Origin of the sequence: Ruoffia sp. FAM 26254 (assembly GCF_045528545.1) — a bacterium.
Taxonomy (GTDB): Bacteria; Bacillota; Bacilli; order Lactobacillales; family Aerococcaceae; genus Ruoffia; species Ruoffia halotolerans.
In genome coordinates this window covers 1-57671 of sequence record NZ_JBGQQY010000003.1, presented here as the reverse complement: position 1 = coordinate 57671, position 57671 = coordinate 1, and the positions used below count along the sequence as shown (strand labels likewise).

Genomic DNA, 57671 nt, shown 5'->3' with positions numbered 1-57671 from the left:
TTTGAATGCTCCCCCAAAGCTTCCGATTGGCGAACGACGTGCTGATACAATTACTACTTCTGTCATTTTGCTTCCTCCATTTTTATATATGTCTTAGTTTCATTTATTAAGCGTTTACAATTATAATTCTAATGCTTGCATCGATGAATTTCTAACATACTAAATTTATCGTTTCTATAAGCTCGACTTATATCTCATTTGAAGGGCTTATTGATACCCATTTTGTGTGTTGGGGTTTGTCGGGAAATTATAGTTTTCATAAAATTTTTGTATAGAAAATGTGGGATGGAGGTCAGTAGTTTGAGGTCATATAGTGTCACTTTTCGAGGATGTTCAATCACAAAAAAATAGCATCAGCAAGATCACCTCACCAACACTATCTTAAAATTAATTATTGTTCGTCTAACTTAAATTCATTACGCGACAGGTTGATAGAAGAAGTCGAGCATATTTTCAAGCAGGATTTCTTCAACGTCGCTATAAGGTTTTTTCTTAGATCGACATAATAAGACGTTAAATGGTACGAAATCATGGAAATGCTTCACCGCAAATTCAACGCTACTCAAGAAACGATCTACTGGCTTTGGTAGGATGGTTACGATTTCATTATTACGCGTCGCTTCGATTAAATAATCCCATGAAGCAGACGTAAACATCACATCATTGGGCACATTGTTTTCGGTTAATTTACTTTTTACTTGCAAATGCGTTGTAAAAGTATCATTAAATGTCGCTAAACTATAAGGCTTTAATTGCGACCAGTTCAACAAATCATCAGAAGCTAAAGGATGGTTCACATCCATAAAGGCTGTCATTTCATTAATGTCAATCACATGTTGTTCGAAACCTTTCAGGTCTAAGTTCGTCGGTTCAATTAAAAATGCGAAATCAAGATCGTTATTAATCAACATATGTCTGAGATCATTACAGCCACCTTCGGTAACTTCAATGCGGATGTCTGGATGTTCTAACACAAAGTTTGGTAAATACGTTGAAAAGTAAACTCGCAATATTAAAGATGGAATGCCTAGTCGAATGGTTCCTTTTTGTTTAGAAGCCTCTCTTCTCACTAGCTCTTCCATCTCTATACTTTTTTGCGTAATATCTTGAGCATAGCGATATATCTTTTCTCCACTTTCAGTGAGTTCATCTAATCGTCCATTTTTTCTTTTAAATAGTTCGACTTCTTCTTCTTTTTCAAAATTTGTAATGAATTGGCTCAAAGCTGATTGACTAATGTGAATCTTCTTTGCAGCTAATGATAAATTGCAACCACATTCGACAATATTTATGAAATAATTCATTTGATTTATATCCATTCTCATAAAAATTTCAAACTCCTTTTTGCTTACATAAGATAGGTTACTTCTTTTTTAATCGCTTGTAAACGCTTATTTTTAAAAATATCATAAGCTGAGCTAATACGATGTTTAATTATTAGTAATTAGTAATTCTTCTAAAGTGGTTATATTATAGACTTGTAAGCGTTTATATTCAAATTCATTTTTTAAAAAGGAGCATATTTTATGACTACAAAAGCAGATATCGTAAAGGAATTATATCCAGAAGATTTATATGGATATGCAGAGAAATTAACTGATGGCGAAATTGAAGTATTACAAGAAGTTCGTGAAGCTTTAGAAACTCACGTACGTCCTGTCATCGCTGAGTACTGGGAGAATGCCGATTTTCCATTTGAGGCATTTAAAAAAGTTAGTGATGTTGGAATTATAAATAATCCAAAGTTATATGTTGGCCGTGAAGGGAAACGTAAGCCAAGTGAATTATATACGGCTTTCTTATACTTAGAACTAGCTCGTTTCGATGCATCCATCGCAACTTTCTATACTGTTCATGGCGGCTTATGCTACAACACAATTTTAATCGGTGGAGACGACCGTCAAATCGAAGAATTCGCACCTAAGTTAGCTTCATTTGAATGGCAAGGTTGTTTTGGATTAACTGAACCGGATCACGGTTCAGATATTGCAGGTGGCTTAGCAACAACCGCTCGCCGTGAGGGAGACAACTGGATTCTTAATGGAGAAAAACGTTGGATTGGAGGTGCGGATACTGCGGATGTTATCCCAATTTTCGCACGTGACGTTGAAGATAACCGCATCAAATGTTTCATCGTTCGTAAAGGTGCCGAAGGTTATGAGGCTAACCCAATTCCACACAAAGGGTCTTTACGCGCAATCCGTAACGCACACATTAAATTAGAAGACGTTGTTGTGCCTGAAACAGACCGCTTAGCTAACATTAACGGCTTTGGTGATGTTGCGAAAATCTTAGTCTTCACTCGTGCAGATGTGTCTCATATCGCGACGGGTGTGACAGCAGGTGCTTTCATTTCAGCATTAAAATACGTTAAAGAACGCGACCAATTCGGAAGAAAATTAGGTGGCTTCCAATTAGTTCAAGAAAAATTAGCCCGTATGCAAGCAAACGTTGTTGCTAACATTGGCTACTCAGTGCGCTTAGCTGAAATACAAGAAACAGAACGTCCATCAATGTTAAATTCGTCTCTAGCAAAAATGCACAACTCACTGACAATGCGTGAAACTGTTGCAATGGCGCGTGAAGTTTGTGGTGGTAATGGTATTACCCTAGAATCTGAAGTAATGCGTTTCTTCACAGATGCAGAAGCTATCTACACTTACGAAGGAACTCATGAAGTGAATGCTTTAATCGTTGGCCGTGAGTTAACAGGTTTAGGTGCATTTACATAAAATTAAAAAAATGTGGGGTAAATATGAATAATAAAATATTCCGTTTAGAAGATTTAAAGATTGGAGACAAAATAGATTGTGGCTCTTATCAAATAAGTCGAGAGGAAATCATTGATTTTGCACAAAAATATGATCCTCAGTTTTATCACATTAATGAAGATAAAGCGAAGAACTACCCGTTTAAAGGTTTAATTGCAAGTGGTTGGCACACAGCATCTATTGCTATGGGGATTATAGTTCGATCATTAAACATTGAGCACGGTATGATTGGTTCGATGGTCAACCTATCTTGGCCAAATCCAACTCGACCGGATGATATTCTATACGTTAAAACTGAGATTCTGGATATCAAGCCTTCTAAATCAAAACCATATCAAGCAGTCGTAGAAGTAAACTGGATTGTAAAAAATCAAAAAGATGACATTCTTCTAAAAACAAAATCGACAACACTTATGTTCTATGAAAACCCCAGAAACCATTCGAAAAATCCTTAAGCAAAAAGTCCTAGAAGAGATCACTCTTTTCTAGGACTTTTTCTTTAGTTAATAATTTGGTAGGCGTTTGTATAAAGCATATTTAGTCAGACCACGTCTTGGGTAATCATTCATTGAACCTGATAATGTGTAACCTAATTTCTGATAGAAATCTAAGGCTTGATAACTCAAGGTTGATAAGGAAACAGTATGTACTCCAATCGATTCAGCATACTGCTCCATTTCCTTTAATAACCCTGTTCCAATTTGTTGACCACGATACGCTTTTTCTACAGCTAATGCATTCACATGCGCTGTCTCAAATTGTTTTGTAAAGGCGATGCCGCCTGCAAAACCAGATTCATTCACGGCTTCAATCGCATACAGTTTAGATTCTAAATTCTCATGTTCTGGATAATTTTCTAACGTATGCGCATCTATTAAGGTATCTATCTTCACAAGAGAGACCTCAGGAATTTGTGCTTGAGTGTATCTCATCGTCATAATTCATTCACCCTCCATTGAATTTGTACGCGTCGTTCAATTATTTGCCTTCAGCAAATTTTGTAATCAGTTCAATATAAATATCCACAAAGTTAAAATAAGCTTCCTTACTCACGTATTCATCGAGTTGATGGGCAGAACTTGTCTGACCTGGTCCAAAGACAACAAAGTGGAAGTCTTCGCCTTTATCAATCAGTAAATTCGACGCGTCTGTGACACCAGTCGTTGGTCCAACCAGTAGGTCTGTACCTAGTTTATCTTCCCCAATTTCTTTTGATAATGTCGCTAAAAGATTATCACCTGTCGTAATAATTGGTGGTAAATATAGTAACATCTCAAGAGAAAGTTCTGCTCCTGTCCCTTCATACTCTGCCAATACTTGATTGAAAATATCTCGCATTTGTTCGTTATCAAATTCTGTCACCGTTCTCGCATTGAAGTAAGCTTCGGCTTTGTCCGGTACTGAGTTAATTTGTGAGCCACCGTTGAACAATGTATTAGTTAAGACCGCTCTTTTTAGAAGATCTGCTAAATCTTTATTTCCTTCGGTGTCATCTTTAGACCCACCAAAATTTTCAATGACGGGAGTAAAATCAAAGCTTGAGAAATCAGTCTCTTGATTCACACTCTCAAATGTTCCAATGACGTGTTCAACAAAGCCCATTAATGGTTCAATCGCATTCTTACCAACTTTTGGCATGGAACTGTGAGCCGATTTCCCGCGAGAAGTTACTTTAAAGTTCATTGATCCTTTGTTGGCAATGTTTATGACATCACCTGTTGGTTCAGCAATAATCATTGCTTCAACGTCATCCATGTAGCCATTTTCACGTAAATATTTTGACCCGAGTTGCGTACTTTCCTCACCCGCAGTCACTAATAAGCGAAGCGTTCCTTGAGGTAAGGCTTCGGCTTCTTTGATTTCAATCATCGCAATGACAAGTGCTGCTAATCCTGCTTTCATATCCGCAGTCCCGCGTCCATATAGTTTATCGTCTTCTTCAGTTAAGACAAAGGGATCATATTTCCAATCAGCAGCGTCCCCTTCTGACACTACATCCATATGACCTGAAATTCCAATCAGGGGGCTACTGCTTCCGAATTCAGCCACTAAATTGGCGCGTCCTTCATCGACTTCAATCACTTCTGCTTCAATCTGATGTTTATTTAAGACGTCTTTTAAATAAGTTGCAACTTCGATTTCATTTCCATTAACTGATTTAATCGCAACTAAATCTTTTAATAGTGATATCTTATCTTCATTTGAAAAAATACTCATACATTCCACTCCTTAATATTTTCCTTAATTAGCGTACTGTGCGCGAGGTCCCCCAATGAATTTTGGTCGAGTTCTTAAAGCTGTGACATGGGCTGAGCCTAATCCCTTAATGCTTGGGCGCACGGGTACTTGGACATGTTTAACATGCATCCCAATTGCCGTATCTCCAATATCTAAACCAGCTTGTGCAACAATATGTTCAACGACAACTGGATCCGTAAAGTATTTAAAGGCTGCCACCGAGGCTGCACCTCCAGCATTTAAAGCTGGTACAACAAACACTTCGTCTAAGTCAGCTTGCTTTGCAAAGGCGCGTTCAACAACAAGCGCTCTGTTCAAATGCTCGCATCCTTGAACGGCTAAATTAATTTGATGCTGGTCTAAATACTCTTTCAGTGTTGAGACAATGAGTTCGCCGACTTCTTGACTGGAATTTTTCCCAATCATGCCTCCAACAACTTCACTTGTACTACACCCTAAAACAAAAGTATTCCCTGCTTGTAATTGGGCTGCCTCTAGTACATCTTCTACAATTTGAATTAAATCATTCGTTAACTTATCAGTGTTCATTTAATTACCTTCTTTTGCTGGATTAAAACTTGTTTTCTTAAGACCTTTTAACATGGCGATCGTGACTAAACTTCCAAAAACTGTCTGAACAAGATTCCCTGGAATTGACGCCATCGCTGCTGGCCAAGTATATAGTAACATGGTTGCTAAGAAGTAGCCGACAATCATGCTCGCACTTCCAAGTACTAAGCTCATACTTAGTTTAAAGGAACTTGTTAATTTTTGATATAAATATCCAACTAACAATCCTTGAATACCATGGATGATGATTGAGAATAAAGCCCATTGAGGTGCGCCAGTTAATATATCAATAAGTCCACCACTCAATGCCCCAACCCAAAAGCCACCTGCGGGACCAAGTAAGACTGCACTTAAATATATACCCGCCTCACATAATGTAACAAATCCGTTCATTGCTGGAACCGGAATAATCACTAATAGGGAAATAGCAGTCGTTAAAGCAGTTAACAACGCGATTTTAACTAAATTATTTGTTTTAAACATTCCCATTCACCTCACTTTGTATTCTATTATTATAATACAAATTTGACCCTTTTTATACGCTTATTAGAAATTAATTAGAAACAGTCGCTTTCATTGTTCGACTGATTGTATTATTTTGTTTTGATATTTTGGAGTGGTAAAATAAAGAAAACATTAGGAGTGTATATTGTGAAAAACATTATCCCATCATTATGGTTCTCAGATAACAATTGTGAAGAAGCGCTTAATTATTATGTTTCTATTTTTCCTAATTCAGAAGTCACGTCCATCGAATATTATCCGGATGAGTCTTTAAATGAACATTTTAAAGGCATGGCTGGCAAAGTTATTAATGCTGAATTTGTATTGAATGGCCAGAAATTTATTGGTCTAGATGGCGGTCCGTATTTCCGATTTAACGAAGCAATTTCATTTACGATTGCTTGCGAAGATCAGGAGGAGATTGACTACTACTGGTCAAAAATATCTCACGTTCCAGAAAGTGAGCAATGTGGTTGGGTTAAGGATGCGTACGGTCTTTCTTGGCAAATTATCCCGAGTCACTTAAATGAATTGCAACAAACTTACGCTCAAATTTAAACCTAGATGAATACGAAGAAAATTATTATAAGCAACTTGGAAGCAGCAGTTTTGGAAAACTAAATTTTATCACTGGAGGTAACTATGCAACATCATTTAACTATTCAAGAAGCTATTTTTACTTTATCAAATTTTAATAAACAAATTGACCAACTTACTTACCGTTTCCGCTCAAATTTCTTTGGACCGGTGAAAGTGGACGGTAAGCCAATTGCCCATGATGATAAAGCTAAATCGAATGAAGAAGAATTGGTAAAATACAAACAACTGATTACCGACATAAGCGCTTTGCGTCACGCCATTGCACAGGCAAATAATGAACTTATTGTAGAAAATCATAGTGTCACTTATCAGCTCGAATGGGTTCGTCAAACGCGTTTACTATTGACGCAACTTGAGAATTTAATTCAGCGCCAAGAAACACGCGTTGAGACGGGTGTTGGCGTGGTCGAATATAGTGCTTATAATGAGTCATCGATTCGCGAAGACATTGACCGACTTACGAAAGAAGTTAATAAAATTTCTTCTTTAATCGATCAATCGAATGCAAACTCTATGATTTCAATTGATTTACTCACTGAGATTTAACACTTTTGGTAGAGTCTTTGTGTACTTAAAACTAGATTGAACGGTTGCGACTGACGATTAATTTAATATTACGATTAAAGTTTAACGATTAAAAACCACTGCAGCTGATAAATATAAAGACTCGATGGATTGTTTACGCAATCAAAAACTTTTTGCCGGCAGAAGTTTTGCCTTTACACGCTGGTTTATTTCTATTTTTTCAAAAGTAAAGAGGTGAAACGATGAAAAAAGTCATATTTCATGCTCACGAATTAGAGGATTGGTCAAAAGTTATTGCTAGTGCTAGAAATGCCTTAGCTGATTTAGTTAACGTTGATATAGTTATTCTTGGAAACGGACCTGCCGTTCAAATTGTTAGTCACCCTGATATTGCTTCGAAAGCTGAGCCTTTGTTAGAAAAAGGTGTTACTTTCGAGTTATGCGGACATGCTTTGGCTGCACAAGAATTAACACAAGAACAAGCAGAAGCTATTCACTTTACATACGTCCCAAGTGGCGTGGTTGAACTGATTGCCCGCCAAGAAGACGGCTATGCATATATACGCGCATAAATAACAGCCCACCCTATTCAGTATTGATACTGAGTGAGGTGGGCTGGTTTTTTGGGATTGGTTGTTGGATTCGTGTCCCTGAGATTTTTTCAGGGACACGAATTCACCCACTTTACAAATTATAAAACCTAACCTCTCCTAAATATATGAAACGAACTTAATAAAACGTTTAGTACTGGGATTCCGTACTCTAAAATATAACTCATGATACGGTAAAATCGAGTATAAATTTTCATTAGCATTTTTCATTATAAACGGACAATGCATACAAAATATACAATGATAAATTGAATAAGACTAAGTTATATAATACAAGCATAACTAAAGCCACTGTCCATTGATTATCAGCTGAAATTAAGACCGTTAAATAACAAATGTAAGACAATGCACTTGTGAACTCTGCCCAACTAGACACTACGCCTATTACAAATAAATGAACAGCTGACAAATTCTTTGACGCAGGATCTATTTCCTTATCCTTAATCTCTGCTTTATTATTTCTCGCTGAAAAATAGTGATAAAACGATAAATGATTAGCATCACACCTAGAACATTTAGTGTAAGCGGGATTAAAAATGGGTAGTTCGTCTGCGCTGATTCAAATTAATTTCGGATAATTTGAGCAATACCAAAGTAAAATAACAGCCCAAAAATATAAGTCAAGATTGAATGCTTTCTTTTCGCGGTAGATTGTAATACAAACTGTTGTGAAATAGCAATTGGATTTAAACTTTCAACCAAACCAGTACCAATCCTAATACCTAATAATGATAAAAACATATTCCTTCCTCCTTAAAAAACAAAAAAGAATAGGCATCCAATTATGTACACGTTGGCCTACGTACAAAAATGAATGTCTATCCGACGATATTTTTATATTATTTTATTTCATTCTACTTTAGCACATCAATTCCTTGAGTCAAATATATTTTCGTCTTATAAGCCACTGTAGTCATGATTGATGACATCAATGTATTTAAACTGACCTTCATGGTATTGAAAGTCCAAAGCTGAGCAATTAGTGGCGAATCAGAAGCACCTTGGATCACACCTCGTAAGTTGAATAATGTCTGCCCATGTCGCATCATATAGATTGTTTGTCCCATTACAACAGCTCCTTCCATTCTCCTTCAAATATTATATTAAAATAACCTCTTGAAGTATAAAATAATACTCCATGAGGCTCCAAACTTGTTTAATTCGACTCCATCAACTCATCTACATACTCAACCACCTCGGGTTGTTTTGCTTCAATCTCTTTAATTTTTTCGGCAAATTGTGGTAAGTGTTCTTTGTGCGCGTAAAGTAATTCATCCAACACACGTTTGGCTGTATTTCCTGCTGGTACTAAAGGATTGATCGTAAAGGCGTGTAAAGCTGCACCGTAGTTACCCTCAACCGCAGCACGAATGACTGTCTCCTCCATTCCTTTCATCAACTGTAACATTCCTCTAGCTGCTGGCATGAAGCTTCCCCAGTTGTAAGGCATGGCTCCGTGAGAGGTAATTTCCGCTGATACTTCAATAATTGAATTATACGGTAAATCAGCAATTGCACCTTTGTTCTGTGTCGAGACAACCATTTGAGTGCGTTTGTCATTATAGATTGACGCAATCACTTCACAAGCCGCGTCACTATAATACGTTCCCCCACGTTGTGTTAATTCTTCCGGTTTGTAATCTAGTTCAGGATTTTTATACAGTTCGAACAAGCTTCTTTCTGTTTCTTTCACTACTTGCGCACGCGTTTCCCCATTTTTAAATTCTTCAATTGAATGCTCTAACATAATATCTTCAGAATAGTAGTAATGGTGGTAACCGCAAGGTAGTAGTCCCAAGTCTTGAATTTGATCGACATTATAACCTGCGTCGTGAATATTTTTTAGTGCGCTTTCAGGTGCATCCTCATCCTCTTTGTATAACAAATCGATGACTTCTTTTGTGCGCTCATTCCCAGCTTTATCCCAAACCCGGTGCCAATGAAAATGATTAATCCCAGCAAATTGAAAATTTAATTCTGCTTGTTCCACATTTAATTTCTCAGAAACATCCATACAGTGAGTAATCGGAACATTACATAAACCAATCGTGCGTTTCCAACCGAATTCATTAATCGCTGCTTCCGTTACCATCCCAGCTGGATTGGTGAAGTTGATTAACCAAGCATTTGGGCATTGTTGTCGCATATCTTCAATAATTGAACCAATCACAGGAATTGTACGCATCGCCTTAAGCATCCCACCGGCTCCATTTGTTTCTTGTCCTAAAATACCGTGTGACAATGGAATCCGTTCATCTTTCACACGCGCATCCAGTAGCCCTACACGAAATTGTGTCGTCACAAAGTTTGCATCTTTTAAGGCATTGAAACGGTCTAAAGTTAATGTCACTTTCCAGTCTAATCCGGCCGCTTTAATCATTCGCTTAGCCATTTCGCCAACGATATTCAGTTTTTCCTGCCCCGCCTCGATATCCACCAGTACGATTTCTTCGATTGGCAATTCATCTTTTCGTTTAATATAACCTTCAATGAGTTCAGGCGTATAGCTTGATCCGCCACCGATTGTTACAATTTTAATCCCTTTAGCCATAAAAAATATAGCCTCCTCTATTTGTTTGTAAGGTTAGCTTAACCCTGCAAGTAAACCTTTACAACAGCGTGAGGTCAAGTAGTATGCCTCGTCACAAATCAATGGTCTTTTCACATTTTCCTTGTGTAAGGGTGACACAAAATATACTAAATGTTGTGAAAATCACTCAATTCCTATATGATTAAATAAAATGAAGTTAGGAGACTATCATGCTAATTATCGAACAAATGAAGTCTGAACATTTTTCTGATGCCGAACAAACCTTAGTCGACTACATGACCGAAAACCCACAGTTACTGGAAAACATGACCACCACTGCTCTAGCTCAAATAACACACGCGAACCCGACAAGTTTAATTCGTGTAGCGAAAAAGCTCGGCTTTAAAGGTTGGACCGACCTAAAAGATGCCTATTTAAAGGAATGGCACTATTTAAATAGTAATTATAATTCCATTGACGCAAACCTCCCATTTGAAAAGCAAGATAACTTACTTTCTATAGCCAATAAGCTAGCCACCCTTGAGCACAATACGATTCAAGATACGCTTTCTTTATTAGATTATCAAAACTTAATGCGAGCTCAAGAAAAATTATTGAAAGCCAAAGAAATTAAAATTTTCGGAAGTCATACAAATGCAATGATTTCACAAGATTTTGTCACTAAAATGCGCCGAATTAATCGAAACGTGTCGATTGCATCGACGTATCACTACATTGATTACGAAGCTTACCATTCAACGGAAGACACGTGCGCCATCGTCATTTCCTATACGGGAGAGAATGATATTATGCTAAAATGCATTGACATGTTGCGTGAACGCGGCTCATCCATTATTAGTCTGACAAGTATTGGCGACAATACGATTTCTAATTTGAGTGACGTTACTTTACATATTACAACACGGGAAAAGCTCTATTCAAAGATTGCGAATTTTACTTCCAACACATCAATTATTTACTTATTAAATTTACTTTATGCAATGGTATTTACACACGATTATGACGTCAACTTAGAACATATTATTGAGGTCGGGCAAATTTTTGATTCGCGTCGCATTAGTTCTGACATTATGCGAGAAAATAAGACTCAGTAACGGAGCCGAAATTCGGTCGTTACTGAGTTTTTTTAATTTAATATTTTCTGAGCTAATAATAGACAACCTGTTATTCCAGCGTTATCTCCTAAACCAGGTGTTTGAACGTACTCGGCCATCGGTGGTAAAGCTAAGTAGCCGGCCATTAATTCTTCTAATTTTGCTTGAATCATAGGTAGTAGATGGGCTTGCTTCATTACGCCTCCACCTAAGATAATTCGCTCCGGTGATAAGACTAGCGAATAATTCATCAAGGCTTGAGCTAAATAATAAGCCGTGAACTCCCATGCTTTATGGTCTTTAGGTAAATCAATCCCTTTTTTACCAAATCGCTTCTCGATAGCAGATCCACTTGCGAGTCCTTCTAAACAGTCACCGTGATAAGGACACGAGCCCTCTCCCGTATCTTCAGGATGTCTTTGAACTTTGATGTGCCCCATTTCCGGATGAGAATACCCATTGAAAATGCCGCCATTAATGACCGCGCCCCCTCCAACTCCTGTACCAATCGTTAAATACAAACTGTTTGGAATATCTCTGCTAGCTCCTAATTTGTACTCGCCATAAGCTGCCGCATTCACATCGGTCGTCCAGTAAATGGGTTTACCAAACGCTTTTTTCAAATAGCCTACAAAATCAAATTGGTTCCAACCTGGTTTAGGTGTAGACGTAATGTAACCATATGTTTCTGAAGCTGGATTGACGTCAATCGGACCAAAAGACCCAATCCCAAAGCTGTCGACGTCGTATTTTCCAAAAAAATCTACTACGGCTTCCATGGTTTCTTCCGGAACCGTTGTGGGAATCGACAGTCGTTCAATAATATTTAATGCGTTATCTGAAACAGCGCAGACAAATTTAGTGCCACCTGCTTCAATTGCTCCTAGTAATGTCATATTTAATCACTCCTATTTGAATTAATAAACTGGGTTTGATGCGATTAAGGTTAAGTTGCTCCCTTTTATTTGGATGTCAGATGCTGAAGCTGGCGTTACAAAGGAATCTCCTTTGGTTAGTGGGTAGGTTTTTCCATTCACAATGAGTTCCCCACTTCCTTCAATCACCGTTGCTAAATAAACAGCGTTAGTGACAGGAATTTCTAAGTCGCCTGTCGCATCCCATTTAAAGACTTTAAAGTAATCATTCGTTAGAAAATGCGTCATTGCGCCACCCTCTTGTTGGCTCACATCTGCCACTTGTTCAGGGTCTTGATGAGGAATCAGCGACACATCAATAGATTGTTGGATATGTAAATTACGTTGCTTCCCTTGATTGTCAGTACGATCGTAATCATACACGCGGTAAGTGGTGTCTGAACTTTGTTGCGTTTCTAATATCATGACACCCCCACCAATGGCGTGAATCGTTCCATGTGGCACATAATAAAATTCGCCCGGCGTCACTGGCACTCGGCGCAGTAACTCGTCCCAGCGCCCTTCTTCAACCAATTGCTGGAACTCTTCTTTGGACTCCGCATTATGTCCATAAACGATTTGCGCACCAGGCTCAGCATCGATAATATACCAACACTCCGTCTTACCTAATTCACCTTCGTGCTCTTTTCCGTAAATATCATCTGGATGCACTTGAACAGATAAGTCTTCTTTCGCGTCCAGTATCTTTACTAATAATGGAAAGACATCATCATTTAATTCGCCAAAGAACTCACGGTGCTCTTCGTAAAATTGATCAAAGGCCATACCTTTAAATTCATCCGGCGATTCAATGGTCGAAACACCATTTGGATGCGCACTAATTGACCAGGCTTCACCAATACGGTCGCTTGGTAAATCGAAGTTAAATTCGCTTTTTAACTTATTGCCACCCCAAATTTTCTCTTGTAAAACTGGTTTTAAAAAAATTGGCTCCACTAAAACAGCTCCATTCTCATTAATTATATTTGGATTTCGAATACGCTCTCATCTGCTAATATTATCATAATAGTTGTTGAGTTGAAAATATTTACTGGATAAGATGTTTAATTAATTTCCCCTATGCTGGCGGAAGCAGGTCTTGAGATTTAGGTCTGGCTCAAGCCAAATGGCAATTTCATTTGGCTTGAGTTCGGGCAACTAAAGACAAACCACTACTCCATTTGGCTTGAGTTGCATTTTCAAAAAAAGAGAACCATAATTTTCTCAAATTACGGTTCTCTATGTAATCTCTAATTCATCTCTACAATTGTTCGACCAACGTGTGAACCTTCTTTTAAGGCGGTGATTGTTTCAGAAACGTCATCTAGTTTAATTGTTTTCGCGTTTAAATTATCAACAACATTCCATGAATCCGCCAAGTTGTTCCAGATTATTTCGCGTTCTTCTTGAGAAGCGTTGACTGAGTTGATCCCTAGTAAGTTAATGCCTCTGAGAATTAATGGCAAGACGGTTGTTTCTAATTTTACTCCCGCCGCATTTCCGCATAAACTCATGCTTCCCTTTTCTTGAATTTGCGAGATGAGAGTTGCGGCAACATCGCCTCCGACGGTGTCTAAGACGTAGTCGTATTTTTGAGAAGCAAGGGCTTTTTTCTCGCCAATATCATCTGCCCATAAGATTTGATGCGCGCCAATATCTTTAACAACTTTTTCCTGATAGTCTTTACGGATCATTGCTGTAACGTTTTGGTAGCCGGCTTTGACTAGGATGGCTAAGGCAATACTCCCTACGCCACCGGAAGCTCCAGTGACTAAAATTCGTTGATCCAATTTCGGATCCATACCATGCTGTTCAAGTGCTCGAACAGATTGGGCTGCTGTGAAACCAGCTGTCCCATAAGTCATAGCATCTTTTAAAGTTAGATTTTCTGGCACCGGAATGATCCATTCAGAAGGCACTTGAGCATATTGGGCTAGGCCACCCGTGTGATTCACACCTAAATCGTATCCTGTAATCAGTACTTCTTGTCCAACTTCAAAAGATTCATCTGTCGTTTTAACAATTTCTCCACTTAAGTCAATCCCTGGAATCATTGGGTAGCGACGAATCACGCCACCATTTGCTTGAGTAGCTAACATATCTTTATAATTCAGTGATGAATAGTGAACTTTGATTAAAACTGAACCTTCGTCTAAATTTTCTTGCTTTATTGATTCAACTTCATAACTTACGTCGTCGTTTTCTTTTCGTACAACGAGTGCTTTAAATAAATCCAATTTCATTCTCCTTTTATTCGGTGACTATTATTTTTTCTTGAGCAATATCACGAATTTGATAGAATAACTCTCTCACATCTTTATCCTCAACCTGATCAGCAAAGTCTGTTAATAAGTCGTAATTCACATGCACATCAGTCACTTCACCAAACTTATCTTGAATGGCTTCGGCTGCTTTTTTATACGGTTTAGTTTTTTTGGATGTTATATTTTTATAGTATTTTGCTGCATAGCGATTTTTCTTAGCATCTTTTCGAATATCATGAACCGTTTCATAATCTTCGAGATCCACTTCTTCATACGCTTTTTGCAATTTATCATTCTTTTTCTCTAAGCGTTTAGCAACATATTTATCCCAATCAAAATCTTTATCCAACTCTAATTCTTCAAGCGTTTCTTTAGTGGTTGTTAACGCGTCTTTGACTAGTTCAACATTCGTCACGTTAAATATGCGACGCATTTCTTTCCGGCGTTCTTTGCCTAATAAATTAAACGCATCATAAAAATACTCACTTAAATCTGGTTGTTCTAAAGCAACTTCTTCAGTAAATTCAGTCAATACATCGAGTTCGCGAATAGGTCCAAATACTTGCGCTGCTTCGCGAAGCGGCGCATTCATTGAATCATACGTCTCTTCACCGATAATCGGTTTGATAAAGTTCAATAAACCACGCAATTCTCTTATGCTCACTCGCAAATCATGTGCTATATCGCTATCAAAAGGATTATTAGAAAAATCCACGTACCGCGCTTCAATGATACTCAGTCGCTCCAGCAAAATATTTTTTACTTTTTTGTCATTCGATTCACCTCTCACTCTTTTTTTAAAATTGTTTTTCGATATCTTAAGTATAGCACTTACATCCGCAGAGCTAAAACAATATACTGTGCACAGGTGTTGTGTGGATATGTTGATAAAATGAAAAGTTATTTGCAAATTATGAACATGTGCATAAGTATTTTGATTAAAAAAATTCGCTTGTGCCATATAATTATACACAAACGAACTTAAGTAATTAAATTTCTTCAAAAATGACCGCACAACGGCCTTTTTCATCCATATCACTGACTTTTATAATTGTTAAACCTTTTTTATTCGCGTAATCGGCAATTTCTTGGTACAGCTTTGTCATTTGTGTTTTAAACACGCCACCATTCGCATCAAAATCTTCTACAATATATTTCCTTGCCATCCTTTGCCTCCTCAGTTTATTTGTTACTGCTATTTTAACACAAATACTATGGTACAATCTTTTATCACGCTTTTCTGAGAAAGTATTTTAAATCAATTCTTATTTTCTTGGCATAATCTTGTCACAATTAAATATCATCCTTAAGACTGATATCCGAATCAATCCTTAGCGTTATAATGTATATAGTCAAGAAAGGGTGTGTATTAATGAAAGCAAATAAAACTTCAAAAACAACTTTAGGTAAATTTGTCAAAGCCTTATTCAAAAAAGAAACACCACTATATATTAAAGGTATGGTCGGTGTCGCCCTAGCCTATACGATCTTCCCCGTGGATGTCCTGCCAGATATCTTTGGTCCCTTAGGTTTTGTTGACGACGCGGCAGTAATTGGTGTCTTAACTACGGTTGCGATGACTTTATTTGATAATTTCTATGAAAAACAAACTGGAGTGTCGAAAGTCGACCCTCAACACAATATTAAATATGCAGAAGTCGTGAATGACTAAATTCAATTATAATAAAAACGAGTATCGCTTGCTGTTTGCATGACAGTGGCTATACTCGTTTTTTATTATTTAATTTTCCAAACTAAGATGGACTATATATGTTGTAAGGTTCTATTCTTAACCTTTATATAAAAACTTAGTGGCGTAAATACAAGCACTAAAATAATTCGTACGTATTTTTCAATCATTTCGTTAATCATCGAAAGTGCATTTAATGCAGACATTATGGCGATACCAATTGTAAAAAAAACACCGATTAAAATACCTGTTCCAAGCAATCAAGTTAAATGTGGTATATAAACACCAACATTATCTTCACCCGCTACGATGGTGATGAAGAATGTATGGGTTTGAATTTTATTAAATCGTTCAATGACCATTTCAAACTCCAGTGATATGAATTAAAACCGCTCTCGGTAAATCGGCATCGACATACAACGCGGTCCGCCTCGACCACGGACTAATTCACTTCCTTGGATTTTATGTAATTTAATTCCTGCTTCTTCAAGCAAGGCATTTGTAACTGGATTACGGTCGTAAACAATTAACTCGCCTGGTGCAATCGCCAATGTATTGGCCCCGTCATTCCACTGCTCACGCGCCGCAGCTACTGGGTCTTCACCCCCACAACGAATAAGTGTTACTTTCTCAATGTTGAGAGCTGCTTCTAATATCTCTTCTAATGGAGCGGTTTCCTCTTCGATTTTCACTTCGCCGTCTTGACTTGTAATCGTATACACTTTTAATTGGTCTTCTATTTCAGGATGAATCGTGAATTTATCGTAATCAACCATCGTAAAAACTGTATCTAAATGCATGAACTTTCGGTTACTTCCAATGAGAAAAGCCAGCACTTGGCTGTAATCTGTATCTTCAAAGACATTTTTTGCAAGCTTCTCAATAGAACGCGCGTCCGTTCTCTGCGAAATCCCAATCGCTAAGACATCCTCAGATAGCACTAAGATATCTCCACCTTCAATATAAGTCGATTCATCTCGGAAATAATACAAAGGGACGGAGTTATCTTTGACAACTGGATGATATTGGAAGATATACTTTCCATATATTGTTTCTCGTTTGCGCGTCTCAGAATACATATGATTCAAAGAAATTCCTTGCCCGATTGTCGCGAAAGGGTCCCGAGTAAAGTATAAACTCGGCATCGGATTAATTAACAAAGGATAATCTCTATCCAAAGTATCAATCAAAGTTGTACCTTCTTCAACCTTGACTTCATCTTTTCTAAATCCTGTCATTGTCTTGAGTATCAGCTCGTAAGAATCTTCAATCGCTGTCAGCTTTTCTTTAACAGCATGGTAATGAGCACCCGGTTCTAAGCCTGATTCACTCAACCATTCCTCAATAAATTCTTCTCTCACATTCCCATTGTCAATAGCTTCTGCAGCTAATTTCTCTAAGTAAAGTACTTCGACGCCATTCTCTTTTAATACTTGAGCAAATGCATCATGTTCTTTTTGCGCCGCCTCCAAATAAGGTATGTCATCAAATAGTAACGCTTCAAGATTAGCTGGAATTAAATTTTCTAATTCAATACTTGGGCGATGTAATATTACTCGTTTCAACCGACCAATTTCTGAATATACTTGAATTAGCATGCTTGTCTTATCAGTCATCGTCTCTTCCTCTCTCAATGCTATATCGCTATCTTACCAGTTTGATGAAAGAGAGAGAAATGATTCAACTATCACTTAAATTAAAATCAATTCCACGATAAAAACAAGCATACAACTTGTGACTGCCACTTGAATTAAATTAGCGCCTCGCCAAGACATTAAAATGGCACCAACTAATGCTGCCAGTCCAGATAGAGGTGTCTGCGTCACTTGTAAAATAGCTGGGAAAGTCATAACTGATAAAGTAACATATGGAACATAATACAAAAACGACCGAATAAATGAGTGTTTAATTTGCCCTCTAGCTAAAGTCATTGGAATGACTCGCATCATATACAGTACTGCTCCACTGAGGAGTAGATAAAAATACACGCTATTCATCATGGATCACCTCATCTTCAATCGGATATCTAATTGCTGCAACACTTGCGATAATTACTGTCAAAACGATCGTCACGATTCCAGACGAAAAACGTTCCACAAGACCAATAACATCAGCAGTAAAACTCGCTACATAAGAAACAACAACGAAAAAAGCAATCGTCCGATTCACTTTTGCTGAAGGAATAACCGCAGCAATGAACATCCCATACAAAGCCACACTTAACGCACTCACTATACTCAACGGGAGTATATTTCCAGCGATGACACCAATAAAATTCCCAATCGCCCACCATAATAGTGATGTCATCGTTCCATAGTAGTAGTAAGGTTGAACGAATTTATTATCCGCTATTGATAGTCCGAATAACTCATCAGTTATACCTAGGCTAATTAAGAAGCGGTGTCCCATTGGGCTTTCTGGATGAACACGTTGGCTCAATGCCAAACTCATTAAGATGTAACGAGCATTCACAACAAGCGTGACTAATACCACTTCCACAAAAGGTGCATTCGACTCAAACAAGCTATACACAGCATATTGCCCAGCCGACGCATTTAGTAATAAAGCACTTAAGAATCCTTGTAATGGAGTAAGGCCAGCATTTCTCGCCGCAATCCCTAATGTAAAAGCCACCGAAAAATACCCAATGGCTAAAGGAATCGAATCCTTTAAACCATCTTTAAAATAATCAACATTTCGTTTCACACTCTCACCCTACCTATCTCAATCAATTTGATTGTCATATTGGTATTATATTATAGTTGGGTTAAAAAGCTAGCTAGCATTTAAAAGAGTTTGATTGTTTGGTTTGATTAAGGCGGTTAACTACCATATGGATTCTGGTATGGGAGGATAGACTTCGTTAACTAACATTTGTACATTCACAGTATATTAAATTGAGTGGAATAAATAAGTAAGTAAGGCCAATTGCCTCGCACTATGATTGCGAAGAATTCTAGGACTCGTTCAGAAAGATAAGATTAGTGTGAAGTGACCCGCATACAGAAATTAGTTTGTCCCGAATACACCAATCTATTTTTCTAAAATAAAAGAAGCCAGACAATTAGTCTTGGCTCCCAACAGCTCTTATTAATATGCAATAATACCGCTGACTGCTAATACTGCTTTACTTACCAATGATTCTAAATCAGCTTTTTCATCCAACGTATGCGCGCCAGACCCAATAATCCCCATACTACATAAGGTCGGCACTCCAGCTACAACCCCAAGTGATGCATCACTCACGCCTTCACTTTTATTTTTTATTAAATCTCCATAACCACAATCAGATCCAATTCTTATAAAATGATCTGCAAATTGTGCGACTGCCGGTGTAAATTCCATCGCGTCTAGATAAGATTCTATCTCGTAACGTGCAGTTGTGTCTTGAATGTGTGAATTACCGACTGCTTCTTCAAGGTCTCTGATTATTTCATCTTTGGTTGTTTGATTAGAAAAACGCGCAGCGATATTGGCTTTAGCGTGAGCGGGAATTGTATTGGTACTCACGCCGCCTTCAATCAGCCCGCAGTTAATCAGTTTGCCGCGCTGGATATCAGTTTTAGATTCCAACTCAATTATTTTATAGGCTAATTCAACGATAGCACTTCGTCCGGTAGCAGCACCGCCCCCTGAGTGGGCACCGATCCCCTCCACTTCTATCGTGACCATCGCTCCACCTTTTCGACTTACTCCGATATGTTCGCGCTCTGTAGCGGGTTCAAAATTCAACATCATGCTTGCACCAGTCAACTCTTCTAACATGACCTCACGCGTATTTGAATTGCGGTGCAATGTTTCCTCGTCTCCTATAAACAACATCTTGATTGGATGTTTCTTATAACCTAGATGAATTAATGCTTTCAATGTATAAAGGGCAATTACTAATCCACCTTTCATATCCGCAATGCCAGCACCTTTAGCAAAGCGGTCGTCCACCATTCGAAAACCATGCTCACTTAAAACCCCTGGTTGAAATACCGTATCCATGTGTCCACTTAATACAATTGGTGCGTCGTTTTCAACATCTTCAGGTGTATAAATACTGACAATCGTACTACCAGCATACTCCATCTCAACCGTGCGAGACACTAGCCCAAGTTGATCAAATTCTTGCTTAAAAATTTCTATAATGGCGTCAACACCTTCAGGTTGATCCGGCCCACTTTCAATATTAACGAGTTGTTTAAGCAGCGACACCATCTCTTCATGCTGCGCTGTCAAATAGTCTGTAATTTGTTTGTATAGTGTTTTCATTGAACTGCTCCTATTCTACATAAACATCTTTAAGCTGAATCACACCAATCGTATCCATCTCCATATTATGTACGTTACCTCCAACGACAAATGCATTTGTATAAAAATACAAAGGAACAATAGGCATGGCATCAACAAAAAGCGCTTCTGCTTCTAATAATAAGTCTTCTCGTTTTTCTAAATCGGTTTCTACTCTTGCTTTTTCGACTAGTTGTTGATAATTCTCATCTTCCCAGCCGGTATGATTACGTCCATTGTTTGTCGAATAATATTGCTCTAAAAATGATGCGATATCAGAATATTCATAACCTTCTCCGCGTCGACCTAATTGGTAATTCAATTCACTCATATTAGATAAATGAACTTGAAATTCTGTCGTCTCTATCTCAACGTTGATACCTAACTCTTCTTTCCATCCAGCTTGAACAAATTGTGCGACCGCTGAATGTTCTTCGCTGACATTGGTTGACATCGAAAGTTGTAATTCACTTGGTTCACTTAAACCTAACTCTTCTAATCCTTTTTCTAGATGATTACGCGCTTGATCATAGTCAGCATCCTCAATATATGCTACATCTTGAGTCGCGTTTGTTGCGGTCGGCCCAACAATTCGCAATGCTGCTGTTTGATTTGCTTTTGTCACATTAGCAATTAGCCCTTGTCGGTCCACGGCCAAGGCGAGCGCTTTTCGAATATTAACATTCGATAAATGAGGGTCATTTGTATTCATTGCATAATTATAAAAAGCTGCCATATCTGACATGTTTAAATCACCTGATTCTTTATGTATATCAATCATCTCAGGTGAAATCGTATGGAAAGGCATCCCTAAGTAATCTAAGTCACCGTTTAAATACATCGTATTAGCCGTCGCCATAGATTCCACGACTTGAACATATACCTTATCAAGTCGAACCGTATCACTGTCCCAGTAATTTGGATTCTTCTCAATCGTGTAATCACTTTGATGATTCCATTCACTTAGCATGAAAGGTCCATTATTGATAAATAATTCGCCAGCATTTTGAGCCCACTCTGGATGCTGGGATACAATCTGTTCTGGAATCGGGTATAGCTCAGGTAATCTACCCGTAAGCTCTAAAAACTGTGGCATTGGTTCAGTTAATGTCACTTCCAGCGTTAGGTTATCCACTGCCACGACTTGAACCTCTTCAACTGCCCCTTCACCTTGATGATAAGCTTCTGCTCCTTCGATGATATAAAGTTCACCTGCACCAGGTGAGGCAACCTCGGGATTCAAAACCCTTTTCCATCCATATTCAAAGTCACTAGCAGTTAAAGGTGTCCCATCACTCCAGTTGGATTCTCTCAGATGAAACGTATAAGTTAATTGGTCTTGACTGACATCCCAACTCTGAGCAACACCTTGTTCTACATCCCCTTCGATTGTCGGACGTGTCAGCCCATCAAAGATATTCGCAATTAATGCGACTGAATTTTTATCCGTTGCTAATCCCGGATCAACTACGGGTTCATTCGCTGTTGCTAAGTTCAATATCTGTTCCGATTCTGTTGCAGTCGTCTCCGTCGAAGTAGCAACCGAGAAAACAAGACCAATGAGCACTAATAGACTCACTCCATAAGCAATTTTACGTTTCATCTTTCCACCCTCTATTATTATTATTCAATTCCAAAGAAAAACCCGCCTAGAAAAAAATCTAAGCGGGTTCTCTAAAATAGATAATAATAGACTATTATTCTATAAACTCGCATAGATTTTTAAATCTATGCGAGCATGACGAATCAAGCTTCACACAGATGAAGTTGTACTCCACCAGAAGCTTACTGTAAATGGATTCAATTGTAATTGTGTTAAAGAATTCATTTGGATTCGTCCTTTCGTTGGTTATTGTTGATTATAATATACCACATTTATTTTAATTAACAAGATATATACTCATTTGATTTTAATATAATAACGCCGATACAATCAATACAGCAATCAGTGCAAGTAAATGTCCACCGTTTATAATAATAAATTGGTGTTTAAATCCGCGTCTAATTGATAAACCTGTTAAGTTATTGAACGTAATTGTTACACCAGATTGTGGTACTGCCGTTAATGTCGCTGATGCTATAACAGCAACTCGGTGAATAAGTTCAGGACTGATTCCCATTTCTAAGTAATTAGGCGCAAAACTTTCCATTACAATACCTAACGCACCAGAAGATGATCCCGTTATACCTGCGAGTAATGATGATGCGACAGCTAAGCCGATAATAGGATTACCGGGTATAGCCATAATCATATCTTGGATAATAGCAAATCCTGAGGCACTCGTTAATACGGAACCGAAAGCCACCGAACTCGATGTAGAGAAGGCTGGCATAACTGATCCGGCCGCACCATTACTAAGCACAGTGTTTTGAGATTCAATGTACTTATTATATAACACTGCACTTAAGATAATAGCTACTGTTAATGCAATTAAGATAATATGTGGTACTTTACTAAAGATTAATATAATCGCAATTAAACTAATAATTGGCGTTAAACTCAACATAACACTTGGTAAATTACCTTCATTCACTTCAGCTTCTTCAGGCAAATCAGCTTGCTTACTATCGCCTAAGTAACTGTAAAATGTTTCGTTTTTTCGAATGCTTTTATTTAGCTCAAATTTCATATAACCAAGTCCAAACAAAATCATCACGATAGTTGCTACGATACTCAAGAGAGGAGCAGATGTTAATGTTGTTCCTAAAGCAGTCGTAGGGACGGCGTTTTGAACAGATGGTGCTCCAGGTAACATTGACATAGTAAATGTCGCCATACCGAAGAATAATGGAATCGGGAATAGTTCCCAGTTAATATCCATTCGTTTGAATATCGGTCTAGCTAATGGTACAAGCGCGAACATCACCACATACAAACTAATTCCACCATAGGTTAATATAGCAGCAATCAATGATAGCGCTACCATTACTGCGTATTTATTTTTAAGCCCAACTTTGCTTAAAATAAAATTAGCAATGGAGATCGTTGCATTACTCTTCTCCATATACTGGGCTAATATCGCCCCCAACAAGAAGATAGCAAAGTTATTAATTAAGAAGCCAGCTAACCCAGCCATATAAGATTGTTCTGGTCCTATTAGACTAGCAAAAATATCCATCCGATTCGTTAAAATAACGATTAATGTGGCAAGTGGAGCCGCAATAACAATATGTAAACCTCTAACAGCCATCACAATAATAGCTATAATTGCAACTACAATACCTAAAATTCCTAGGGTTTCCATCAGAAACCTCCTTATTTAGTTTTCAAAACAAGCAGGGATTGAAGAGTCATATCTATATCAACCCCTATTTGTTCTAATTAAAATTAAACGCATCATGTTACCTTCGTATTCTATGAATTACTTAAACTTTCTGTCCTTCAACTGCTTCTAGAATCATCTTAGTAATTTTAGGTTTGTCGATTTTACCAACTGAATTTCTCGGAAATTCATTGAATTCTAAGTAAAACTTTGGAACCTTATGTACTGCTAATCGAGTCTTGCAATACTCTGCTAGGATCATTGCTGCATCTACACTCGGTTCATTGAGTATGACAGCTGCAGCTACAGATTCTCCCCATTTTTTATTAGGATATCCTACAACTATGACATCATGAATCAGTTGATGTCGAATCACGACCTCTTCTACTTCAGATGGGTAGACATTTTCCCCACCAGTAATTATCATTTCTTTCTTACGACCAACAATAGAATAGTTACCTTCTCCATCCACTTTCGCAAAGTCACCGGTTCTAACATAATTATTAAAAAATGCCTCTTTGGTAGCTTCTTCATTATTCCAATAACCACTGAACGTATGATTCCCTGCAATAAGTAACTCACCAATTTCACCCGGAGCTACCTCTTCATTTGATTCATCAACGAGTAAAATATCACTAAACATAATGGGTTTTCCAACAGATCCTCTTCTTGTAGAAGCTTCTGCTGGTGCTATCCAAAAATTATTTGGTCCAGCTTCTGTTAAACCATATGAATCAATCAAAGGTAAATCGGCATTATTAAAAGCATCATAGACATCACTTGACATCGGTGCGCCTCCAGATACAAATAAATCAACTGATGTCATCTCAGAGATATCTATTTCTTGTGTATTCATTAAATCATAGTACATTGTTGGAACCATGAAAATTTTCGTTGGTTGATATTCTTTCACTAACTCAAAAGTGAGTGTTGCTTCAAATGTCGGCTGAATAATAAGCTCACCTCCAGCCATTAACAGCGGTGTAACCAAGCTAAATAATCCGGCTGTATGGAACATAGGCGAGATTGTTATCGTTCGATCATCTTTCGTTATTCCCCAACTTGGTAAAGAATTCAATGCATTGCTAATCATAGCTCGGTGACTAATCATAGCCCCTTTTGGCTGCCCTGTTGAACCACTTGTATAGATAATAACTGCTGGATCTTCTTGTTGAACTGGATAATTTCTGAATTCTGTTGTCTTATCATTATTTACGATAATGTCATATTTAACACTATCCACGTCAATCAATCTAAAGTGTTCCGTTTGATAATAAAATGGATATCTAAAGTCTGACTCATATGCAACGATTACTGGTTGATTATTATTCAGTATAGACATTAATTCATTTTCTTTTAATCGCCAATTTATAGGCGTAAATATCGCACCTATTTTAGTACAAGCAAAGAGAAAATCTAGATGACTTATACTGTTTTGAGCAATGAGAACTACCCGATCACCGTATCCTACATCTTGTTGCCTTAAATACGTAGCTAAGTTAACCGCTCTTTGATTTAACTGTTCATAACTCCATTTTCTATTAAGTTTCGGATCCACAACAGCATTGCGGTTTGGTGTTAAATTTGCTCTTCCAGCTAACCAATCAATTTTCATTGCAACGAATCCTCCTTATTTTATTTTTTATACATTTTATTTAAACTTGCTGAAATCTGCACGTTTTCCAGCAATCGTTGCTTTTAAGCCTACTAAAGCTTCTTCAGATTTAAATATGTCAGATAAGCGTGATAATTCATAATCGATACCATCATCAATAGATAAATTCGTTTGCTTATCAATAATAAGTTTAATCTCTTTAACTGAGTTTGGTCCTTTAAAACCAACAGTTTTTGCCGTCTTTTGTGCAAACTCTTCAGATACACCATCAGCAGCTTCACCTGCTAATGTTTTTTCAATATTTTCATCCGAAAAGGCTGTTAGTATTTCTTGGTAATCTGTAGGTATTTCACGATCAGCGTACTTATCAAATTGTCCTGCTTCAACTAAATCGCTAATCGCTTGGTTGATTTCAGCTGGCTTCACTAAACTAGATACAATTCCTAATTCATGAGCTTGCTGAGCTGAAATGCCGCGTCCTGTTAATACATAGTATTTTGTTAATTCTTTACCTAAGTGTTTGTTGAAACGTAACATTCCACCGTAACCTGGGTAAATTCCTAAGCCACTTTCTGGGAAGCCGAATGATCCTTTATCAGTTGCAATAATCGCTTGAGTAGATAAAGCTAATTCAGATCCACCACCAAGTGATAGGCCATCTAATACTGCGATCGTTAATTTATCTGACGTTTCGAAGCGTCTGAATAAATCATGTCCTCTTGCAGTGAAGCTTACAATGTCATCTACTTTGTCGTTTTGTGCGCCATCTAAGAAGAATTTCAAGTCAGCTCCTGCAACGAATGCTTTACCTGCTCCTTTGAAGACAATCGCTTTAACAGAATCATCTGCTTCAGCTTTGTTAAATGTTTCTTCCAGTTGTGCAACCACTGTTGGATTTAAAGCGTTCATCGCTTCTGGACGGTTAATTGTAATTGTCGCAATGCCATCTCTTACTGCTAAATCAATGTAGTTAAAGTCAAATGGTTCACCTGATTCAGCTTGTTTACTTAAGATTGATGCAACTGGGAAACCAGGTCTAGAATCACTGATTTCTTTCACCATTTCATATGTTTCTTTCACACCATATTGGTTAGCTAATTTGAAAGGTCCAATCTTCCATCTTAAACCTACCATCGCTCCACGGTCAGTATCTTCAATTGAAGCAACGCCTTCATCAACGAGAGCAGTTGCAGCACCGATGGATACACCTAAAAGACGTCTAGAAATTGTTTCGAATTTCGACTCATCGACGTCACCATCTTCGACATCCCAAAGTTCTTTAGAGTTTACTTGATCTTCTAAAGTTTTTGGTGGTGCATAGAATTCACTAATTTCAGCAGCTAAAGTATTTGCTGAGTGATACGCAATTGGGATACCTGACGCATTCATTAATGTGAATGGTCCCATGCCAATCTTAAACGTTTGCTCTGCAGCTTTATCAATCGTTGCTTTATTTGCAACACCTTCTTCATAGATGCGTACACTTTCTGTTAACCATGGTACGAAGAATCTGTTAACAGCGAAACCTGGTGAGTCTTTAACTGTAATGGCTGTTTTATTATGTAAATCAGCGAAACGATTGGCAATCGCAACAGTTTCTTCACTTGTTCCTTCATGTGAGATAATCTCTAATAAGCGGTTCTTAGCTGGATGGAAGAAGTAGTGCATTCCGATAAAGCGATCTGGACGGTTAGTCACTTTTGCTAAGTCACGAATATAGAAACTTGATGTATTCGAACTTAGAATTGCTTCTTCTTTTAAGATGCCATCTAATTTTTGAAGTACTTCTGTCTTCACACCCATATCTTCAAAGACTGCTTCAACAACGAAGTCGATATCTTTTAAATCATTATAGTCAGTTGTTAATGTAATTAAATCTAATGTTTCTTTCACGTAGGCTTCAGTGAAGACGCCGCGATCAACACCTTCATTTAACATGTCTTTAATTTTTTGTAGTCCATTTTCAACTTGCTCTTGTGTCACATCTACTAATGTCACTGGAATACCTTCTTGAGCAATCTTTTGGGCAACTCCTGATCCCATTGTTCCTGCTCCGATAATCGCAGCTGTAAATTGTTCACTCATTCTTTCACTCCTCAAATTTAAATCAAATGATCTTTTCTAAAATTATTTATTGTAGTTTCCGTTCTCTAATAATAGTGCGATACCTTGTCCTCCACCGATACAAGCTGATGCAATCGCATAGCGAGCGTCTGGCCGGTTCTTGAATTCATATAATAATGACGTAATAATACGTGCACCTGACATTCCTAATGGGTGTCCTAAAGCAACTGCACCACCGTGTGGGTTAAAGTTGTTTTTGTAGAAATCAGAATCTTCTTCAATACCTAATTCAATTAAACATCCGATTGTTTGAGCAGCAAATGCTTCGTTAATTTCTAAGATATCAATGTCTTCTTTTAAGTCTAAGCCTTGACGTTCAAGTAATTGGTTAATAGCGTAAACTGGACCAAGTCCCATATATTCAGGTTCGCAACCAGCAATTTGATAGTCTACAACTTTTGCCATAACTTCTAAGCCTTTTTCTTCAGCTACAGATTTAGTTGTAAAGATTTCGAAAGCCGCTCCATCGTTTAATCCTGAAGCATTACCAGCTGTTACAACGCCATCTTTTTCAAAAGCTGGTCTTAGCTTAGCTAAGCTTTCCATACTTGTACCTGGACGAGGGTGACCATCTGTTTCTACAGTTGTAACTTTCCCACGACGACCTGGTACATCAACTGGAACGATTTCCTGAGCGAAGCGCCCATCTTCTAAAGCTTTAGCTGCTTTACGTTGAGACTCAACGGCGAATTCATCTGAACGTTCACGTGTAATTGAATACTTACGCGCTACGTTCTCAGCAGTGTTACCCATATGCCCAACTCCAGAATCTTTACCAGATGCAGAACGGTGTCCTTCTAAGTTAGCATCAATAAGAGTTTGATCTCCCATTTTAAATCCATCGTACCGAACTGATTCTGGTAAGTAGAATGGAGCTCGAGATAAAGATTCTGCTCCTCCAGCGGCAATCATCGTTTTGTTCGATAATAATAATTCTTGTACTGCAGAAACGGCAGATTGAATACCTGATCCACAAATTCGATTAATTGTCATCCCTGTCATGGCTTTAGATAAGCCGGCGTTGATTCCGATAATATTCCCCAAGTTATTCGTTGTTTGTGACCCTGTAACGTGTCCAACAATAACCTCTTGAATATCCTCTTTAGCTACATTAGCACGCTTAATTGCTTCTTCTAATGCGATAACTCCTAAGTCTTCAACTGGAACTGTTTTTAAGTCTCCTAAATACGCTCCTACAGGTGTACGCGCTGCTCCAACGATTACAATTTCTTCTTGTTTTTGCTTTAACATGTTTTTCTCCCTTTCCTAGTACAATGATTCGATTATTTTTTAAGAAAAGCCTTGTATAACGAACATATACAAGGCTTTAAATGTCAGTCTTAATGGCTTAAATAAATGCCCCGATACCTGTGTAGTAACGTCCAATGATTAATGAATTCACTTCATGTGTTCCTTCATATGTATACATACCTTCAATATCAGCGAAGAATCTTGGAATATCATATTTAAGTAATAAGCCATTTCCTCCAGCAACTTCTCTAGCTAATGCTGCTGTTTCTCTTGCTCTTAATCCATTATGTAACTTAGCCATTGATGACGCTTCTTCTTTATAGATACCTTCTTCTTGTTGCTCAGCTAAACGGTAAGCAAAGGCTAATGTCGCTTGTGCGTTCATTGCCATACGAGCTAATTTCTCTTGAATTAATTGGAAACTAGCAATTGGTTTTCCAAATTGTTCACGTTCACGTGTATATTTTAATGCAGCTTCAAATGCTCCTGCTGTTGCTCCAGCTAGTAACCATGCTACGTCTGAGCGTGTATTACGAAGGATTTTAGCAACGTCTTTCCATGAGTTAACCTTTTGAGCACGTTGAGACTCAGGTACTTTTACATCTTTCATAATAATCTCCGCATTTGGCATCGAACGGAAAAATGCTTTCTCTGGTGTAACAAAGGTCTCTACTCCTTCTGTTTCTCGTGGAATATAGAACATTTTAACTTGACCATCTTCAGTATCACGTGCAAATATTGCTAACATATCAGCAATTGATGCGCCTCCAACCCACTTTTTGTGACCGTTTAGTGTCCACGTATCACCGTCACGTGTTGCAGTTGTTGCCATTCCTCCAGCTACGTCTGATCCGTGATCTGGCTCTGTCATACATAATGCTCCCCAGTTATCAAAAGAGCGGACACCTGGCATTAATTCTGCTACCTGTTCTTCACTACCACCTAAACGAACACATTCATGGTATAATCCACCATTTTGTGTATAGAACGTTCCTAAAACTGGGTCAGTTTTTGCAATGGTATACGAACGGAATCCACGGAATAATTGAGAAATATAACCATCTTCGCGGCCTTCTAATAGACGAGGATCGTCCATTAAATTTAAGTCTAAAATTTTCTGTACTTCTTCTAATGGGAACGTCGCATCATGCCAATGCTTTGCTAATACAGGGTGTAAGTCATTTTTTAATACTTCTTCTAATTCAGCTAAAACTTCTTTTTCACCCTCTGTTAATTTTGATGAATAGTTATATAAATCTGAATAGAAAAACTTTTCTTCTTGAAAATCTTTATCTGCTCTTGACTCTTTAACCATTTATAAGTCCTCCTAATGTTTTGTGCTTTGTATCTTGAATATGTATTATGCCTTCAAACTATTTTCTTTAATAATGTCTTTTAAACCGCCCCAATTTTCTTGGAAAATATCTGGGTTCATTTCTTTTAAGTCTTCTGAAATTAAAGGTTCAAATTCCATGTAATCTAAAATGTCTTTCTGAACATCTACACCTGGTGCGTATTCAATTAATCTGATTCTTCCATCATGCAAATCAAAAACTGCTCGCTCTGTTACATATAGAAGTTTTTGTCCATTTTCAGTAGCGTACTTACCTGAGAAACTGACTTGCTCAACCTTATTAACAAATTTCGGTCCTTTACCTTGATCAGTAATAACTAATTTTCCGTCTTCAATGTGAGCTTTTCCACCAATTGTAAAGGATCCAACGAAAACTAAGTGATGCGTATTTTGCGAAATGTTAATGAAACCACCTGGGCCAGGTACTTTAGGTCCAAATTTTGTTACGTTATTATTTCCTTCTGCATCAATCTCACCAATACCTAAAACTGATAAATCCAGACCGTTACCATCATAGAAATCAAACTGGTTTGCCATTGGTATTGATGCTTCAGCGTTGCGTGCACCTCCGAAGTCTAAGCCACTATTTGGCTTACCACCCCATAATCCCATCTCTAACGTTACTGTATATTGATCAGCTACACCTTCTTCATTTGCAACAGATGCAACCATATCTGGTGTTCCAATACCAAGGTTAATTAATGAATCTGGAGATAATTCCATTGCAGCACGACGTCCGATAATCTTACGTGTCGTTAACGGTAATGGTTTCTCAGTTCCTAATGGTACTTTTACATCGTTTGAGAACTCTGGATTAAAATACGTACCCATTGTTTGGTAGTGATATTCTGGTTCAGATTCAACGATATAATCAATTAAACCACCTGGAACAAGAATTTCTTTAGCATGAAGTTGACCATTTTCAACGACTTTTTTAACTTGAGCAATAACTATACCGCCCTTGTTTTTAGTCGCCATAGCTAACTCAAGTTGCTCTAATTTACATGTCTCGTCTTGTACGTTTAAGTTCCCGTTCTCATCAGCGTATGTACCACGGATGAATGCAACGTCAATATCGAAATCTGGATATTTTAGCCACTCTTCTCCATCGAATTCAACTAATCGAACTAGCTCTTCAGTCGTCTTTGGTGTTGATTTAGCACCTTCTAAACGCGGATCCACGAATGTCTTTAATCCAACTTTTGTTAAGAAGGGTTTCCCACCAGCGATTGATCTATATAATTGAGTGAATACTCCTTGAGGGAATAAGTATGCTTCAAGTTTATTGTCTACAATTGCTTTTACTGTGTTTGGAGATGATCCAACATGTCCTGCAATGATACGTTTTAATAAACCATCTGCTAATAGGTGGTCTGCACCTCTTCCAGGTGTATTATTACCAATTCCACATGACCACATGAATGTAATGTCTTTTGGATGTTGTTCCTTTTCGTAACGTTCTTTCACTCCGACTAATAATTGTTCTGGTAATCCTCCTAGCCCAAAAGTCGCAGTAGCCAGTAAGTCGCCGTCATTCACTAATTCTGCGGCCTCTAAATAAGAAATCACTTTATTTTTTTTCACCATTTAGATTCTCCTTTTAATGTTTTTATTCTTTTAAACACTCAATCTGAATTCACTTCAATTTAAATTAGTCGTAATCGTAGAATCCTTTACCTGATTTCTTACCGTTACGTCCTGCTCGCATCATATTCTTCATTAATAAAGGCGGAGCCCAACGGTTATCCGCAAACTCTTTTTGGAAGTACTCCATTACAAAGTATCCGATATCTACACCAGCATAATCTTGTAATTCAAAAGCACCCATTGGATGGTTTAATCCGTAAAGCATTGCTTTATCGATATCTTCTTTCGATGCAATACCTTCTTCTAGGACTTTAATGGCTTCGATAAATTGTGGTATCATAATACGGTTAACGATGAATCCTGGCACATCTTTTTTCACTTCTACAACTTCTTTTTTCGCGCTTTCCGCTACTTGACGCAATGTATCAATTGTTTCGTCAGAAGTCTCTAACCCACGGATGACTTCAACTAACTTCATGATTTGTGCTGGGTTAAAGAAGTGCATTCCTGCTACACGTGATGGATTTTTTACAACAGATGCAATCTCAGTGATAGACATTGATGATGTATTTGTTGCTAAGACAACATCTTCACGTACAATTTCATCTAACTCTTTAAATACTTGTTGTTTAATATCCATATCTTCAATGACTACTTCGATCACTAAATCAACATCTTTCATATCTTGTAGAGAAGTTGTCGCTGTAATTCGATCTAGAACCTCTTGTTTACCTTCTTCTGTTAACTTCCCACGTTTAATACTGTTATCCATGAATTTGTTAATTCTATCTAAACCACTTTGTACGTATTCTTCTTTAATATCTCTTAAAATAACTTTATATCCATTCGTAGCCATTACATTCGCAATACCTGCTCCCATTGCTCCTGCTCCAACCACTCCAATTGTTTTAATATTTGCCATTTTACTTCCGCCTTTCATATCGGTTATCTTATTTATACTCATATAATACCTTTAACTGAAAGCGGTATCATTGTAGGTTATGCGGAAAAAAATTTTGATTTTTGAACACTTTGTAGGAAAACGTTTTCAAAAAGGTCAAAGAGATACAAAAAAGCTTCGCTATTAAAGCAAAGCTTATTCTATAATCATCTTATTTAAAAATATCATTTCCATGAAGTTCATATAATTTATATGCTAAGACAAGATTAAATCGTTCATCGAAATTATCAAGTTCAAGATCTAAAATTCCTTGAATCTTTTCTAGGCGGTAATTTAACGAACTCCTATGAATGTATAATTCACTAGCTGTCGCACTCACATTACCATTATTCGCTAAAAAGACTTTCAATGTGTCGAACAAATCAACTTGTTGATTATCTGATAATTCATATAACTTTTTTAGATAATTATTAACAAACAACTCAGACGCTGGATTCTCCTTGACCCAATTAAGTATTGTGTAAGATCCCATTTGGTCAAAAAAAGCATATGGTTGTTCAAATTCAGATTTTAGTAAAATATTCGTCACTTGTTGGGCTTTTTGATAATTTTCATAATATTGACTTGGTATTTCAGCAACCCCACCGATTCCAATGACAAAGTCTATCGCATATCCATTTTCTTCTATAGAACGCTTCAAGTAATTGTATTGATTCTCCCAGTAGTTTTTCGAAATTACTTTAGTTACGGGCGTAAAAATCACTAATTGATCCTCGATAACTGCTGTAATGACCTTACTATTATAATTTGTAATCAATACACGCATAAGATCAATATGTTTATTGGTTTTTGCCTTTTCTTCAATGATATTCTGAGCTGAATACTCTGGTAAGCTTATTCTTAAGATTGAAATTCTATGAGGCATATACAAATCCCAGTTAAATAAATTGGCATATTCTAAAATGTCCTGTACATCCTCAATAGATTTGTACAACAAACGCTCTACAAATGATCCTTTTATTTGTTCTTGAGCATTGATTGCAATTTTTTGTTTTGTAAATTGTAATGAATATACGTTTTTAATCATATTAATAGTCAAGGCTAGGAGTTCCATGTCAAAATTATCTGGCAAAGCAATTCCAATATAAGCATGTATTTCTTTACCATCAGATATTGGCATACCATCAAAAATATAATCTTCATTAATAACAAAATCAAACGTCACTTGTTTTAATGTGCGATTCTTTCTAGCGTACATTCCAGCTTCTTTAACTTCTTGCTTTGAAAATACATCATCATCGTGTAAGTAAAAATCTATCACATTGAAAAAGCGATCATATAAGATGATACTACTATTAAGTAGTTCCCCTAACTTCTCATTCATTTCTGTAAAGCCATCTGATTTTATTGTAAATTTCATCATTTCTTGTTGAACCTTAAGCATATTCTCTAATGCTTTCTTCTGTTCTTTCTCTTTATTAATCAGTTGCATATTTTCATAGTTAACTGAAAAGTAATTTCCAAATATTTCTAATTGATCTAAATCATAGCCAGTATAGATGTGCTCTGAGTCTTTCTCAGCATATAAAACGCCAATTAATTCCATATCTACGGTTAAAGGAACCGTTATTGAATGGTGACCCACTCGCTCTACGTTTGGAAAGTATGTATTCAATAAATTATCTTCGGTTAATTCGATAATACTATCTTTCTTTACATATCCATAAGTTGCTGGTTGCATAATTAAACTGTTCTTTTCTTCATTAAAGAGATAAATAGCTGCAGAATTTGACTGTGATTCCCTTCCACTAAATCCTGTAACAATCGATACAAGTTCATCCACTGTTGTATCATGATCCTTTTGATTAGCTATTAGGTGCATATCAAACATTGATTTTCTTTTATGTTTGTTTCGATTAATCAAATCTAATACAATCGCTACATACTCACCTAATTCATCAAAATGACTTCGCATCTCATCATATAGTATCGTATCTTCTTGGTATCCTACAATAACGAGACCGTGAGCTATATCTTCATCTGAGATTGGCATTGTAAACCACGTTGAAAAATTGTTGTCGTCAAAATAATTTCTTAATACCGAGTCGTGTGCTAATAAATCATTTTCTTTTGTCATACTTCCTTCTAATAATAATGGATTAATATCTTTAGCTGGAAATGGAAATAATACATCGAGCTTAGAAGATTCTTCTCCACTCGAGTTCATTACTAATTGATCTCCTTCGATTATTCCAATTGCGACAACATCGCAATTGAAAACATTCAAGAATGAATCCGTTATATACTTTAATACTTCTTCTCGTGTATCAATTTTCAACATCTTTCGACTTAACTTGCTCAAGTGAACTGTTAATGAGTCTATAAATTTGCTTTTATCTTGCTCAATCACTTCATGTTCTCCCATTCATACTTCCTCCTAGAAACCGCTATCATTTCATTCAACTTTATTGTAGCATATTCAATAATGGTTTAGGTTATTTCTTTTCCACCCTCAACTTCACGTCATTTTTCGCATAAAAAAATACCTTCCTAATCTATAAGAGGTATCTTTCTGCACGTGACAGGGATATTTAGCTTACTTATTAAATATCTTTGGCCCTTTACGCATGTTTTTTATATTATTTTTTGGCTCGGCCATTTTTTTAGATCTTCCGCCACCAACCTGTTTCTTTTTAATAATCTCTAACATTTTCTCTTTTGAATTCATTCTTCCACCGCCTTCATCTTTTCTTCTACACACTCTGTTTATATTAAGGGTTTATAGTTTGTTGTTTCATTCGCAGAACTCATCTCGTGACGCCACTGACCTCTGTCTATTTTCACAATGAATCATTTTACCTGATAAATTGTCAAGTAACAACTTTTTATTTAAACGGAATACAGTCTCATCAATTTTTCAATATCTAATTTACCTGGGTCGCTCATATCAACGAAATAAGGTAGCTGCCATTCCTGTGTTTTTGTCGCTTGATTGCTAGTCGGTATATCCCAACTAGGGTAAACTCTTAATGCCATTTTCCCTTTTGTAGAGCTTGAAATGAGGATGCTTTGTCTGAAAAGCTCTTCTTTTGGTAAAATGAATTGGCCAAATTCATTATCACTTTTAAATACCGTAACAACTAATAAATCAGGTGCCGCTGAGTATTTATAAGGTTGGTTTTTATTATTATCATCTTTTTCCCAAATGGCAACAAATTGTCCTACTTTTGTTGGTGTAATATTTGCGACTCTAAAACGGACTGATGTTGATGATACTTTAAAGATACCTGCTCCGTACTTAGCATTTTGTTTCTCTTCTTGGATTGATGAAATCGCAATGCCATTTGGTTTATAAATCTTTTCATTTATATATGATAATGCTGTGTAAAAATCCTTCATTGACACACTTCCTTTACCTCGTTCAGCAGTGATGGTCTATTCTGCTTAAACTATTTTGATGTGAATTAATATTACAGACAATAACTTCTATCCGCGATTAAGACATGATTACTAACTTCTTACACGGTAAGTTATCTATGATTTCTCCCACCTATAATAAACAAACGATAATAAGTGTCCATTCATTTTAAATTCATCACCTGCTGTTTCAATATATTGAAATTCATTTTTCTCTAATGTTTTTCGTGATGCTATGTTATTTGTAGTAGTCTTCGCTGATATCTGTCGAATACCTAACTGATTTGTGGTATCTAATAATATCTTCAACGCCTTGTTAGCAATTCCTTTTTCAGTATATGCTTTCCCCACTCTATAGCCGACATGACCACGCCTCTTTGGTTGTTCGATATCCACTAAATTCATTCTTCCAAGAACTACACCTTCTTGATTCATAATTAAATAAAAATAAGATAAACCTTGATCTTGTTCGTCGATTAAAGCTTTGTTTCTTTGTATAAATGTTTCTAAGTTATAATAATCATCCCCACGGCTCGGAACCATTTCTTCAAAATAACCTTTGTTTTCAAGTTCAAATTTAAATAGTTTTCAAAATGTTTCTCTTGTAATTTCACTAACATAATATTTGACATAATTATCTCCAGTTCAATGATTCTAATGTGGTGTACTCATTCAAGATTGCTTCTATCCAATATTTATAGAACTTTTATTGATTGGTCTAGCAAATAAAGCTACTCTCCCTTTGCCTAACACAGTTGTATTAATTCTAACACATAACGAGTATTAGTCCTTTATTTCGTTAAACATTTTTTATAAATCGAAAAATAAATTAATGGAATCAGGCAAAAATTTTGTATATATATATGGAGGTGTAACTATTTATGAAAACATTACAAACACAATGGCTTATGGTTATGAATGAATTTAATCAGTTAGATGCTTCAGAAAAATATAAATTACACATCGGTTTATTAGGCAATATTGGTGAAGGACAGTTTAAAAACGATTGGATTCCTAAATATTTGCACAAAGATGCATATGTATTCAAAGACTTTTGGTTTAATGTATTTGATCAATACCATCAAATTGATTTTGTTATCTTTAATCACAAAACAATTGAACTTATTGATATCAAGAATTTTGAAGGGTCGCTGCATTTTGAAAACGATAAATTTTCCGTCAATAATAATGAAGTACTTCGCAACCCCTTATCCAAAGCGCAGGAACATGTCCGCTTTATTAAAGAGTGGTTATATCGGGATAATTTGCCTGAAGTTCAGATAAATGGAAATTTAATATTTATAAATCAACATGCTAGTTTAAGTGGTGTACCAAATACTGAGATCAAATGCATGATGCCAAATGAAATACGGAATTACCTTCGTAATATCCAAATTCAGCCTAGCTCACATAAATCAAAACAAATTATTAATGCTTTTTTGAAAAATGATTTAGAGTCTCCCTACTTGCCACCAATATTGGATAAAAAGTTGGTGCATCACGGTTGGAAATGTCCTGTTTGCCAATCACGCGAATTCGATAATGGAAATAGACATTTCCTTTGCTCTTGTGGTAGCTCTTTTTCAAAAGAGAAGTTTTCAGTTGAAGAAATTTGTAAATATGGTGTTTTGTATCACCATAAGGATATTTATTTGTCTGAGTTAACTGAGTATTTTGATGGACTATTTAATAAGTCGTTTTTGACTAGCTGTCTTCGCCGAAACTTTACAAAATACGGTAGAGGTTACCAAAACCCACGTAAACTCATTGAGTATTACCAACCTAATAAGATATATCGTTACAAAGATAAAATAGTTAAGTAGTTTTGTGTTCTTGAGAGTTTCTCAAGCGCACGTTTGAGCTGATTTGTGTCCTTGAGAGTTTCTCAAGGACATGTTTGGGCACTTTTGTGTCCCTGAGGATTTCTCAAGCGCACGTTTGACTGCTTTTGTGTCCCTGAGAGTTTCTCAAGCGCACGTTTGACTGCTTTTGTGTCCCTGAGAGTTTCTCAAGCGCACGCTTGACTACTTTTGTGTCCCTGAGGATTTCTCAAGGACACAGATCTATATTTCCGCAAAAAAAGACACCCTCCAATAGGAAGATGTCTTGAACATATAATATATAAATATTAACGTTTTGAGAATTGTGCACTCTTACGTGCTTTTTTACGTCCTGCTTTTTTACGTTCAACCATACGTGGGTCACGAGTCAGTAGACCTGCTGATTTTAATGTTGGACGGAAGTCAGGATCAACATTTAATAATGCACGAGCGATACCGTGACGGATTGCTCCTGCTTGACCTGAAACTCCACCACCATGAACGTTTACTAAAACGTCGTAGCTACCTAATGTTTCTGTAGCTGCAAATGGTTGTTTCATTACTTCGTGTAAGTGAGGGAATGGGATGTATTCTTCAAGTGATTTGTTGTTAATGTTGAACACACCAGTTCCTGGCACTAAACGTACACGAGCTGACGCGTTTTTACGACGACCTGTACCTAAATATTCTGCTTTAGCCATTTAAATTTTCCCTCCTTAAATTAAGTTTGTGATGTCTAATACTTCTGGTTGTTGAGCAGCATGTCCATGCTCAGCACCACGGTAGACGTGTAATTTAGTTAATTGTTTGCGTCCTAAACGGTTATCAGGAATCATACCTTTTACAGATAATTCGATTAAACGCTCAGGTTTGTTTTCACGTAAATCACCAGCAGTAGTAGATTTTAATCCACCTGGGTGACCAGTGTGACGGTGATACATTTTGTCAGATGCTTTCTTACCTGTTAATGCAACTTTTTCAGCATTGATTACGATTACGAAATCTCCAGTATCTACATGTGGTGTATAAGTTGGTTTGTTTTTACCACGTAAGATTGAAGCCACTACAGTTGATAGACGCCCTAATGGGATATCAGTTGCATCAACAACTACCCAGTTGCGTTCAGTTTCATTTTTTTTAGCCATATATGTTTGACGCACGTTATTTTCCTCCATTTATAAAACTAGTTGTTTACATTACTATTGAGTTTCCGGGGCTCTATAGTGGTGGTAAACAATACCGTCAGTTATTGTACTATGAAACACTTCAATTAGTCAAGCAAGTTCCGTTAATTATTTTAAATATTCTATGTGGTATACTACAATTAAATATTTGATTGGAGGAAGGCTTATGAAAGCAATGGATAGACGTGACGAAATCGTATCAATACTGGAAGAAGCACCGGCGCCGATAAAGGCAACAGAGTTGGCAAGTAAATTTGCAGTAAGTAGACAAATTATTGTAGGGGATATTGCCCTGCTACGGGCTCGAAATATCGAAATTATTGCGACCAATCAAGGTTACCTTCTTGCTTCAGCGATGAAAGCAGCTGCATCTGGCCGTTACCGCGGTAAATTAGCCTGCCTTCATTCTGCTGAGCAAGCAGAGGAAGAACTTCAAATTATTGTTGACGCAGGTGGAGCCATTGAAGATGTTGAAGTAGAGCATCCTATTTATGGTGTCTTAAAGGCGTCACTTCAAATAAATACGGATGATGACATTCAAGAATTTGTTCAGCAAATGACGCAGCATGAAGGTGAAATGTTGAGTACTTTAACGAATGGAATTCATATCCATACCATTACAACCCCTTCAATTAAAGAATTCGAGCAAATTAAAGCGAGTTTGAAAGCTGCTGGTATCTTACTTTCGGAAAATTAAAAACCGCCTTGAGGCGGTTTTTTTGTCTAATCGTGAACACTTGAAACGGTTAATTCTTCAAATTCTGCGTCTTCACTCGTTTCTGGCAGAGCTTCAATCGCTTCTAAAATATTTGCATAGCGGTTAATTAAACGTTGTTGTCTTTTGACACCACTCACGGTTGGTTCACGGTCAACTTGCTTTTGTAATTCTCTTTGTAAATCTTCTAATAAATGTTGGCATACTGTAGCTTCGCCTTCTGGTGCATCTTCAATCATTAACATGACTTGGTCTGTACCTAGGCCAAGGATATGTCCTGCTGCCGAATTGTTTCTAGAAATTTGGTCATAAAAATTTTGTAGTTGTGCTTTTGATTTAACATTTCTCTTTTGAAAGCCAAGTTCACAAGCTAAATTTGAATTCGCTTGTCCCTCATAAGTTAATTGTTCCATTTATATATATATCGCTCCTTTTGCTTAGTTTTTATCCGCTTATTAACATGATAATTTTTCAGCAATTAAATCACGATCAACGATTTCGTCGCTTGTTTCTGGTAAAGCTTCAATCGCATCAATAATTCGATCGTATTTATTAATTAGTCTTTGCTGTCTTTTTACAATGTCGGATGATGGTTCACGTTTCACTAGCTTCCCTAATTCAAATTGTAAATCTTCAAGTAAATGTTGGGTCACTGTTGGATTCTCTTCGGGTTCATCTGAAGTTAATAGAATAATTTGTTCTTCATCTAGTGAGATGACATGTCCAATAGCTACGTGACTAATTGACGCCTGATCGTAAAACTTTTGAATTTGTTTTTTGGAAAAAATAGGTTGAACTGAAAATACTTTTTCGCATGTTAAAGTCGGCTCCGTTAATGGTTCATAAGCTAATTGTGGCATGAACATCACTCCTTTTCTATATAAAGTATACCCTTCTCTAATAAGAAAATAAAGTTCTTCGATTCAAAGAGGTATTTGAATCACCTCTAGCACTTTACAGGTGTCTTGACACCTGGCGTCCCGTTACGATATACTGACGAAAAACTTTCCGAGGAGAATCATCATGACACAACAAAGACAAAACACCCGCGATTTAGTGATTGCAAGTTTATTAACGGCACTGGGTATTTTAATTCCTATGATTATGCCTATAAAAATTATTTTAGGTCCTGCTTCATACACACTTGGAAGTCATATCCCAATTGTTATGGCTATGTTTCGATCACCTAAGATTGCGGCCATTGTTGCTGTTGGGACTACTTTAGGTTTCGTTGCAGCTGGCTTCCCGATCACGATTGTTCTTCGTGCCCTTTCGCATATCGTTTTCGCGACAGTCGGTGCGCTATATTTGAAGAAACTATCTAACACTTTAGTAAACGTAAAGTCACGAACGCTCTTTAGTTTCTTTGTAAATTTAATTCATGCAATCGCCGAAGTGATTGTGGTTTATCTCTTAACTGCAGCTGGCGTGAACGCAACGTCAGATAATTTTATATTTATTTTAATCATCCTAGTGGGGCTAGGAACGTTAATTCACGGGATGGTTGATTTTGAAATCAGTTATCAATTTACTAAAACTCTTGAGAAACGCACACGCTTAAATTTTGCACAAATCGAACTTTAATAAATATTTTCTGTTATAATGACCAAGAAATATATAGAAGTAGGTGGACATATGACAGATTATGATGTAATCGTTATTGGGGGCGGATCAAGCGGTTTAATGGCAACTATTAACGCTGCTCAACAAGGGGCACGCACTTTATTAATCGAGAAAAATCCTAAATTAGGACGAAAATTGCTTTTATCCGGCGGCGGTCGTTGTAATGTTACGAACCGGACGACGCGTGAGGATCTAATCACACACATTCCTGGGAATGGCAAATTTTTATATAGTGCTTTAAATCAGTTTGATCAGGAAGATATTATCGCATTCTTCAATCAAGCAGGTGTGGAATTAAAAGAGGAAGATCATGGACGCATGTTCCCTGTGACTGACCGTGCCCGTACGATTTTAGATACATTAGTGGATATTATCAATGACTTAGGCGTAACAATTCGGATGAAAGATCCGGTTGATTCATTAATTTATGACCGCGAGACACAGCGAGTAAAAGGCTTGACGACCGTTGCTGGGGAGACAATCACAGCGAATTCAATTGTACTTGCTGCTGGTGGTCGCGCTTATCCAAAAACGGGCGCAACCGGAGATGCTTATGCTTGGGCAAAAAAAGCTGGCCACTCCATTGAGCGTTTATATCCAACAGAGGCGCCCCTCTTATCCGATGATCGAATTATTTCGGAAAAATTACTCCGCGGTGTGTCACTGCGCGATGTGAACGTTACAGTTTGGAATGGGCCGGTGGGTGAAAAAGCTATTGTGAATCATCAAATGGATATGATTTTTACACACTTTGGTTATTCAGGACCCGCCATTCTGCGTTGTAGTGGGCACGTGAACCAATACTTACACGCAACGGGTGAAGAGTTATGTCATTTATCGATTGACTTAGCACCAAATGAAACTTTAGAAGAGATGAAGCAAACTGCTGAAGAAGCGCGTGAAAAGCAATTAACAAATATTCTAAAACAGTGGATGCCGGAGCGAATGGCAGAAGTTGTTTGCCTTCTAGCAAATATCGATGCAACGAAACCTTATAAACAGCTTGTCCACAGTGAAGTGGATGCTTTATGGAAGACAGTCAAAACCTTCCCATTAACGGCAACGGGTTCACAACCGATTGAAAAAGGCTTTGTGACTGGTGGCGGAGTGTCGACAAAAGAAGTTGATCCTAAAACAATGGAATCAAAATTCATGCAAGGCTTATTCTTCTGCGGTGAGTTATTAGATATTAACGGCTATACAGGTGGCTATAATATTACAGCTGCTTTTGTTACTGGAACGATCGCAGGTCAATATGCTGCTTGGGGAAGCTTTGCTTAAAAAATTTCACATTCAAAAAAGCGTCAGGAAGATAAACACTTCCTGGCGCTTTTGCGTTGTTATGATTCATTGTATTACTCAGCAGATTCTTCAGTTGTTGATTCGTCCGCAGCAGCTTCCTCCGTAGATTCTTCAAAAGTTTCTGACACTTCTCCAGATTCAACAGGTTCAATACTGTTTGTTGTTTCATTATCTGTTCCAGTTGGATTTGATACGATTAACGTACCGTTAACAATCGTTACTGTCTCAGGAATACCGTTCCACTCACGTAATTCTTCTAAAGTAATTTCGTATAATTCAGCCACTTGTTCTAAAGTTTGGCCAGGCTCTACTTCATGAGTTTCTGGACGTGGATCTGATACAACAATCATGTCGCCTTCAACGACTTCGTTTGATTCTAATTCATTCCATTCCATAATTAATTGCTCAGTCGTGTTGTAATCCATTGCGATTGTATAAAGGTTTTCACCTTCCGCAACTTCATGCACTTCTGGAATTAATGCAGGGTTAGAAACAAATAGTTCTGTCCCAACTAATAGACTATCATCTTCTAAATTGTTCCAGTTACGTAAACTGTCAGCTGAAATGCTATATTGCTCAGCAATACGCCATACGTTGTCACCTGTTTGAACAACATGTGTTTCTGGACGTGCTGCTTCTGGTAAATCAGCTAAGTTAATTGTTCCAGTTTCGTCATCAGTTGCTTCTTCATCTTCGCTAGAAGCATCAGATTCTTGTGATGATTCTTCTGTATCCGTTGGAGTTTCTGTCGGTGTTTCTGGTGTTGGCTCAGGTGTTGTTTGAACTGGTCCACCTGTTGGCACCACGTAAATGACGTCTCCAACATCTAACCAGTCAGATGTTAAACCGTTCCACGCACGTAGTTCGTCAACGGTTACACCATATGTTAAAGCGATACTTGATAAGATATCACCTGATTGAACAATATGGGCACCATTTTGTGCATTTGCTTGTGTCCATGCTGGAGGTGCTTGATAATCAACCGGTCCGTTAGGTACTGAAATTTTATTTCCCGCGATTAGCCAGTCAGTTCCAAGACCGTTCATAGCCATTAATTCTGAAACGCTCACACCGTAAACGGCTGCGATACCTGATAATGTGTCTCCCGATTGGATTGTATACGAATTATCATAGCTTTGACCGTAATCATAGCCATAGTCATAATCGTAAGCTGGTGTTGCATTTGAAGGACCATAAAGGACAAGTTGGTCACCAACGTCTATCCAAGTACTTGTTAAGCCATTCCATGCCATTAATTGATCAACTGTCACACCGTACATATAAGCGATACTTTCTAAGTATTCGCCTGCTGATACTGTATGGACACCTGATTGAGCTCCAGTATAGTAACCACCGTTGTCAGTTACGCCACTACCTGATGCCGGAATAGATAAAGTCATTCCAACATCAATCCACTCACTCGTTAGGCCGTTTGCTGCCATAATATCGCCCGCTGTGACACCATATTGTCTTGCGATTCCCCATAGCCACTCACCGTTTTGGACAGTGTGTGTAGATTGAGCTATTGCCGTTGAAACTGGTGCTAACGCAATAGCGGATAATAATAGTAAAGATTTTCCTAATCTTTTAATTTTATTTAATTTCATGTCACTACGCTCCTTCTTGTTCTAATAAGACACTTCAATACCATTCTATCATCAAATTTCTAATCAATAAAGAAATTACAACCGTTTTACAAACTTGTAATTATAAAGAAACAGTTCTTATCCCTTTTATTCGTAAATTTCTCATAATTCGTTTATTTTCATTAAAAAGTTCAACTCATCTAACAAAAACTGTTTTTCCTGAAATATATTTCCTCGGTCTAAAATCTGTATCAATCGGTTCCGCTAAACGGTACCATTTAACTGAACGATTGGACCAACCATGATTGGTAGTCCGAATGATGCCATCAGCATCTTCAATACAATATATAACATTATGAAAGTCCAAAGCAACACCTGTATAGGCATGTTCAGATAGGTGTTTTCGCTTAAAACCAGCGATAAAGATATCGCCAGCTTGGATTTCATTTCGTTTGATTTCGTGTAATAAGACATTATCTAATTGAAGTAGTAAAGACATCGAACCAAGTCCCGAGCCATAAGGTAAGAACCCCCCCGCTATGAGTGCGCTAAACATAGCACTGGCACTATCGTAACTATCTGGTCCGCAGCGCTTTTCTTTAGAATTTGCATAAGTGACTTTTCCTTCATGATCTAAATACCATTGTATAACTGCTATACGACTAGCCAAAGCTTTACCTCCTTACTTCGTTTTTTAATACTTTTATAATAACATGAATTAAGTTAGTTACCACGGATTTACTATTCACCCGTATTATAATGCCATAAGAATATTATCTTATTCTACTTTGAAAGCGGTCTATTTTTATTTACATTAACTTTACATATTCTTTACATAAATTTTATTGATAAAGCATTAAAATATGCTATATTTATTTTGTTATCTATTATTTTTATAAAGATTTATTACTTCGAAAGGAACCTTTTTAAATGATTGATTTCCTACCTCAAAACGAGTCTGACTTTCCTATTAACTATTATTTGGAGAAAGCGACTGAATTAGATCATAGTGCCCTCAGTCAATTAGAAATTATATATGTAATGACGATTCGTCACTTAAACTCCACCTTTGGAAGTTTAATCATAGACCGAAGTGGTCAGTTTTATAAAAGTAAATGGTCTACAACCCGATTAACAGATGAGTTTTTCTCAACATTTGGTTATAACTATCAAAGATGGTCACAATTTCTAAAGTCCACATTCAATCGTCCAAGAACTATCTTCCCATATGTGAATAAAAATAAAGTGTTTATTCGTCTAAGAAATCCTGAAAATAAACATTCTGACTGGGTAAATATCACATTCATAAATGATTTACATATCCAGACACAAAAAGACGATCCAGTTAAAATCCAGACGATTCAATTTATGTTTGACTTGGCTAACTATTCAAAACTAACTATTTCACTTAACAATCGGCTATCACTAGTAATGTCACAAATCGGCTACGCTTTTCAGCTCGTAAACTTTTGGTATGATTTCCAAGTCGAGATGAATGAAAAGGATTTAATCTTTGAACCCACTCAATTACAAACCTATATTGGTAATCCTGCTTTCAAGATTTTCACCAAGACACGCGTCCCTTACAAAGACCGTTTGAAAGCTAAGATAGATTTGGCTCAATTCATAAAATACAATCAAATACACGACTACTTAAAATCCACAACTCAGCGAAAGCATGAGACTTATCGTACTCGCTTGTCTTTTGCACACATGCATCAACAATTATTTAAACCTTCTATTAGAAATAAAATTAGATAGAAAAATAGCTAACTTTCTTGTCTGAAAGTTAGCTATTTATTTATTGCTCGTTACTGTACTCAGCTTCTAATTTATCACTTAATTGAATAATGTATTCTGAGAATTCTTCAGCAGTTTCCGGATGCTCCAAGCCATACTCAAGACTCATCTTCATATAGCCAATCTTATTTCCAACGTCATAGCGTTTCCCTTCAACTTTTTTAGCAAAGACTCTTTGCGTTTTATTTAGTTGATCGATGGCGTCAGTCAGTTGTAATTCGTCATCGACACCGGGTGAAATTTTTTCTAATATATCGAAAATTTCAGGTGTTAGAATGTAACGTCCTGCGATAGCTAAGTTACTTGGCGCTTCTTCGGCTGCTGGTTTTTCAACAAAGTGAGACACACTGTAAACTGTATCATCATTGTCGTCCTGGCTGTCCACTTTAATCATACCGTATTTGGACGTTAATTCGTCTGGCACTTCCACGACTGCTAAGTTAGCTGATTTATTTTTGTCATATAAATCCATCAATTGCTTCGTCACTGGTACTTCACTGTGCATTATGTTGTCGCCTAACATCACGACAAATGGCTCATCATTAACAAAGGCACGTGCGTGTCCGATAGCATCTCCTAGTCCTTTTGGATAGGATTGACGCACAAAGAATAAGTTTTCTTTTGTGGTATCTTTGACAATTTTTAATAAGGCGTCTTTTCCTTTGCTTTCTAAATTGTCTTCTAACTCAGGATTTGAATCGAAATGATCCTCAATTGAACGTTTATGTTTACCAGTAATGATTAAAACTTCTTCAATCCCAGAAGCAAAGGCTTCTTCAACAATAAATTGAATAATGGGTTTATCGACAATCGGTAATAATTCCTTCGGTTGTGCTTTTGTCGCTGGCAGAAAGCCCGTTCCATAACCGGCTGCGGGAATGACTGCTTTACGAATTTTCGACATATTCAAACCTCCTCTTTCTCATACAAATATAGTATATCTAATTTGATTTTAGTTTACCACCGGTTCGGTGGTGTTTATATAATTTTAAGTAGTAGGACAGATAACTCAACAATCAAAACATTTTCTGTTATAATATCCAAGATATAATGAATAGAGGAGAAACACATGGAAATATATAACAAATTAATAAAAAAAGAAGCGAAGTTGGCGGTTATCGGCTTAGGTTATGTTGGTATGCCTATCGCAATTTCTTTCGCAAAACACATTGATACAATTGGGTATGATTACAATCTTAAGAAAATCGAACTTTATAAAGAAGGCGTGGACCCAACTAAAGAAGTTGGTGATGACGCGATTAAAGAAACGGATTTAGAATTTACGAATGATGCTGCTAAATTAAAAGAGGCTTGTTTCTTAATCGTCTCAGTTCCGACACCGATAAATCATGACAAAACGCCTGATTTAACGCCTGTGACAAGTGCAACCCGCACGATTGGACAAAACCTTTCTAAAGGGTCTATCGTCGTTTATGAGTCAACTGTGTACCCTGGCGTGACTGAAGATGTCTGTATTTCAATTCTTGAAGAAGAGTCTGGTTTAACACATGGTGTTGATTTTGTTGTTGGATACTCACCTGAGCGAATCAATCCAGGAGATAAGGTCCATACACTTGAAACCATTACAAAAATCGTCTCATCATCGATTCCAGAGTATTTAGATGAAATTGGAAAAGTGTATGAGATCGTTGTTAAAGCGGGTGTTCATAAAGCCCCTAGTATTAAAGTCGCTGAAGCTGCGAAAGTGGTTGAGAATTCACAACGCGATATTAATATTGCTTTTATGAACGAATTAGCTCTTGCTTTTGACCGTATGGGTATTGATTCTAAAGACGTTATTGATGCAATGAATACAAAATGGAACGCCCTCGGCTTCACCCCTGGACTAGTCGGTGGACACTGTATTGGCGTGGATCCATATTACTTTGTATATCAGGCTGAGAACTTAGGCTACCATAGTCAAATTATTTCAAATGGTCGTCAAATTAATGATGGCATGGGTGAATTTATTGCCGATAAATTAATTAAAGAATTAATCCGTACGGGTAAAACACCCATTGATTCTAACGTGGTTATCCTTGGTTTAACGTTTAAAGAACATACTCCAGATACACGTAATTCAAAAGTGAATGACATTATTAAACGCCTCCGTGAATATGACATTAACCCTACAATTGTAGATCCATGGGCGAGCTTAGAAGATGCTCAAGCTGAGTATGGCGTAACGTTAACTGATTTAGCTGACGTTAAAGATGCTGATGCCGTTCTTTTAGCTGTTGGACATGATAAATTCAAAGCTCTTTCTTTTGAAGAAATCACTGCCCTATTTAATCAAGATTTAGCGAATGATAAACGCATCATTTTAGATGTGAAAAGTATCTTAAATAAAAAGGCTTTTACTGATGCGGGTTATAGTTTCTGGCGCTTATAATAATATTAGAAATCCAGTGCATTTTGCGCTGGTTTTTTGTTTGCATTTTTCCAAATTTTATAATTGTGTTCTCTGGTATGTTCGTCTTATTCATTATTTTTATATAGATAAATTGATATGTTACCAATCAAAATAATATCACTTTCTTGAGCCGTTTCACTTTATATTTACATCATTTTTGTTTTATACTTAATGCATAGAACAGTTTAAAAAATAGAAAGGAAGTTGTTTTATGGTTAAGAAATACGTTTATGGGGTTTACCCAACAGTCGTTGAAGCAGAAGACGCAGTGGCACATGTTATTAATCAAGGCGTTCCTCGCGATAGTGTCGCTCTAGTCGGTTCGCAAGCACATGCATATAATGGCGAAGCTGAATTTATCTCTTACGGAGAATTGATGGACGAGCAGCATGAAGACAATCGTGGATTCTTTGCAAAATTATTTGGCTGGGACGATGACGACAACGATGAAGAATTTGAAAACGTTGATTTAACGCAATACAAAGACTCATTAAGTCGCGATGAACTATTAGTGTTAGTTGACCAAGAATTTGAAAGTCAACTTCCTGCCTTTAATATAACTGAAACACGTGAAGTAAGAACAGATGACTATGTTTCTGATACGACGGCAACTGATACAGTCAATACTGAAACTGCAGCATTCTCTGGAGCAGTAGGAACATCAGCTGGTTTGTCTGAAGATACACCTGAAACGACTGAACCAGATCATGATTACGACGATGTGAATGTTGCAGATAACGACTATGAACCACATATTGTTGGTGAAGAAACTCATATCGAAGCTGAAGATGAGCCTGTCGGAGAATTCGCTCCTGACGCTGATACAGAAACTGATACTGAAGCAGAACGTATTCGCCTACATGAAGAACAAGTACATGCTGAAGTACGTAAAAAAGACATAGGTGATGTGTCAATTACTAAAGAAGTCGTTGAAGACACTGAAACGATTGAAGCTCCAGTTGAGCGCGAAGAGATTCATATTCGCCACTCAGCACCATCGGACACGACCGAAAGTGTTGCTGACGGAGATGCTTTCCAAGAAGAAGAAATCGTTATTCCAGTTTCAGAGGAAGAAGTTGTTGTAGACTAAGAAACAGTAGCTACTGACGAAGTTGAAGTTGAGAAAACAACTCATACTGACCGTGAAACTGTAACGGAAACAACGCGTCATGAAGAATTAGAAGTCGATGACGAAACTGGTCGAGCCAATGACGAAGATACTAGACTATAATAGATTATTTGAAGCAATTCAAAATGATTGTCGAGGGGCTCAATGCTCCTCGGCTTTTTTTTTGAGTAAATGTAGACCAGTGTGGCATCGAGCGCTCCAATCTTTTTCGAATACATGTTTGTGAATTTATACTGGACGTATGAACGTGGGCACTCAAAGACATACCCCTTTCATTCGTGGACTCAGGTTATTTCTGTGATTTTAATCGTAGACAGAGTAGTAAAAAGTTAAAGATTTTACAGATAATCCGTCATGAGTGGATATTTTTAGTGGAATGAACAAAAAAGAACTTATCCTACAACAACTTCTTAAAGCGAGTTGCTACAGAACAAGTTCCTTTATTTATTTCTTGAATTGGCCTAATACTTTACTGATATTACTTTTACTCGCTTGAAAAACGTCGCGTTCAAGATACTTGCGCATGTATTTCAAAGTATCTTTCGCATCATTGACCACAAACTCAAATAATTGTCCCTCATCAGTCGCGATTGTAAATCCGCGGACATAACACCCGCCGAATAACATTTGCACGAAGATATTTTCAACAGAGGTCCAAGGAATTTGAATAAAGCCTGGACCTTTTTCTGAGCGAAACTCAATGCCCTTCTCACCCATTAAAAATATACCAGATTTGGGAATAATTGGATTCAACATTGCGTTGGCACGTGTAGTATATTCCACCGTTGCATTTAAAAAATCAACTGACATTTAAAATTAACCCATAATTCCAACAGAATATAATGCAATACCTAGAACAAAGATTCCTCCAATAATTGCGATTGGGCTTACTTTCTTGCGGAGTAGCCAGATACATGCGAATGTTAGAATTAGTGGCATAAGTCCTGGTAATAGTTCATTTAATACATCATTCAAGGTCATCGTCGTTTCAGTCGCGACGTTCGCTCCTGATTGGACTTGTAAAATGAGATCCCGAATCGTGTCAACGGACAAAGCATTGCTGTTCGCTTGGTCCGTCAATGCTTGGAAATCGACCATTGTATCCTGGCTATTTTCCACTTGAGATAGCACTAAGGGGAAGTTCATAGTTGTCCATCTTGGCACTAACACTCCCATAATAAACATTCCTAGAATTGATGCCCCTTGAGTGATTTTTTGTAAAATACCTCCACTCAAGTCTTTCGTGATTTCATTCCCTGATCTATAACCTAATTCTTGTGTGTACCATAAGAATAGGATACGGATAATATTCCACGCTAGGAAGAAAATAATTGGTCCAAAAATACTCTCAGATAATGCCAGTGATGCCGCAAAAGCACCTAATACTGGTCTTAATGTTCCCCAGAATACCGGGTCTCCCACTCCCGCCAGAGGTCCCATCATCCCAACTTTCACACCTTGAATTGCTTGGTCATCAATGTCTGTTCCGTTTGCTTTTTCTTCTTCTAAAGCAAGTACGACCCCAGCAATTGGCGCTTGTAAGTACGGATGAGTATTAATGAATTCTAAGTGACGTTGAAGTGCAGCACTTCTATCTTCTTTTGTTGTATATAATTTTCGAATCGCAGGAATTAAGGCGTATACCCAACCAACGTTATGCATCCGCTCAAAGTTCCAACTTGCTTGTATAAAAGTCATTCGCCATGACACGCGCATCCGATCCGCTTTTGTTAATGTTATACGTTCTTTTCTTACTTCTTCAGTCATTTTATACCCTCCTATCTAATAATCTTCTAAAATGTCATCTAAAGCAGCTTCGACTGAATTTCCACCACCGCCACCACCTGAATTAGCGTTAAACTGTGGTGCAATTGAGATGTAAACTAAAGCGATACTTAAACCAATAATACCCATCGCAATTAAATTCAGTTCAGTAACTGCTGCTAAAGCAAATCCCATGAAGAAAAATGGCCATGAGCTTTTCGATGCCATCATATTAATAACCATTGCGTAACCTACCGCAACAATCATTCCACCGGCAACATTCAATCCACCAGTAATAACATCTGGAATGGCATTTAAGGCAGCTGTTACAGTTTGAGCTGAAACCATTAAAATTAAACCAGCCGGAACCGCAACACGTAAACCTTGTAACATTAAAGCTAGGATGTTCGCAGATGCTACACCACTAATATCTCCTTCTTCTGCTTTACGGTCAGCATAATGAGATAACCCTACCGCAACCGTTCTAATAAAGATAGTTAACACTTGCCCAGCAATTGCTAATGGAATCGCCACCGCAATCCCCTCACCCATTGAAGCTCCTTGGACTAATACTAATATCCCAGAAACAACACCGGCTAAAGCAGCATCGGGTGCCATCGCTGCACCAATGTTCATCCAGCCTAAGGCAATCAGTTGTAATTGCCCTCCTAATAAAAGTCCTTCAGCTAGATTACCTGTAATAAGTCCGATTAACGTACACGTAATAATAGGTTGATGTAATTGGAACTCATCCAGAACACTTTCAAATCCTGCAAAAAGCGCCACTATAATAATAAGGACAACTTGAATTATTGTAATGTCTGTCATTTTGAATCCTCCTTAATCTATATTAAATTTTGTTTTTTAAGTAGCCGTTCAAGATTTTGAGCTGAATCCGCCGGCACTTTACGTACATCGAATTTTACGCCTTTATCTTTTAGCTCCATAATTGTCTTCACGTCATCATCGTCAACGGAAACTGAGTTATTAATCATGACTTTTCCTTTTGTATGTGCCATGGATCCTAAGTTCACTTCATCAATGTCAATTCCTTGATTAATTGCTTCCAACACATCTTGTGGCGTTTCAAATAATAGAAGCGCTCTTGTACCACCAAATCGCGGATCTTCATTGATTTCTGCTAATTTAGCAATCGGAATAACGTTCGCCCGAATTCCTGGAGGCGCCGCTTGTTTAATTAACGTCTTACGCATCTCGTCATTGGCCACCTTATCTGATACAACAATGATTCGGGTTGGATTCACACTTTTTACCCAACCAGTTGCCACTTGTCCATGTAATAGACGAGTATCGACTCTCGCCAAGACGTATTTTATCTGACCGTCTCCAATCACCGTTCCTGGCTCTAATTGCGCTGCCCCGCCTGATTCAGAAACAACTCCCGCTTCTATCTCAGGGGTTAACTCATCGGGTCGAACGCGAATACCACTTTGCTCCTGACCAAGAATGTGTGTCGCAACTTCGTGTGCTTTCTCCGTTCCCATCCGTGTTCCTAAAGCTTCAAGTAACATCGGCAAATTCATTCCAGACACAATCGCAGCCCTTTCTGACATCTCCTCAAATAAAATATTCGCTTGATTAAACGGTGTCCCTCCCCAAAGGTCGACTAAGAATAAAATCTCTGCGTCTGAACTAAATGACGAAATAGCTGTCTCCAACTTCGCTTTCAAATCTTCTGGCCCTTCCTCTGGCATAAAAGTCACAGTTTTAATCTGATCCTGCTCTCCAAAAATCATCTGTGCTGATTGTAATAGTCCTTCAGCAAACTTTCCATGACTCGCCAAAATAATACTTACCATCTTTCTTCCTCCTCTACTCAATAATGCATTTCATAGAAATTATACCACTCAGCGTAAACGGTTACAAAGGTTAGCTAGTAAATTATGAATAATTATTCATAAAAGGTTGGTGGATTTTGCTTGGGAATAAGCGGGATTGACTGGGTGGGCTGTTTAAATTGTGGAATCGAGCAATCGAATTATTTTCAAGTGATTGTTTAGTCGGAATCGGGCAATCGAATTATTTTTTTGAACTTTCGTTTCCGTATTCTCCCCATCAAAAAAAGCCACCTACTCTAAAAAGTAGATAGCTTTCTTCAATTTATTTGTATAAACTTTCGCCGTTTGTCGAAATCACTTCTTTATACCAGTTAAATGATTTTTTCTTGTAGCGGTTTAAAGTACCTGATCCGTCGTCATTGCGGTCTACGTATATGAAGCCGTAACGTTTACTCATTTCTGCTGTTGAAGCTGAGACTAAGTCGATACAACCCCAAGTTGTGTAACCCATCAACTCAACACCGTCTTTGATTGCCTCACCAACTTGTTGTAAATGTTTCTCAAGGTAGTCGATTCGGTAATCATCTTCTACTGTCATCTCTCCGTCGGCACCTTCAACTAAAACATCCTTAGCACCTAAGCCGTTTTCTACGATGAATAGTGGTTTTTGGTAACGATCCCAGAAGTCGTTTAGCACAATGCGTAATCCCACTGGGTCAATCTGCCATCCCCATTCAGAACTTTCTAAGTATGGGTTGTTAACACCACCGAGTAAGTTACCCACGCCGCTATCATATTCTTCAGGATTAGCAGCTATAGCGGTACTCATATAGTAACTAAAGGAGATGAAATCCACTGTGTTTTCCTTTAATAATTCTGCATCACCTTCCGCAAACTCAATCTCGATCCCTTTTTCTTTGAAGAGACGTTTAGCGTAACCAGGATATTCGCCGCGAACGTGAATATCTGAGAATAAATAATTGCTATTCTCAAAGTGACGCGCTGATAGGACATCTTCTGGGTTCGGTGTCATTGGATAAGCTGGCATCGCGAGTACCATACAACCAATCTGGAAGTCTGGATTAATTTCATGACCAATCTTAGTTGCTAAGGCACTCGCCACTAATTCATGATGCACTGCTTGATATAGATCCTGCTCAGATAAGTCTTCTTTCGGTGTATTTATTCCACCACTCATAAACGGTGTATGAAGCACTGAGTTAATCTCGTTGAATGTTAACCAGTATTTTACTTTATCTTTATAACGGTTGAATACAGTTGTAACATAACGTTCATAGAAGTCGATTAAATCACGATTAGCCCAACCATTATAAGTGCGCGCTAAGTGAAGTGGCGTTTCATAATGAGATAAAGTAATTAACGGTTCAATTCCATATTTTAGACATTCATTAACTCCTCTTTTTAAATTAAAACGAATTGCTTAAATGCATTATATAAATCGTCATCTTCAGGAGCACCTGCCACGTAATCTAATCAGACATGGCTGTAATGCCATCACCGCCTCTTCCCATTGCCACAACTTTTTCCTCCAACAAGATATCCAACGCCGTCTGTTTATTAATTCCAGTTAAAGCAATATCTCCAAATGAAGCTTTTTCCAGGTTATGAACTTGATATAGATGCACCACATAAGAATCCTTCTGGAAATTTATAACGACCCGATCCTTTCTTCCTTAAGTAATTTAAATACTTGAAATATTTAAGCTATAACCTTTGATTAGTGTGCTTTATTTAATAGAAGCGGAAGAATAGGATTGAGTTGTTCCTGTTATTTGCCTTAGCTGGATGAATGAATTTAAATTCTTCCTGTTAAACGCTATCATCCCTAACAAGGCAAAGAAACCGCTAGTACCTTTTCCGATACTAGCGGTTTCTTTTTAAACTTTAGTTATTAATTCCAATCATTAATCAATTGTAATTAACTCGTCACCTGCGTTAACTGTTTCTAACTCAGAAGCAGAGACATTGTTATAGTTTGCTGTGTTTGTTACAACAACAGGTGTAATTGTTGAGTAACCAGCTTCTTTAATTAGATCGATATCGAATTCAACTAATTTTTGTCCAATAGTTACTTCTTCGTCTGCATCAACTAACACATTGAAGCCTTTACCATCTAAATTAACTGTATCAAGACCGATGTGAATTAAGATTTCAGCGCCAGCTTCAGTTTGTAAACCAATCGCATGACCTGTTGGGAATACAGTAACAACTTTACCATTAACTGGTGATACAACTTCACCAATTGTTGGCTCAATTGCTGCCCCTTTACCTAATGCTTCACTTGCAAAAGCTGCATCTGGAACATCTGTTAAAGCAACCACACGACCTGTTAATGGACTTGCGATTCCTTCAACTGTTTGTTCAGTTTCTTCTTTTGCTGGAGTTGCTTTTGGCTCTTCATCCACAACTACTTCTGCTTCTTGAGAAGTAGCTTCAGTGACTTGAATTTCACCTTTGTTAACACGGTTAATATAATCTTCTAAGTCAGTCGCAATTCCACCAACTTGAGTACCATAGATAACTTGTACAGATTTACCACTTACAGTAACTCCAGCAGCTCCTGTACGACGTAATTGTGCTTGATTCACTTGCTCACCATCTTCAACTGTTACACGTAGACGTGTTGCACAGTTAGTAAAGCTAGCTAAGTTGTCTTGTCCACCAAGACCTTCTAAAATTTGTTGTGAGCGTAACTCATCTTCAGTTAATTCACCTGTAGATGAAGTGGTTGTTGTTTTAGCCGTTTGACCAATACCATGCTCTTCACGATACTCATCTTTACTACGTAAACGAGTTTCTTCTTCATCGTCTTCACGACCGGGTGTTTTTAAGTCGAATTTCGTAATCGCCCAGCGGAATAGGAAGTAGTAAACTAGACCCCAAATAATTGAATAAATCGCTAAGATAATCCAGTTAGTTCTCTCATTACCCGGTAACATACCGTATAAGAAGAAGTCTAGGAAACCAGCAGAGAAGGTAAACCCAACCCCGATATTTAATAATTCAACAATAACAACCGATAGACCTGCTAATACCGCATTCACTCCGAAGTATAATACAGGTGAGGCGAATAGAATTGCGAATTCAATCGGCTCTGTAATACCTGTTACGAACGAAGTTAATGAACTTGAGAATAAGAGTCCCTTAACATCATCTTTACGTTCAGGTTTAGCTGTATGGTACATTGCTAATGCTGCAGCTGGGAAACCAACTAACATCATTGGGAATGCGAATGAGAAGTATTTAGCCGCTCCTGGACTAATAACATCACCATTTTGTAATTGAGCGAAGACAATGTTTTGCGCTCCGTTAACTACTTCACCAGCAACCTCAATAGAACCACCCATAGCTGTTTGCCAGAATGGTAAGTAGAACACGTGGTGTAAACCGAATGGAATTAATGCACGGTATACGTAACCGTAGAAGAACCCACCAATTGGACCAGATCCTGCGATTGTCTCACCTAACCAAGCAATTCCTCCACCGATGAATGGCCAAACGAAGGCTAAGATTGCACCAACGATTAAAGCAGCAACGGTTGAGATAATTGGAACAAAGTGAGTTCCCGCGAAGAATGATAAAGCATCTGGGAATTTAACACGGTAGAATTTGTTGTGTAAGTAAGCAACAACTAAACCGATAATAATCCCACCGAATACTCCTGTATTCAATGTTTCTTCAAAACCTAAGACTGAACCAACTAAACCGTTGATCTCTTTTAACGACTCAATGTCACCAAAGTTTGCCAACGTACTTGTAATTGATTGATACATGACTAAGTAACCAATAACGGCCGATAGTGCCGCAACCTCTTTACGAGCAGTAGCTAAACTACTCGACACCGCAATTGCGAATAACAATGCCAGATTTCCAAAAATAATGTCTCCAACATCAGTTAAGATACTTAAGATCCCGTTAAGGATTGTACCTTCGCCTAGAATGCTTTCTAAGCCCCACTGTGCAATAAATGCGTCCCCAGTAATGGTTGCACCAATACCAAGAAATAGACCAGCTACCGGTAACAAAGCGATCGGTAACATGAAAGATCTACCTAATGTTTGCATTAGGTTAAAGAATTTTCCGTTCATAAAAAACGATTCCCCTTTCAAAATATTTAAAAATATAGATAAAACCGTACCAATTATACCATTTTTAATATTATGTACAACTGTTAATGTAATGATATTTCATTAATTCCGTTACCATTTTTTTGCAGCTTAAATTGTCAAATTAAGTGCAACACAGTTTTATAAAAGATTTCATAAGGTATTTTCCAATTCAAACATTTTTTGGGACGTGTATTTAATTTCGTTGCCCAACCTTGTATCTCTTCATCAGTTGCATCTGTCAAATCAACACCTTTCGGTGAGTACTCTCTAAGGAGTCCATTTGTATT

General features: G+C 37.5%; 57 protein-coding genes and 2 pseudogenes (1 of these 59 running past the window's edge). 14 read left to right on the top strand and 45 right to left on the bottom strand.

All coding sequences use genetic code 11. The features are described from left to right. Window positions 1-66, bottom strand: partial view of an acetyl-CoA C-acetyltransferase gene (locus ACEN3Z_RS01665; protein ID WP_407089322.1) — the 5' end (the start) only. The gene continues 1116 nt to the left of window position 1, outside the view; the window shows 66 of its 1182 coding nt (coding positions 1-66); its start codon is at window positions 64-66; its stop codon lies beyond the left edge, outside the window. Between the two features lie 350 nt (window positions 67-416). Continuing rightward, the gene (locus tag ACEN3Z_RS01660) at window positions 417-1319 is read right to left on the bottom strand and encodes a LysR substrate-binding domain-containing protein (protein WP_407089354.1); all 903 of its coding nucleotides are present in this window, start codon (window positions 1317-1319) and stop codon (window positions 417-419) included. A 207-nt stretch (window positions 1320-1526) separates the two neighbouring features. Between ACEN3Z_RS01660 and ACEN3Z_RS01655 the strand changes: the two genes are divergently transcribed. After that, window positions 1527-2732 (top strand): acyl-CoA dehydrogenase family protein, encoded by a 1206-nt coding sequence (locus ACEN3Z_RS01655; RefSeq protein ID WP_407089321.1) that lies wholly within the window; start codon window positions 1527-1529, stop codon window positions 2730-2732. Window positions 2733-2755: 23 nt separating this feature from the next. Beyond that, a complete protein-coding gene (locus ACEN3Z_RS01650) occupies window positions 2756-3226 on the top strand; it encodes a MaoC family dehydratase (protein ID WP_407089320.1) in 471 nt (156 codons plus the stop codon). A 48-nt stretch (window positions 3227-3274) separates the two neighbouring features. Here the strand turns inward: ACEN3Z_RS01650 and ACEN3Z_RS01645 are convergent, their stop codons facing one another. The 4 genes from ACEN3Z_RS01645 to ACEN3Z_RS01630 are packed head-to-tail and all read right to left on the bottom strand — an operon-like array spanning window position 3275 to window position 6062. After that, the gene (locus tag ACEN3Z_RS01645; protein WP_407089319.1) at window positions 3275-3709 is read right to left on the bottom strand and encodes a GNAT family N-acetyltransferase; all 435 of its coding nucleotides are present in this window, start codon (window positions 3707-3709) and stop codon (window positions 3275-3277) included. A 40-nt stretch (window positions 3710-3749) separates the two neighbouring features. Continuing rightward, on the bottom strand, window positions 3750-4988 hold the full coding sequence (locus ACEN3Z_RS01640; protein ID WP_407089318.1) for an ArgE/DapE family deacylase: 1239 nt from the start codon (window positions 4986-4988) through the stop codon (window positions 3750-3752). Window positions 4989-5012: 24 nt separating this feature from the next. Continuing rightward, a complete protein-coding gene (locus ACEN3Z_RS01635) occupies window positions 5013-5558 on the bottom strand; it encodes a TIGR01440 family protein (protein WP_138404590.1) in 546 nt (181 codons plus the stop codon). Continuing rightward, complete coding sequence (locus tag ACEN3Z_RS01630; protein WP_138404591.1) at window positions 5559-6062, bottom strand: ECF transporter S component; 504 nt, start codon at window positions 6060-6062, stop codon at window positions 5559-5561. It lies immediately after the preceding gene. Window positions 6063-6230: 168 nt separating this feature from the next. Between ACEN3Z_RS01630 and ACEN3Z_RS01625 the strand changes: the two genes are divergently transcribed. From ACEN3Z_RS01625 to ACEN3Z_RS01615, 3 genes are all read left to right on the top strand, one after another. Then, window positions 6231-6641: a VOC family protein gene (locus ACEN3Z_RS01625; protein ID WP_407089317.1), complete on the top strand. Its 411-nt coding sequence runs from the start codon at window positions 6231-6233 to the stop codon at window positions 6639-6641. 84 nt (window positions 6642-6725) lie between these two features. After that, a complete protein-coding gene (locus ACEN3Z_RS01620) occupies window positions 6726-7229 on the top strand; it encodes a hypothetical protein (RefSeq protein ID WP_407089316.1) in 504 nt (167 codons plus the stop codon). A gap of 221 nt (window positions 7230-7450) precedes the next feature. Continuing rightward, on the top strand, window positions 7451-7780 hold the full coding sequence (locus ACEN3Z_RS01615) for a DsrE family protein (RefSeq protein WP_138404593.1): 330 nt from the start codon (window positions 7451-7453) through the stop codon (window positions 7778-7780). A 603-nt stretch (window positions 7781-8383) separates the two neighbouring features. Here ACEN3Z_RS01615 and ACEN3Z_RS01610 read toward each other — a convergent pair. The 3 genes from ACEN3Z_RS01610 to ACEN3Z_RS01600 all read right to left on the bottom strand — a co-directional run bounded on the left by ACEN3Z_RS01610 (window position 8384) and on the right by ACEN3Z_RS01600 (window position 10370). Next, on the bottom strand, window positions 8384-8560 hold the full coding sequence (locus tag ACEN3Z_RS01610; protein ID WP_407089315.1) for a hypothetical protein: 177 nt from the start codon (window positions 8558-8560) through the stop codon (window positions 8384-8386). Window positions 8561-8673: 113 nt separating this feature from the next. Continuing rightward, window positions 8674-8886: a histidine phosphatase family protein gene (locus tag ACEN3Z_RS01605; RefSeq protein ID WP_407089314.1), complete on the bottom strand. Its 213-nt coding sequence runs from the start codon at window positions 8884-8886 to the stop codon at window positions 8674-8676. 89 nt (window positions 8887-8975) lie between these two features. Continuing rightward, entirely contained in the window at window positions 8976-10370 is a 1395-nt protein-coding gene (locus tag ACEN3Z_RS01600; RefSeq protein ID WP_407089313.1) for a 6-phospho-beta-glucosidase, read from the bottom strand. 209 nt (window positions 10371-10579) lie between these two features. Between ACEN3Z_RS01600 and ACEN3Z_RS01595 the strand changes: the two genes are divergently transcribed. After that, entirely contained in the window at window positions 10580-11464 is an 885-nt protein-coding gene (locus ACEN3Z_RS01595; protein ID WP_407089312.1) for a MurR/RpiR family transcriptional regulator, read from the top strand. Between the two features lie 32 nt (window positions 11465-11496). On the opposite strand, the gene ACEN3Z_RS01590 is transcribed toward ACEN3Z_RS01595, so the two are convergent. The 5 genes from ACEN3Z_RS01590 to ACEN3Z_RS01570 form a co-directional block, all read right to left on the bottom strand. Then, window positions 11497-12360, bottom strand: a complete 864-nt coding sequence (locus ACEN3Z_RS01590; protein WP_407089311.1) for an ROK family protein — start codon at window positions 12358-12360, stop codon at window positions 11497-11499. A 21-nt stretch (window positions 12361-12381) separates the two neighbouring features. Next, window positions 12382-13335, bottom strand: a complete 954-nt coding sequence (gene manA, locus ACEN3Z_RS01585; RefSeq protein WP_407089309.1) for a mannose-6-phosphate isomerase, class I — start codon at window positions 13333-13335, stop codon at window positions 12382-12384. A 293-nt stretch (window positions 13336-13628) separates the two neighbouring features. Further along, entirely contained in the window at window positions 13629-14615 is a 987-nt protein-coding gene (locus ACEN3Z_RS01580; RefSeq protein WP_407089308.1) for a YhdH/YhfP family quinone oxidoreductase, read from the bottom strand. Between the two features lie 13 nt (window positions 14616-14628). Continuing rightward, window positions 14629-15357 carry a CHAD domain-containing protein gene (locus ACEN3Z_RS01575; RefSeq protein WP_407089353.1) on the bottom strand — a complete coding sequence of 243 codons (729 nt, stop codon included), beginning with the start codon at window positions 15355-15357 and terminating at the stop codon, window positions 14629-14631. A 274-nt stretch (window positions 15358-15631) separates the two neighbouring features. Next, entirely contained in the window at window positions 15632-15808 is a 177-nt protein-coding gene (locus ACEN3Z_RS01570; RefSeq protein WP_197104304.1) for a hypothetical protein, read from the bottom strand. A gap of 206 nt (window positions 15809-16014) precedes the next feature. Between ACEN3Z_RS01570 and ACEN3Z_RS01565 the strand changes: the two genes are divergently transcribed. Further along, complete coding sequence (locus ACEN3Z_RS01565) at window positions 16015-16314, top strand: YkvA family protein (protein WP_407089307.1); 300 nt, start codon at window positions 16015-16017, stop codon at window positions 16312-16314. 401 nt (window positions 16315-16715) lie between these two features. On the opposite strand, the gene arcA is transcribed toward ACEN3Z_RS01565, so the two are convergent. From arcA to ACEN3Z_RS01485, 16 genes are all read right to left on the bottom strand, one after another. Further along, on the bottom strand, window positions 16716-17948 hold the full coding sequence (gene arcA / locus ACEN3Z_RS01560) for an arginine deiminase (RefSeq protein ID WP_407089306.1): 1233 nt from the start codon (window positions 17946-17948) through the stop codon (window positions 16716-16718). Window positions 17949-18023: 75 nt separating this feature from the next. Next, a complete protein-coding gene (locus ACEN3Z_RS01555) occupies window positions 18024-18329 on the bottom strand; it encodes an AzlD domain-containing protein (RefSeq protein ID WP_138404603.1) in 306 nt (101 codons plus the stop codon). Next, window positions 18322-19038, bottom strand: coding sequence for an AzlC family ABC transporter permease (locus ACEN3Z_RS01550; protein ID WP_407089305.1), 717 nt, complete (start codon window positions 19036-19038; stop codon window positions 18322-18324). Before ACEN3Z_RS01550 ends, ACEN3Z_RS01555 begins: the two co-directional genes overlap by 8 nt. A gap of 384 nt (window positions 19039-19422) precedes the next feature. Then, the gene (locus ACEN3Z_RS01545) at window positions 19423-20589 is read right to left on the bottom strand and encodes a M20/M25/M40 family metallo-hydrolase (protein ID WP_407089304.1); all 1167 of its coding nucleotides are present in this window, start codon (window positions 20587-20589) and stop codon (window positions 19423-19425) included. A gap of 10 nt (window positions 20590-20599) precedes the next feature. Beyond that, entirely contained in the window at window positions 20600-22210 is a 1611-nt protein-coding gene (locus ACEN3Z_RS01540) for a peptide ABC transporter substrate-binding protein (RefSeq protein ID WP_407089303.1), read from the bottom strand. A gap of 307 nt (window positions 22211-22517) precedes the next feature. After that, window positions 22518-23852 carry a GntP family permease gene (locus ACEN3Z_RS01535; RefSeq protein ID WP_407089302.1) on the bottom strand — a complete coding sequence of 445 codons (1335 nt, stop codon included), beginning with the start codon at window positions 23850-23852 and terminating at the stop codon, window positions 22518-22520. Window positions 23853-23973: 121 nt separating this feature from the next. Beyond that, window positions 23974-25485, bottom strand: coding sequence for a class I adenylate-forming enzyme family protein (locus ACEN3Z_RS01530; RefSeq protein ID WP_407089301.1), 1512 nt, complete (start codon window positions 25483-25485; stop codon window positions 23974-23976). A gap of 36 nt (window positions 25486-25521) precedes the next feature. Beyond that, window positions 25522-27570 (bottom strand): 3-hydroxyacyl-CoA dehydrogenase NAD-binding domain-containing protein, encoded by a 2049-nt coding sequence (locus tag ACEN3Z_RS01525; protein WP_407089300.1) that lies wholly within the window; start codon window positions 27568-27570, stop codon window positions 25522-25524. A gap of 42 nt (window positions 27571-27612) precedes the next feature. Continuing rightward, on the bottom strand, window positions 27613-28860 hold the full coding sequence (locus tag ACEN3Z_RS01520; protein ID WP_407089299.1) for a thiolase family protein: 1248 nt from the start codon (window positions 28858-28860) through the stop codon (window positions 27613-27615). Window positions 28861-28957: 97 nt separating this feature from the next. After that, window positions 28958-30175 carry an acyl-CoA dehydrogenase family protein gene (locus ACEN3Z_RS01515; RefSeq protein WP_407089298.1) on the bottom strand — a complete coding sequence of 406 codons (1218 nt, stop codon included), beginning with the start codon at window positions 30173-30175 and terminating at the stop codon, window positions 28958-28960. 45 nt (window positions 30176-30220) lie between these two features. After that, complete coding sequence (locus ACEN3Z_RS01510; RefSeq protein ID WP_407089297.1) at window positions 30221-31801, bottom strand: acyl CoA:acetate/3-ketoacid CoA transferase; 1581 nt, start codon at window positions 31799-31801, stop codon at window positions 30221-30223. Between the two features lie 64 nt (window positions 31802-31865). Next, on the bottom strand, window positions 31866-32723 hold the full coding sequence (locus ACEN3Z_RS01505) for a 3-hydroxyacyl-CoA dehydrogenase family protein (protein WP_407089296.1): 858 nt from the start codon (window positions 32721-32723) through the stop codon (window positions 31866-31868). 190 nt (window positions 32724-32913) lie between these two features. Next, on the bottom strand, window positions 32914-35127 hold the full coding sequence (locus ACEN3Z_RS01500; RefSeq protein WP_407089295.1) for a helix-turn-helix domain-containing protein: 2214 nt from the start codon (window positions 35125-35127) through the stop codon (window positions 32914-32916). A 171-nt stretch (window positions 35128-35298) separates the two neighbouring features. Further along, window positions 35299-35430, bottom strand: coding sequence for a hypothetical protein (locus ACEN3Z_RS01495; protein ID WP_268951509.1), 132 nt, complete (start codon window positions 35428-35430; stop codon window positions 35299-35301). A 161-nt stretch (window positions 35431-35591) separates the two neighbouring features. Next, a complete protein-coding gene (locus tag ACEN3Z_RS01490; RefSeq protein WP_407089294.1) occupies window positions 35592-36101 on the bottom strand; it encodes a MepB family protein in 510 nt (169 codons plus the stop codon). A 135-nt stretch (window positions 36102-36236) separates the two neighbouring features. Next, window positions 36237-36662: a GNAT family N-acetyltransferase gene (locus tag ACEN3Z_RS01485; protein WP_407089293.1), complete on the bottom strand. Its 426-nt coding sequence runs from the start codon at window positions 36660-36662 to the stop codon at window positions 36237-36239. A gap of 338 nt (window positions 36663-37000) precedes the next feature. Between ACEN3Z_RS01485 and ACEN3Z_RS01480 the strand changes: the two genes are divergently transcribed. After that, complete coding sequence (locus ACEN3Z_RS01480) at window positions 37001-37942, top strand: nuclease-related domain-containing protein (protein WP_407089292.1); 942 nt, start codon at window positions 37001-37003, stop codon at window positions 37940-37942. A gap of 305 nt (window positions 37943-38247) precedes the next feature. Here ACEN3Z_RS01480 and rpsI read toward each other — a convergent pair whose 3' ends face one another. Together rpsI and rplM are read right to left on the bottom strand one after the other, a co-directional pair. Then, the gene (gene rpsI, locus ACEN3Z_RS01475) at window positions 38248-38640 is read right to left on the bottom strand and encodes a 30S ribosomal protein S9 (protein ID WP_138405553.1); all 393 of its coding nucleotides are present in this window, start codon (window positions 38638-38640) and stop codon (window positions 38248-38250) included. A gap of 15 nt (window positions 38641-38655) precedes the next feature. Then, complete coding sequence (gene rplM / locus ACEN3Z_RS01470) at window positions 38656-39099, bottom strand: 50S ribosomal protein L13 (protein ID WP_138405552.1); 444 nt, start codon at window positions 39097-39099, stop codon at window positions 38656-38658. Window positions 39100-39289: 190 nt separating this feature from the next. On the opposite strand from rplM, the gene ACEN3Z_RS01465 reads away from it, so the two are divergent. Then, entirely contained in the window at window positions 39290-39820 is a 531-nt protein-coding gene (locus tag ACEN3Z_RS01465; RefSeq protein ID WP_407089290.1) for a transcription repressor NadR, read from the top strand. 26 nt (window positions 39821-39846) lie between these two features. On the opposite strand, the gene ACEN3Z_RS01460 is transcribed toward ACEN3Z_RS01465, so the two are convergent. After that, window positions 39847-40251 carry a hypothetical protein gene (locus ACEN3Z_RS01460; RefSeq protein ID WP_407089289.1) on the bottom strand — a complete coding sequence of 135 codons (405 nt, stop codon included), beginning with the start codon at window positions 40249-40251 and terminating at the stop codon, window positions 39847-39849. A 42-nt stretch (window positions 40252-40293) separates the two neighbouring features. Beyond that, the gene (locus tag ACEN3Z_RS01455) at window positions 40294-40698 is read right to left on the bottom strand and encodes a hypothetical protein (RefSeq protein WP_407089288.1); all 405 of its coding nucleotides are present in this window, start codon (window positions 40696-40698) and stop codon (window positions 40294-40296) included. A gap of 163 nt (window positions 40699-40861) precedes the next feature. Between ACEN3Z_RS01455 and ACEN3Z_RS01450 the strand changes: the two genes are divergently transcribed. Together ACEN3Z_RS01450 and ACEN3Z_RS01445 are read left to right on the top strand one after the other, a co-directional pair. Then, complete coding sequence (locus ACEN3Z_RS01450) at window positions 40862-41422, top strand: ECF transporter S component (protein ID WP_407089287.1); 561 nt, start codon at window positions 40862-40864, stop codon at window positions 41420-41422. 51 nt (window positions 41423-41473) lie between these two features. Then, window positions 41474-42742, top strand: a complete 1269-nt coding sequence (locus ACEN3Z_RS01445) for an NAD(P)/FAD-dependent oxidoreductase (RefSeq protein WP_407089286.1) — start codon at window positions 41474-41476, stop codon at window positions 42740-42742. Window positions 42743-42816: 74 nt separating this feature from the next. Here the strand turns inward: ACEN3Z_RS01445 and ACEN3Z_RS01440 are convergent, their stop codons facing one another. After that, complete coding sequence (locus tag ACEN3Z_RS01440; protein ID WP_407089285.1) at window positions 42817-44370, bottom strand: LysM peptidoglycan-binding domain-containing protein; 1554 nt, start codon at window positions 44368-44370, stop codon at window positions 42817-42819. Window positions 44371-44545: 175 nt separating this feature from the next. Beyond that, entirely contained in the window at window positions 44546-45019 is a 474-nt protein-coding gene (locus tag ACEN3Z_RS01435) for a peptidoglycan amidohydrolase family protein (protein WP_407089283.1), read from the bottom strand. Between the two features lie 260 nt (window positions 45020-45279). On the opposite strand from ACEN3Z_RS01435, the gene ACEN3Z_RS01430 reads away from it, so the two are divergent. Beyond that, a complete protein-coding gene (locus ACEN3Z_RS01430; RefSeq protein WP_407089282.1) occupies window positions 45280-46110 on the top strand; it encodes a hypothetical protein in 831 nt (276 codons plus the stop codon). Window positions 46111-46150: 40 nt separating this feature from the next. On the opposite strand, the gene galU is transcribed toward ACEN3Z_RS01430, so the two are convergent. Continuing rightward, complete coding sequence (gene galU / locus ACEN3Z_RS01425) at window positions 46151-47053, bottom strand: UTP--glucose-1-phosphate uridylyltransferase GalU (RefSeq protein ID WP_407089281.1); 903 nt, start codon at window positions 47051-47053, stop codon at window positions 46151-46153. Window positions 47054-47218: 165 nt separating this feature from the next. Between galU and ACEN3Z_RS01420 the strand changes: the two genes are divergently transcribed. Then, a complete protein-coding gene (locus ACEN3Z_RS01420) occupies window positions 47219-48541 on the top strand; it encodes a nucleotide sugar dehydrogenase (protein ID WP_407089280.1) in 1323 nt (440 codons plus the stop codon). Window positions 48542-48773: 232 nt separating this feature from the next. Further along, entirely contained in the window at window positions 48774-49652 is an 879-nt protein-coding gene (locus ACEN3Z_RS01415; protein ID WP_407089279.1) for a YsnF/AvaK domain-containing protein, read from the top strand. A gap of 483 nt (window positions 49653-50135) precedes the next feature. Here ACEN3Z_RS01415 and ACEN3Z_RS01410 read toward each other — a convergent pair whose 3' ends face one another. The 8 genes and pseudogenes from ACEN3Z_RS01410 to ACEN3Z_RS01375 form a co-directional block, all read right to left on the bottom strand. Continuing rightward, the gene (locus ACEN3Z_RS01410; protein ID WP_407089278.1) at window positions 50136-50501 is read right to left on the bottom strand and encodes a DUF956 family protein; all 366 of its coding nucleotides are present in this window, start codon (window positions 50499-50501) and stop codon (window positions 50136-50138) included. A gap of 6 nt (window positions 50502-50507) precedes the next feature. Further along, window positions 50508-51458: a PTS system mannose/fructose/sorbose family transporter subunit IID gene (locus tag ACEN3Z_RS01405; RefSeq protein ID WP_407089277.1), complete on the bottom strand. Its 951-nt coding sequence runs from the start codon at window positions 51456-51458 to the stop codon at window positions 50508-50510. A gap of 15 nt (window positions 51459-51473) precedes the next feature. After that, window positions 51474-52283, bottom strand: coding sequence for a mannose/fructose/sorbose family PTS transporter subunit IIC (locus ACEN3Z_RS01400; RefSeq protein WP_407089275.1), 810 nt, complete (start codon window positions 52281-52283; stop codon window positions 51474-51476). A gap of 17 nt (window positions 52284-52300) precedes the next feature. Further along, on the bottom strand, window positions 52301-53275 hold the full coding sequence (locus ACEN3Z_RS01395) for a mannose/fructose/sorbose PTS transporter subunit IIA (RefSeq protein ID WP_407089274.1): 975 nt from the start codon (window positions 53273-53275) through the stop codon (window positions 52301-52303). Window positions 53276-53576: 301 nt separating this feature from the next. Beyond that, window positions 53577-54665, bottom strand: a pseudogene (locus ACEN3Z_RS01390) (glycoside hydrolase family 1 protein); the annotation flags it as partial. Window positions 54666-54744: 79 nt separating this feature from the next. Then, complete coding sequence (locus ACEN3Z_RS01385) at window positions 54745-54903, bottom strand: hypothetical protein (RefSeq protein WP_407089273.1); 159 nt, start codon at window positions 54901-54903, stop codon at window positions 54745-54747. A 276-nt stretch (window positions 54904-55179) separates the two neighbouring features. Beyond that, on the bottom strand, window positions 55180-57363 hold the full coding sequence (locus tag ACEN3Z_RS01380; protein ID WP_407089272.1) for a glucose PTS transporter subunit IIA: 2184 nt from the start codon (window positions 57361-57363) through the stop codon (window positions 55180-55182). Window positions 57364-57500: 137 nt separating this feature from the next. Beyond that, window positions 57501-57671 (bottom strand): annotated as a pseudogene (locus tag ACEN3Z_RS01375) (IS30 family transposase); the annotation flags it as partial.

Excerpts from the sequence above, each read along its gene's own strand:
- ACEN3Z_RS01650 (WP_407089320.1), top strand. The coding sequence starts at position 2,756 with ATGAATAATAAAATATTCCGTTTAGAAGATTTAAAGATTGGAGACAAA.
- ACEN3Z_RS01640 (WP_407089318.1), bottom strand. The coding sequence starts at position 4,988 with ATGAGTATTTTTTCAAATGAAGATAAGATATCACTATTAAAAGATTTA.
- ACEN3Z_RS01505 (WP_407089296.1), bottom strand. The coding sequence starts at position 32,723 with ATGGCAAATATTAAAACAATTGGAGTGGTTGGAGCAGGAGCAATGGGA.
- ACEN3Z_RS01595 (WP_407089312.1), top strand. The coding sequence starts at position 10,580 with ATGCTAATTATCGAACAAATGAAGTCTGAACATTTTTCTGATGCCGAA.
- ACEN3Z_RS01400 (WP_407089275.1), bottom strand. The coding sequence starts at position 52,283 with ATGACAGACATTACAATAATTCAAGTTGTCCTTATTATTATAGTGGCG.
- ACEN3Z_RS01450 (WP_407089287.1), top strand. The coding sequence starts at position 40,862 with ATGACACAACAAAGACAAAACACCCGCGATTTAGTGATTGCAAGTTTA.
- ACEN3Z_RS01660 (WP_407089354.1), bottom strand. The coding sequence starts at position 1,319 with ATGGATATAAATCAAATGAATTATTTCATAAATATTGTCGAATGTGGT.
- ACEN3Z_RS01445 (WP_407089286.1), top strand. The coding sequence starts at position 41,474 with ATGACAGATTATGATGTAATCGTTATTGGGGGCGGATCAAGCGGTTTA.
- ACEN3Z_RS01465 (WP_407089290.1), top strand. The coding sequence starts at position 39,290 with ATGAAAGCAATGGATAGACGTGACGAAATCGTATCAATACTGGAAGAA.
- ACEN3Z_RS01500 (WP_407089295.1), bottom strand. The coding sequence starts at position 35,127 with ATGGGAGAACATGAAGTGATTGAGCAAGATAAAAGCAAATTTATAGAC.
- rpsI (WP_138405553.1), bottom strand. The coding sequence starts at position 38,640 with ATGGCTAAAGCAGAATATTTAGGTACAGGTCGTCGTAAAAACGCGTCA.
- ACEN3Z_RS01455 (WP_407089288.1), bottom strand. The coding sequence starts at position 40,698 with ATGCCACAATTAGCTTATGAACCATTAACGGAGCCGACTTTAACATGC.
- ACEN3Z_RS01600 (WP_407089313.1), bottom strand. The coding sequence starts at position 10,370 with ATGGCTAAAGGGATTAAAATTGTAACAATCGGTGGCGGATCAAGCTAT.
- ACEN3Z_RS01530 (WP_407089301.1), bottom strand. The coding sequence starts at position 25,485 with ATGAAAATTGATTGGTTAGCTGGAAGAGCAAATTTAACACCAAACCGC.
- ACEN3Z_RS01630 (WP_138404591.1), bottom strand. The coding sequence starts at position 6,062 with ATGTTTAAAACAAATAATTTAGTTAAAATCGCGTTGTTAACTGCTTTA.
- ACEN3Z_RS01440 (WP_407089285.1), bottom strand. The coding sequence starts at position 44,370 with ATGAAATTAAATAAAATTAAAAGATTAGGAAAATCTTTACTATTATTA.
- ACEN3Z_RS01645 (WP_407089319.1), bottom strand. The coding sequence starts at position 3,709 with ATGACGATGAGATACACTCAAGCACAAATTCCTGAGGTCTCTCTTGTG.
- arcA (WP_407089306.1), bottom strand. The coding sequence starts at position 17,948 with ATGACTGATAAGACAAGCATGCTAATTCAAGTATATTCAGAAATTGGT.
- ACEN3Z_RS01590 (WP_407089311.1), bottom strand. The coding sequence starts at position 12,360 with ATGACATTACTAGGAGCAATTGAAGCAGGTGGCACTAAATTTGTCTGC.
- ACEN3Z_RS01380 (WP_407089272.1), bottom strand. The coding sequence starts at position 57,363 with ATGAACGGAAAATTCTTTAACCTAATGCAAACATTAGGTAGATCTTTC.
- ACEN3Z_RS01525 (WP_407089300.1), bottom strand. The coding sequence starts at position 27,570 with ATGAGTGAACAATTTACAGCTGCGATTATCGGAGCAGGAACAATGGGA.
- ACEN3Z_RS01510 (WP_407089297.1), bottom strand. The coding sequence starts at position 31,801 with ATGGTGAAAAAAAATAAAGTGATTTCTTATTTAGAGGCCGCAGAATTA.
- ACEN3Z_RS01460 (WP_407089289.1), bottom strand. The coding sequence starts at position 40,251 with ATGGAACAATTAACTTATGAGGGACAAGCGAATTCAAATTTAGCTTGT.
- ACEN3Z_RS01540 (WP_407089303.1), bottom strand. The coding sequence starts at position 22,210 with ATGAAACGTAAAATTGCTTATGGAGTGAGTCTATTAGTGCTCATTGGT.
- ACEN3Z_RS01555 (WP_138404603.1), bottom strand. The coding sequence starts at position 18,329 with ATGAATAGCGTGTATTTTTATCTACTCCTCAGTGGAGCAGTACTGTAT.
- ACEN3Z_RS01515 (WP_407089298.1), bottom strand. The coding sequence starts at position 30,175 with ATGGTTAAAGAGTCAAGAGCAGATAAAGATTTTCAAGAAGAAAAGTTT.
- ACEN3Z_RS01605 (WP_407089314.1), bottom strand. The coding sequence starts at position 8,886 with ATGGGACAAACAATCTATATGATGCGACATGGGCAGACATTATTCAAC.
- ACEN3Z_RS01495 (WP_268951509.1), bottom strand. The coding sequence starts at position 35,430 with ATGAATTCAAAAGAGAAAATGTTAGAGATTATTAAAAAGAAACAGGTT.
- ACEN3Z_RS01430 (WP_407089282.1), top strand. The coding sequence starts at position 45,280 with ATGATTGATTTCCTACCTCAAAACGAGTCTGACTTTCCTATTAACTAT.
- ACEN3Z_RS01655 (WP_407089321.1), top strand. The coding sequence starts at position 1,527 with ATGACTACAAAAGCAGATATCGTAAAGGAATTATATCCAGAAGATTTA.
- ACEN3Z_RS01565 (WP_407089307.1), top strand. The coding sequence starts at position 16,015 with ATGAAAGCAAATAAAACTTCAAAAACAACTTTAGGTAAATTTGTCAAA.
- ACEN3Z_RS01415 (WP_407089279.1), top strand. The coding sequence starts at position 48,774 with ATGGTTAAGAAATACGTTTATGGGGTTTACCCAACAGTCGTTGAAGCA.
- galU (WP_407089281.1), bottom strand. The coding sequence starts at position 47,053 with ATGTCGAAAATTCGTAAAGCAGTCATTCCCGCAGCCGGTTATGGAACG.
- ACEN3Z_RS01420 (WP_407089280.1), top strand. The coding sequence starts at position 47,219 with ATGGAAATATATAACAAATTAATAAAAAAAGAAGCGAAGTTGGCGGTT.
- ACEN3Z_RS01620 (WP_407089316.1), top strand. The coding sequence starts at position 6,726 with ATGCAACATCATTTAACTATTCAAGAAGCTATTTTTACTTTATCAAAT.
- ACEN3Z_RS01485 (WP_407089293.1), bottom strand. The coding sequence starts at position 36,662 with ATGGTTCCGAGCCGTGGGGATGATTATTATAACTTAGAAACATTTATA.
- ACEN3Z_RS01635 (WP_138404590.1), bottom strand. The coding sequence starts at position 5,558 with ATGAACACTGATAAGTTAACGAATGATTTAATTCAAATTGTAGAAGAT.
- ACEN3Z_RS01610 (WP_407089315.1), bottom strand. The coding sequence starts at position 8,560 with ATGTTTTTATCATTATTAGGTATTAGGATTGGTACTGGTTTGGTTGAA.
- ACEN3Z_RS01535 (WP_407089302.1), bottom strand. The coding sequence starts at position 23,852 with ATGGAAACCCTAGGAATTTTAGGTATTGTAGTTGCAATTATAGCTATT.
- ACEN3Z_RS01520 (WP_407089299.1), bottom strand. The coding sequence starts at position 28,860 with ATGTTAAAGCAAAAACAAGAAGAAATTGTAATCGTTGGAGCAGCGCGT.
- ACEN3Z_RS01410 (WP_407089278.1), bottom strand. The coding sequence starts at position 50,501 with ATGTCAGTTGATTTTTTAAATGCAACGGTGGAATATACTACACGTGCC.
- ACEN3Z_RS01395 (WP_407089274.1), bottom strand. The coding sequence starts at position 53,275 with ATGGTAAGTATTATTTTGGCGAGTCATGGAAAGTTTGCTGAAGGACTA.
- ACEN3Z_RS01570 (WP_197104304.1), bottom strand. The coding sequence starts at position 15,808 with ATGGCAAGGAAATATATTGTAGAAGATTTTGATGCGAATGGTGGCGTG.
- ACEN3Z_RS01480 (WP_407089292.1), top strand. The coding sequence starts at position 37,001 with ATGAAAACATTACAAACACAATGGCTTATGGTTATGAATGAATTTAAT.
- ACEN3Z_RS01490 (WP_407089294.1), bottom strand. The coding sequence starts at position 36,101 with ATGAAGGATTTTTACACAGCATTATCATATATAAATGAAAAGATTTAT.
- ACEN3Z_RS01545 (WP_407089304.1), bottom strand. The coding sequence starts at position 20,589 with ATGAAAACACTATACAAACAAATTACAGACTATTTGACAGCGCAGCAT.
- ACEN3Z_RS01615 (WP_138404593.1), top strand. The coding sequence starts at position 7,451 with ATGAAAAAAGTCATATTTCATGCTCACGAATTAGAGGATTGGTCAAAA.
- ACEN3Z_RS01405 (WP_407089277.1), bottom strand. The coding sequence starts at position 51,458 with ATGACTGAAGAAGTAAGAAAAGAACGTATAACATTAACAAAAGCGGAT.